We start from the raw sequence: 47,903 nt of genomic DNA on the forward strand, positions 1-47,903 counted from the left end.
CCACATCAGGTCGGCCGGATCGGCATGCGACCCTGGGACGTCATGATCTGCCGGACGGACGGCGGACGTCCGGCGATACGAGGATTCACCGATGAAACTCTGCTTCCTGGTGGAGGAGCAGTACCGGCACGACGGCATGCCGCTGGATGTGATCCGCCAACTCACCGCCTGGGGCCACCAGGTGGACGTGCTGTGGCCCGGACGGTCGCTGATCCGGATATCCGAGGCGATACAGGCCGGCAGTCATGACGCCTGGGTCCTCAAGACCGTCTCCGGCGGGCCCGGCCTCACCTTGCTGGAGGCCGCCGCGTCGGTCGGTCTGACCACGGTGAACGACGCCCGAGCCATCCGCGGCGTCCGCGACAAGGCGCTGGCGGCGGTGATCGCCCGCAGCCACGGGCTGCCGGTCCCGGTCACGTATGCGGCATCCGGGGCGGCGGAATTCGCGGCGATACCCGAGTCGGAATTCCCCCTCGTGGTGAAGCCCGCCGACGGCAGTTCCGGGCGCGCCGTCCGTATCGTCGCGACACCGGACGGGCTGACCGCTCCGGGCGGGCATCCCGGTGCCGAGCCGGCCGGCGGCGGGATGCTGATCGCCCAGCCGTACGTCCGCAACTCCGGCACGGACCTCAAGGTGTACTGCGTCGGCGGCGAACTGTACGCGACCGAACGGCGCTCACCGCTGCACCCGGGGCGGGCGGTCCTCGAACGCCGGGTCCCGCTACCCGCGGAGGTCGCCCGGATCACCTCCGAGGTCGGCACGGCCTTCGGCCTCGACCTCTACGGCGTCGACATCGTCCTCGGACCGGACGGCCCGGTGGTCGTCGACATCAATGACTTCCCGAGTTTCCGCCAGGTCCCGGACGCGGTGGCACGAGTGGCGGGCGCGGTCCTGCACCTCGCGCGCACCGGGGCGGGCGTGCCGGACACCCTCGCCCGCGCTCCGCTCACGTCCACTCCGGTCCTCGTCCCGGCCGGGACCGGGGCTCCGGTCGGCAGCACCCGGTGAGAATCTGCCTGATCACCGAGGCGCCCGACCATCCGCTGCTGGCCGCCACGGCCGATGTGCTGACGCCCCGTCACCGGGTCGAGGTGCTCGACCCGGGTGCCGGAGCGAGCGCCGGACGGCCTGTGTCGGACCTGGTCGGACGGGGTGCGCTCGCCGACGTCTATCTGCTCAAATCGCATACGCCCAGAGCGCTCGCCCTCGCCGCATCCCTTGAGGAACGCGGCGCCCCGGTGCTCAACTCCGCGGCGTCGACCGCACTGTGCCAGGACCGGACCGAGATGGCCGCACTGGCCCTCCGCGCCGGCCTGCCGTTCGCCGCCACCAGGACCGTGGCCACGCTCGGGCAGCTGGCGGCGGAGGAACCGGCCACCCCGCTCGTGATCAAAAGCCGGCACAGCCGACGTCATGATCTCGTCGCCCGCGCCGACGACATGGCATGCGTGAGGGATTTGGCGAAGGGCTGGCCCAACGAGCCGGTCGTGGTCCAGGAGTTCACCGCCAACAGCGGGTGGGACCACAAACTGTGGGTGATCGAGGGCCGTCTCTTTGCCGCACTGCGCCGCTCCGAACTGTCCCCGGACGGACGCGGACCGACCCGGCCGCTGCCGATCCGGGACCTTCCCGAGGGCTGGGCCGACCTGGTGGTCCGCGTCGGTGAGGTTTTCGCCCTCGACGTCTACGGAGTGGACATTCTCGACGCCGGCGACGGCGTACCCCTCATCGTGGACATCAATGCCTTTCCCGGAATCCGCGGCCAGGCCGGCGCGCCGGAAGCACTGGCGGGGTTGGCGGTTCGTGTGGGGTCGGGTGGGTGAGCGGGCCGGCAAGGGGTTGATGGTGTCCAACTCACCTTGCTGCTCGGGGGGTTGGCGATAATGAAGATGCCGCGCCCCGTACGGTGACGTAATGTGCGCTCCTGGATGGTGACTCTTACCTCGGGAGGGCTCGATGATTCCGGAACTGGTCAGGACCTGGGCGGCCGGCTGGGCCGTGTCACGTCACACCCCCCGGCCGGTCGAGAAGCCCTGGGGCTTCTATATCGAGGTGGGCAGGCCCGACCAGGTGGGGCGCCATGTACTGCCGGACGCCGATGAGTCCTCGATACGCGAGGCCGCCGCCTCGGTGACCGTGCCGCACACCTGGCTCAAGGTGCCCGTCGAGCCTGCGGAGGCCGGGCGCCGGCTCCCTCGGGGCTGGGTGGTGGACGAGGACGAGACGGGCCATCTGATGGCCGTGGACCTTCGGGCCACGGACCCGGTGGCGCCCGAGGGCTACACCGCGTCGGTGGAGACCGGCGACGGCGTCGTTTACGTCCAGGTGCGCGGCGCTGCGGGTGAACTGGCCGCCAATGGCCAGATGGCCGTCCTCGGCAGGGCCACGGTCGTCGACCGCGTCACGACGGAAGACGCCCACCGCCGCCGAGGCCTGGGGAGCTTCGTGATGCGCACCCTCGCCGACCGCGCCGTCGCCGAGGGCGCGTCCCTCGGAGTTCTGGGCGCGACCGATGACGGGCGCGCGCTGTACGAGACGCTGGGTTGGAAGGCGCATGCTCCACTGGCGGCGTGCGTTTACCGGCCCTAGCTTCCCCCCCCCTCGTGGCGCCGCGACGTTTTCCCGTTCCCGCATTCCCAACGCGACTTCGCACTGGGAAAGCCAGCCCAATACCCAGCGGCGGGCGCCGTCCGCGCAGCAAGCGCGCGATGCACCGGTATCTCCGAACTCGCCTGCGCGCGCCCGTGGTTCACCTCCGTGCGCCGGGGCGCCGGACTACTGCACTAACGCAAAAGGCGACGCCATAAGCCGCCGCATAAGTGCCCCTTTTAGAAATGCAAAGCAGCCTTATGAGGGCAGATTTGGTCGCATGTGAGGTGTGGAGCGATGTGTCCCGCCCCGTTGGAGGAAGTGCTTCCGGTAAATCCCACGCATGGTAGAGCGGCTACAACACACGGTAGTCGCACGCATATGCGGAATTGGGAGTTCGGTGAAGCAGGTATTTCCGGCCGCACCCCCGCCAACGGTCGGTTGCCAGCTGCGTATCCCGACAAACACGATCGGAATCAGTTCCCGCATGCCGTTCGGCCGTGAGCCGGTAGTTCGGCATGCCTGTCTCCGAGGAGGTCCTGTGAACGACCGGATGACTCTCAGCCCGGATGCGGCACGGCAGCTCGCGACCACGACCAAGACCACCCCGCAGATGCGCGGCATCACCCCGCGCTATCTCCTGCGTGCCCTGCCCTGGGTGGACGTCGAATCCGGTGTCTTCCGCGTCAACCGCCGCCGCACCTACGTCCTCGGCGACGACCGCATCACCACGCACACCGACGGCGGTTCGCCGCGCATCATCCCCGGGGACCTGCGGGAGCTGCCGTACCTGCGGGAGGCCGATGACGCGCTGCTCTCCGAACTGGCCGACGCGTTCACGGAGGTCACCTTCGAGTCCGGAGAGATGCTCGCCCAGGACGGTGACGCGCACGACCGCCTGTGGGTGCTCGTCCAGGGTCGCGCCGAGAAGCGCTCCAGCGGCCGCTACGGCGAGGACGCGCTGCTCGAAGTGATCGGCGACGGCCAGTTCTTCGACCTCGCCGCCTGGACCCGCTCCGAGCCCATTCCGTACCGCGTCAAGGCGCTCACGCCGGGTGTGGCCCTGTGCGTCGAACGCAGCGTGCTCACCGGACTGTGCGAACGCGACGGGGCCGTACAGGGAGCGCTGGACGCGTACGTCGCCTCGGGTGATGTCATGGCGGGCGCCGAGGTGCCGGTCGACCTCAGCGCCGGGCACGACGGCGAACCCGACCTCCCCGGGACATTCGTCGACTACGAGGACACGCCCCGCGAGTACCACATGACCCTCGCGCAGACCGTGCTGCGCGTACACACCCGCGTCTCCGACCTCTACAACGGCCCCATCGACCAGACCCGGGCCCAGTCCAACCTCACCGTCCACGCGCTACGCGAGCGGCAGGAGGCGTCGCTGCTCAACCACCCGCAGTTCGGCCTCTTCAACAATGTCGCCCCGGGCCAGCGGGTACAGGCGCGCACCGGTGCCCCGACGCCCGACGACCTGGACGAGCTGCTGGCCCGTGTCTGGAAGCAGCCCGGCTACTTCCTCGCGCACCCCAGGGCCATCGCCGCGTTCGGCCGGGAATGTACCCGTCGGGGTGTGCCCCCGATCATCGACAACCGGTTCGGCAGCCCGCTGCTGACCTGGCGCGGAGTCCCGCTGCTGCCCTCCGACAAGGTGCGGTTCTCCGGTGATTCGGGCATCGGCACCACAGAGATCCTGCTGATGCGCATGGGCGAGGCCGAGCAGGGCGTGGTGGGACTGCGTCCCGCGAAGGTCAACGACGAGGTCGAACCCGGGCTGTCGATGCGCAACATGGGCGTCGACCAGAAGGGCATCACGTCGTACCTGATGACGGCGTACTTCAACGCCGCGGTGCTGGTGGAGGACGCGACCGCGGTGCTCCAGAACGTCGAGGTGTCCAACTACCATGACTACTCCTGACGTTATGCAGGGCCTGCCGTCGACGGCGGTGCTGAACCCGGTGGGTGGTGGTCTGCCCGCCGTGCCCACGACAGGGGCGGCGCCCACCACAGGGGCGGTGCCTCCAGCGGAGGCGGCGTCGCCCCCCGGGGCCGTGCCCACCACAGGGGCCGTACCGGCCGCCGGAGCCGTACCGACCTCAGGTCTCCCCACCGGCCAACCCGCCGCCTTCTCACCGGAGGTGGCCCGCAGGGACTTTCCGATCCTGCACCGGACCGTGAACGGGCACCCGCTGGTCTGGCTGGACAACGGGGCCACGACCCAGAAGCCGCGCCAGGTGATCGAGGCGGTGGCCGCCTTCTACAGTGCGGGCAACTCCAACATCCACCGGGGCGCGCACACCATGGCCCGGGAGGCCACCGAGGCGTACGAAGCGGGCCGGGCGGCGGTGGCCCAGTTCCTGGGTGCCGCGTCCCCCGAGGACATCGTCTTCGTACGAGGTACCACCGAGGCGATCAACCTCGTCGCCCAGAGCTGGGGGCGGGCCAACCTCGGCCCCGGGGACGACATCCTGGTGCCGGTGCTGGAGCACCATTCGAACATCGTCCCTTGGCAGTTGATCGCCAAGGAGACCCGGGCCCGGGTGGTACCCGTACCGCTCCAGCCGGACGGGCAGATCGACCTCGGCAAGTACGCCGACCTGCTGTCCATGCGGACCCAACTCGTCGCGATCAGCCATGCGTCGAACGTGCTCGGCACCGTCCCGCCGGTCAAGGAGATGACCGCGCTCGCGCACCGCTACGGGGCGAAGGTACTGGTCGACGGGGCGCAGGCGGTGGCGCACTTCCCCGTCGATGTGCAGGACCTGGACGCCGACTTCTATGTGTTCTCCGGCCACAAGCTGTTCGCCCCCACGGGCATCGGCGCCCTGTACGCGAAGCCGGAGGTACTGCAGAAGATGGCGCCGTGGCAGGGCGGCGGCAACATGATCGAGTCGGTCGGCTTCGGCCGTACCACCTATGCGCCCGTGCCGCACCTCCTGGAGGCCGGCACCGGGCACATCTCCGGGGTGGTCGGCATGCTGTCCGCGCTGAACTGGCTGACCTCCTTCGACCGGGACGCCGTCGCCGCGTACGAGACATCGCTGATGGCTTACGCGCAGCAAGCCCTGTCCACGGTCCCGGGGCTTGAGGTGCTGGGCTCCTCGCCCGACCGGATCGCCGTACTCACCTTCACCCTCGCGGGCCACGACCCGGCGGAGATCGCCGACTGGCTGGACCGCGACGGCATCGCCATCCGAGCCGGCCACCACTGCGCCCAACCGGCGTTGGCCCACTACGGGTTGGAGAGCGCGGCACGTGCGTCCCTCGCGCTCTACAACACATCCGAGGAGGTGGACCAACTGGTGGCCGCACTACAGCGATTGCAGCAAGCTGACTGACGCCGGGGCGTTCCTCGGATCTCAGGGTGGTTGCGTCTCCGGAACACCGGTGACGCAACCACCCATGAGCCTGACCACGAGGCGGACGGCCCGCTAGGCACCCGCGTACACGGCGTTCGCGAACTCCGCGATCTGTGTGTCGGTGAGGTTCTTGGCGAGGTTGGCCTCCGTGATCATCCCGATCAGACGGTGGCCACCCTTGACGTCGATCACCGGCAGGCGCTTGATCTGGTGGTCCTCCATGGTCTTCAGGACGTCCTTGGCGTCCGCCTCGGCGTCGATCCAGTGCACCTTCCTGTCCAGGGAGCCGGCCTGCACCGTGGCCGGGTCGATTCCCGAGGCACAACACTCGACGACGATGTCGCGGTCGGTGATCAAGCCCGTAAGCCTGTTGTTGTCACCGCAGATGGGCAGACATCCGACGTTCAGATCGCGCATCATCTTCGCCGCGTCGAACAGTGACTCGTGCGCGCCGACGCACTGCACCCCGGCGGACATGATGTCTCGGGCCAGCAGCTTCTTAGCCATGATTCCTCCCGCCTTCGCAGCATTGCTTCCTTCGCCTTCGATGACACCACGGATGGCTCAATGCCGCTTCCGGGGGCAGAGCGCGGTGAGGGCACCAAGGACGACCTGAACAGCGGAGTCGTCCGAATGGGTGATGCGCTGCCCCGGTGGGGGACAGCGCGAGCGGCGAGTAGGCGAAGCGTGAGCCGGACGCCCCTGATCTCACCGGGGTGTACCTGCTCATCGCCGCAGACCGCAGCTGTCCATCCCGGTCCCGGGCCGCGGAAACGGAACCGCCCCGGCCGGGCAGGATGCCGGCCGGGGCGGAACAGGTGTGGTGCGGATTCCGCAGCCTTGCGTCAGCCGAGGATCGAGAGCGCCTGGTTGAGGGTCGTCGACGGGCGCATCACGGCCGAGGCCTTGGACACGTCGGGCTGGTAGTAGCCGCCGATCTCGGCGGGCGAGCCCTGCACCGCGATCAGCTCGTCGACGATCGTCTGCTCCTGCTCGGTAAGCGTCTTGGCGAGCGCCGCGAACGCCTCCGCGAGCTGCGCGTCGTCGGTCTGCTTCGCCAGCTCCTGCGCCCAGTAGAGCGCCAGGTAGAAGTGGCTGCCGCGGTTGTCGATGCCACCGAGGCGACGGCTCGGCGACTTGTCCTCGTTGAGGAAGGTGCCGGTCGCGCGGTCGAGGGTGCTGGCGAGCACCTGGGCGCGCGCGTTGCCGGTCGTCTGCGCCAGGTGCTCGAAGCTGGCCGCCAGCGCGAAGAACTCGCCGAGGCTGTCCCAGCGCAGGTAGTTCTCCTTGACCAGCTGCTGCACGTGCTTGGGCGCGGAGCCGCCGGCGCCGGTCTCGAACAGCCCACCGCCGTTCATGAGCGGGACGACCGAGAGCATCTTGGCGCTGGTGCCCAGCTCAAGGATCGGGAACAGGTCGGTCAGGTAGTCACGCAGCACGTTGCCGGTGACCGAGATGGTGTTCTCGCCGCGGCGGATGCGCTCCAGGGAGAACTTGGTCGCCTCGACCGGCGACATGATCTCGATCTGCAGGCCCTCGGTGTCGTGCTCCGGCAGGTACGCCTTGACCTTCTGGATCAGCTGCGCGTCGTGCGCGCGGTTCTCGTCGAGCCAGAACACGGCCGGGTCGCCGGTCGCGCGGGCACGGGTGACGGCGAGCTTGACCCAGTCCCGGATCGGCAGGTCCTTGGCCTGGCACATACGGAAGATGTCGCCGGCGCCCACGGTCTGCTCCAGCACGACATTGCCGGCCTCGTCGACGACCCGTACCTCACCCGTGGTGGGGATCTCGAAGGTCTTGTCGTGGCTGCCGTACTCCTCGGCCTTCTGCGCCATGAGGCCGACGTTCGGCACCGAGCCCATGGTCGACGGGTCGAAGGCGCCGTTCGCACGGCAGTCGTCGAGAACGACCTGGTAGACGCCGGCGTAGCTGCTGTCCGGGAGCACCGCGAGGGTGTCGGCCTCCTGGCCGTCCGGGCCCCACATGTGGCCGGAGGTGCGGATCATGGCCGGCATGGAGGCGTCGACGATGACATCGCTCGGCACATGCAGGTTGGTGATGCCGCGGTCGGAGTCGACCATCGCCAGCTCGGGGCCCTCAGCGAGCTCGGCGTCGAAGGACGCCTTGATCTCGGCACCCTCGGGCAGCGACTCCAGGCCCTGGTAGATGCCGCCGAGGCCGTTGTTCGGGGTGAGGCCGGCCGCGGCGAGCGCCTCGCCGTACTTGGCGAAGGTCTTCGGGAAGAAGGCGCGCACCACGTGACCGAAGACGATCGGGTCGGAGACCTTCATCATCGTGGCCTTGAGGTGCACCGAGAACAGCACACCCTCGGCCTTGGCGCGGGCGACCTGCGCCGTGAGGAACTCGCGCAGCGGCGCGACGCGCATGACGGACGCGTCCACGACCTCGCCGGCGAGCACGGGTACCGACTCGCGCAGAACGGTGGTGGTGCCGTCGTCCCCAGTCAGCTCGATACGCAGCGAGCCGGCCTCGGTGATCACAGCGGACTTCTCGGTGGAGCGGAAGTCGTCGGCGCCCATGGTCGCGACGTTCGTCTTCGACTCGGACGACCAGGCGCCCATCCGGTGCGGGTGAGCCTTGGCGTAGTTCTTGACCGACGCGGGGGCGCGGCGGTCGGAGTTGCCCTCACGCAGCACCGGGTTCACGGCGCTGCCCTTGACCTTGTCGTAGCGCGCGCGGACGTCCTTTTCCGCATCGGTCTTCGGGTCGTCCGGGTAGTCCGGCAGCGCGTAGCCCTGCTGCTGCAGCTCGGCGATCGCCGCCTTGAGCTGCGGAATCGAAGCCGAGATGTTCGGCAGCTTGATGATGTTCGCCCCGGGAGTCTTGGCCAGCTGACCAAGCTCGGCCAGCGCGTCGTCGATGCGCTGGCCCTCCTCAAGGCGCTCAGGGAAGCTGGCGATGATCCGCCCCGCCAGGGAGATGTCACGCGTCTCCACACTCACCCCGGCCGTCGAGGCGTACGCCGTGACCACAGGCAAGAACGAATGCGTTGCCAGGGCCGGGGCCTCGTCAGTGTGTGTGTAGATGATGGTCGAGTCAGTCACCGGGTGCTCCGCTCCACGTCTGCAACATTGCTCGACATCAAGATATCTCGTGATCGGGCCGGTCTCGAAAGGGCCCTGCTTGCGCGGCCTGGTCTGACGGCAGCAACCGGCTCCGCCCCGCGCAGACAGATCCGGCCGCCACCTGCTGCTGCGGGCGACGGCCGGAGGGCGAGCCGAACGTCAGGATCAGACCTTGGTGAAGCACAGCGTGTAGCTGCCGTAGCTCCGGCCGCTGGAGTAATGAATGCTGGTGTCGTACGGCGGCGACTCGCACTTCGCGTCGGCGCCGGTCAGCCGCTCGCCCGTTTTGTACTCGGCCTCGGGGGATTTGCAGTTGACGATCTCCGGCGTCGGGTTGTCGCCATGGGCGTCAAGGATCTTGACGCAGTCGCCTTCCTCCGGGTTGTACTTCTCGTTCTCCTTGGCCTGCGCGGACGCTGAGGCCTCCGCCTTGGCCTTGCCGCCATTGGGATTGGTGTTGTAGTCCCACACGTACCAGGCCGTGCCGCCGACGACGGCCAGGACGACGGCGATGTTGATCAGCGCGCGCAACGGGCTCCGCTGTGGCTGCCGCTGCGGCCCGCGCGGCGGCTGGGGCTGCCCGTAGTGCTGCTGCCCATACTGCTGCTGCCCGTACTGCTGCTGCGGATACCCGTGCTGCTGCGGCTGATTCTGGTATGGCGGCGGCGGTGCGGACATGGTTGGGATCCCCCATGGTTGACAGCAGAAAATGAAGGTCAACGCGATGTTGACCGATGCAGGCTACCTTCCGGCCCCTGTCCACCCATCAGCAGTCCCAGGCTGCGACACCCTCGCGTGTCCCCTTGAACCTTGATGGGGTGTTACGTCCGCCCTCGGAAAACCGCTCGACGCGGACCGCCCAACTGCCTACTATTTCCAGGCGGTATCGCACGCAGTCACCGTCTGGGTGAGGCGCGGAGGTACCCGTTTGAGATGCCTCTGGAGGCATTCCAAGTGTCAGTCGAGTTCAACCACACCATTGTTCTCTCCCGCGACCGGGAGAAGTCCGCCCACTTCCTGGCCCAGATCCTCGGTCTTGAGGTCGGCGAACCGGCAGGGGTGTTCCTGCCCGTCGAGACCGCCAACGGCGTCACGCTGGACTTCGCGACCGTCGAGACCGACATCCCCACGCAGCACTACGCGTTCCTCGTGTCCGAGGAGGAGTTCGACGGCGTCCTCGCGCGGCTCCTGAAGGCCGAGGTGCCCATCCAGGCCGATCCGCACGGCAAGCACCCGGGACGGATCAACCGCAACGACGGCGGACACGGCGTGTACTTCTTGGATCCGGCAGGTCACGGCCTGGAGGTCATCACCCGTCCGTACGGCTCGGACCCGGCGTCGGAGCTGAACGGCGTGACGGAAGAAGTCCCCGCGAGGGGCTGAGACCGGCCGGGAAACAACCGAGTAGCCGGAAACCGTCCGAGGAACGGGGAACCGCCCGAGGAACGGGGAACCGCCCGAGGAACGGGAAACCGGTAGATGAAGCGGCGCAGGCGGCGGTGTCCTTGAGGCGCCGCCGCCTCTGCTGCTCCGCCCGCCGGGTTCAGCCCCTTGCATCCAGGCGGCGACGCACCGTCGCGGTGAGTCATCGGCGGCCATCGTCTGGGCACACAGCGTCTCACGGCGCACATCGGCCACCCTGCGGTAGAGTCCAGGCGCTCGCGCAGCCGCTCCGCGCAGGCCCGACCGGGCTCCGGCGGCACCCGCAGACTTCCGGGCGATGATGCCCGACCGGCAGCTCCAGCAGCGGCCACTCCCACCGGCAGGGCCCCCATCGAGGCCGGGCCGCCGGGGATTCCGCCCCCTTGTGGAATCGAGCTTGTGGAATCGAGTACGAAGCGTGTGCGTCCAGCGGATGGATGCGTGCGCCCGAGCAGAAACGGTTGCATGTCGTCACCGCTGTCCGCGGCCTCCGGGCTGCGCATGTCCAAGCCCGACTGGCTTGCCTCTCCCAAGGTCTTCCGTACCGAGGTACTGGCCGGCCTGGTGGTCGCCCTGGCGCTGATCCCCGAGGCCATCTCGTTCTCGATCATCGCCGGGGTCGATCCCAAGATCGGCTTGTTCGCGTCCTGCACGATGGCCGTGGTCATCTCGATCGTGGGTGGCCGCAAGGCCATGATCTCGGCTGCAACCGGCGCGATCGCCCTGGTCATCGCGCCGCTCAACCACAAGTACGGGCTCAGTTATCTGATCGCCGCGGTGATTCTCGGCGGCGTCTTCCAGATCATCCTCGGCTCGCTCGGCGTGGCGAAGCTGATGCGGTTCGTACCACGCAGCGTGATGGTCGGCTTCGTCAACGCCCTGGCCATCTTGGTCTTCATGGCCCAGGTCCCGGAGATGGCGAACGTGCCCTGGCCGGTCTACCCGCTGATCATCGGCGGCCTGGCCCTGCTGGTCTTCCTCCCGAAGATCACCAAGGTGATCCCGGCCCCGCTGGTCTCCATCGTGGTTCTGACCGTCATCACCGTGGCGGCCGGGATCGCCGTCCCGACGGTCGGCGACAAGGGCAAGCTGCCCTCCTCCCTGCCGGTCCCGGGCCTGCCCGATGTGCCCTTCACCCTGGACACGCTGACCACCATCGCCCCGTATGCGCTCGCCCTCGCGCTGGTGGGCCTGATGGAGTCGCTGATGACCGCCAAGCTGGTCGACGACATCACCGACACCCACTCCGACAAGACCCGGGAGTCGATCGGGCAGGGTGTCGCCAACATCGTCACCGGATTCTTCGGCGGCATGGGCGGCTGCGCCATGATCGGCCAGACGATGATCAACGTACGGGTCTCCGGCGCCCGCACCCGCCTGTCCACGTTCCTGGCCGGGGCCTTCCTGATGGTGCTGTGCATCGTCTTCGGCCCGGTCGTCTCCGACATCCCGATGGCCGCACTGGTCGCCGTCATGGTCATGGTGTCGGTGGCCACCTTCGACTGGCACTCCATCCAGCCGAAGACGCTGAAGCGGATGCCGCTGGGCGAGACCGCCGTCATGGTCATCACCGTGACCGTCGTGGTCGCCACCCACAACCTCGCCATCGGCGTCGTCGTCGGCTCCCTGACCGCGATGGTCATCTTCGCGAAGCGCGTCGCGCACCTGGTCCAGGTCTCCGGTGTCGTCGACCCGGACGGCAGCCAGGTCGTCTACGCGGTCACCGGCGAGCTGTTCTTCGCGTCCTCCAACGACCTCGTCGCCCGGTTCAACTACAAGGACGACCCGGACGACGTGGTCGTCGACCTGTCCGACGCCCACATCTGGGACGCCTCCTCCGTGGCCGCACTGGACGCCATACAGACCAAGTACAAGCAGCGCGGCAAGAAGGTCACCGTCATCGGCCTGAACCAGCCCAGCGCCGCGATGCACGACAAGCTCGCCGGGCAGCTCACCGCGGGTCACTGAGGTCCTCGCGGCTACGCCGAGGACCGTGCCGCCGAGACCACGGCGCTCGACGAGCGCGAGGCCATCAAGCATCCGCGCCCGCTCATCCACGCGCCACGCGCCACCGGCCCGGCGCCGGGCGGCCCTCTGGAACCACAGCAGCCCCAGCCACGTCTCTGCCGTCATGTCCGCGATCGTGGCCCCCGTACAGCAGCTCCTGCTCTTCACCCGCCTCCAGGCACGCAGCTGCGCCTTCGCCATCGCGCTGCTGTCGGGAGTCGCGCTGTCGACGTTGGCGCCGGAGTTGCCGGTGGCCAGGTACGACCTGCTGCTCGTCTACGGACTGCTGCTCACGCTGGCGTTCCGACTGCGCGGGTGGGAGTCCGGGCGGGACGTCGCGGTCATCGCCGTGTGCCACGCGACCGGGCTGGCCTTCGAGCTGGTGAAGGTCTCGCTCGGCTCCTGGACCTATCCGGAGCCCGCGGTGCTCAAATTCGCCGGCGTGCCGCTGTACGGGGGATTCCTCTACGCCGCGGTGGGCAGCTATGTCTGCCGCGCCTGGAAGCTGCTGGACCTGGAGCTCATCCGCTACCGTCCCCGGTCCACCGCGGCAGTGGCCGCCGCCATCTACGTGAACTTCTTCAGCCACCACTGGCTGCCCGACGTGCGCTGGCCCCTCGCAGCGCTGCTCATCGTGGTCACCGCCGGTACGTCGGTGAGGTTCAGCGTGGGGAAGGCGCGCTACCGCATGCCGCTGGCGCTCTCCTTCGCGCTGATCGGATTCTTCCTGTGGCTGGCCGAGAACATCGCCACCTACCTGGGCGCCTGGCGCTACCCGTACCAACTCGACGGGTGGCAACCGGTCGCCCCGGACAAGTTCGGCGCCTGGGCGCTCCTGATCAGCGTCACCTTCGTGATCGTGGCGGCGACCCGACGGCGGCCCGACGGCGACGCACGGGGGAGTGTGTCGCCGTCCGGCAGTTCAGCGCCCGGCCGTGACCGCTGATTCGCGGCCGTCGCGCGTCGGGTCAGCCGCGCAGTGGACGATCGCGGCGGCACCGTGGGGGCGGGAAGGAGAGCTGGTGTCCGGCCGGCACGACGAGGCGCAGCCGCTGCCGGTGGACCCGACGGGTGGTCACATCGGGCTCGTCCGGCGGCGGTGAGGCGAGGGGCCGGAACCGCCCCGTCTGATGCCTGATCAGCCCGCCCATCCCAGGACCGGGCTGCCCCCCTGAAGATGCTGAGCCTGTCACCGGACCGTCGGGCCTCCACGGGAGCCGCTGCTCTCCCGGTGCCGAGCGGAAGGACCGACGGCCGCTCAACACCCCGGTGAGATCCAGGAAATGCCCCGTTCACGTGGCGAGAGCGGCCGCGAAATACGCCATGCCTAGCGTTTCAGCTCTCTCAAGCCGCCCGCTCCCGGACCCTCCCGAGCGGGCAGCCGTTCCCTCCCCTCCTGTCGACGGCGCCAAGCGGGGGTACGTACGACACGTGGCAGCCCGGCCCGGTCGTACGGCACAGCACCAAGCCCGATCGGAACCCAGGAGGCGTGCCGTGAGCGTTCAACCACCGTCGGCAGTGGAATCGGCAGTGGACGATGTCCGGGACGCGCCGGTGCTCGAAGAGCAGTCCGGTGCCGACCAGGCGGCCAAGGAGACCCTGGAGGACTACACCCTCCGTTTCGCGCCCCGCAGTTACCGGCGCTGGACGCCCATGGTGGTGGCGACCACCGCTCTCGGCGGCATCGCGTACATGGCCGACTTCTCGATCGGGGCCGGGATCGGACTCACCCACGGCACCGGCAACGCGCTCGCGGCGATCGCGGTTGCGGCAGCCGTCATCTTCATCACCGGCTTCCCGCTCGCCTACTACGGCGCCCGCTACAACATCGACCTGGACCTGATCACCCGCGGCTCCGGGTTCGGCTACTACGGTTCGGTCCTGACCAGCGTCATCTTCGCCAGCTTCACCTTCATCTTCTTCGCCCTGGAAGGCTCGATCATGGCGCAGGGCCTGAAGCTGGGGCTCGGGCTGCCGCTGTGGCTGGGGTATCTGGTCTCCACCCTGATGGTGATCCCGCTGGTGATCTACGGGATGAAAGCACTCAGCAAGCTCCAGGTGTGGACCACCCCGATCTGGCTGCTTCTGATGGTGGGCCCCCTGCTGTATCTGGTCATCACCGACCCGGGCACGGTGCACCGCTTCCTGTCGTACGCCGGGAGTGACGGCGACGGCGGGATCAACACCGCCTCGGTGCTGCTGGGCGCGGGCGTGTGCCTGTCGCTGATCGCCCAGATCGGCGAGCAGATCGACTATCTGCGGTTCATGCCGCCCAAGACCCGTGAGAACCGGCGCAGTTGGTGGACGGCCGTGGTCATGGCCGGCCCCGGCTGGGTCGTGCTCGGCGCGCTGAAGCAGGCCATCGGGGTGTTCCTGGCGGTATACATCCTCGCCGAGGTGGGGCCTGCGGCGGCCACCGAACCCATCCAGCAGTTCCGGGGGGCCTTCGACGCGATGCTTCCCTCCTGGCTGGTGATCCCGCTGGCCGTGGTCCTGGTCGTGATCAGCCAGATCAAGATCAACGTGACCAACGCCTACTCGGGCTCGCTCGCGTGGACCAACTCCGTCACCCGGATCACCAAGCACTATCCGGGCCGCATGGTCTTCGTCCTGGTCAACCTGGTGATCGCGCTGACGCTGATGGAGGCCGACATGTTCAGCGTCCTCAACAGCATCCTCGGGTTCTACTCCAACTGCGCCATCGCCTGGGTCGTCACCGTCGCCACCGACATCATCGTCAACAAGTACCTGCTCAAACTCTCCCCGCAGGCACCCGAGTTCCGCCGGGGCATGCTCTATGCCGTCAACCCGGTGGGCGTGGTGGCTTTCACCGCCGCCTCCGGTCTGTCGATCGCCATGTACTTCAACGCCCTCGGCGACTCCCTCCAGCCGTACTCACCGGTCGCCGCGGCCCTGATCGCCTCTGTCCTTACGCCGCTCATGGCGGTGCTGACCAAGGGCCGTTACTACCTGCGCCGCGCCGACGACGGCATCGCGGAACCGCTGCTCGACCCGGACGGCAACCCCAGCCCCACCACGTACGCGTGCCATGTCTGCCGCCAGAGCTTCGAGCGTCCGGACCTGGCCGCCTGCCGAACCCACGACGCGATGGTCTGCTCCCTGTGCCTGAGCACCGACAAGACCGGCGACCATCTCCTCCCGCCGGCGCCCGCCATCCCGTAGGGCTCCGGTTGCCCTGCTGCACTGCAGCAGGGCAACCGGCCTTCCGGCAGTCGTCGTTCAGTCGTCGTTCGTCAGTCGATCGTGAGCTCGCCCATCGCGCTCCAGCCGTTTGCACCCTCGATCGTGGTGCTGACGATGTCGGGCGTACGGCGCAGCAGCGGGCGCATCTGCTTCATGGCCGCGCGGAAGTGGTCGGAGTTCACATGCGCCTCGGCCGCGTCATCCTGGAACGCCTCGACCAGCACATAGGTGTCCGGGTCCTCAAGGCTGCGTGACCACTCGTACCACAGGTTGCCCGGCTCGGCCCGGGTGGCGCTGGTGAACTCGCTGACCAGTGCCGGCCACTCGTCGACGTATTCAGGCTTCACCGGAAACTTCACAACAATAAAGATCATTCGCCGACTCTAAGGCAATTGCCTTATCTCCCGCATCTTGCAGCCGAGACGGCGCCCGGCTTGGGAAGGCGACTCGGGCAAGCCCGGCTACTGTCGCCTCGTGCGACTGCTGCTCATCTCCGACACCCACCTGCCCAAGCGCGCCAAGACGCTACCGACGCAGCTGCTGGACGAAGTGGCGCGCGCCGACATCGTCGTGCACGCAGGGGACTGGGTCGACGCTGCCACCCTGGACCTGTTGCAGGCGCGTGCCCGGCGCCTGATCGGGGTGTACGGCAACAACGACGGCCTCGAGCTGCGGGCGCGGCTGCCGGAGGTGGCGTACGCGGAACTGGAGGGGCTGCGGCTCGGCGTGGTGCACGAGACCGGCGCTGCGCAGGGACGCGAGCGCCGATGCGCCGACCGGTTCCCGGAGCTGGATGTGCTGGTGTTCGGGCACAGTCACATCCCCTGGGACTCGACGGCGGACGACCGGCTGCGCCTCCTGAACCCTGGCTCACCGACCGACCGCCGACGACAGCCGTACTGCACGTACATGACGGCGGAGGTGTCGGCGGGCCGACTGACCGAGGTGGAACTTCATCGGCTGCTGCGCCGGGGGTGAAGGTGGTGGGGGTTCTACAGCCTCCGAGAGTCGCTGTCGGCCTGCCAGAATCTTGGCACTCGGATGTGTGTGTCGACGGTTCGCCAATCGAGTCTTCCGCCGCCTTTCGGATCGCTGTGTGCCAAACCGAGTGCTCGTGGAGGCTGTTCCGGACGAGCTGAGTACTCTGGCCGCACAAAAATCGGCACTCGGTCTGACCCAAGCACTGATCGAAGACTGCGGCGCGGCTGGCGGCCCCGGCCGACTAGCGGGAGCGTCAGATTTATTCCTGTCGAACGAATACTCGGCCAACTTCGACGTGATGCACGCTGCTGTCTGCACGCCAACTGGAGGGCCCGCGAGGAGATGGACCGTTTGGGGTTCGGTAAGGCTTGGGGGGCGTTACCGCATACGCTCACCAGGGATTCGACCTCGATCGAATCGTTTACTTCGGCCTCGACCTGGCGTTTCCCGGCAGGCGGACGAGCGGCTGCGCGCGGTCGGACTGTTTCCCGAGGTCGTCGTGGGCGACGGCTGCGAGGGCTATCCGGACAACGCTGCACCGAGCGGTACGGCGCTGTTGCCGTCGCTCTCGAACTCCGCGTAGGGGCCTGTGTCCAGGCAGTCGCCGACAAGCGCGACGGTGCGCGGCCGGTGTGGTTCTGCGGCCTGACCGACCGGTCATGGGCCTGCGTGAAATCAGGTCCCCACTGAGCTGTGCGGGACCGCTCCTGCCCCACTGGGCAACGCCATGCACATGAAGCAGGCATGGGCGCGTGTCGCTGACGGGCAATGATTCACGAGGAGCTCTGTACGCCCGTGCCACGTTGCGTAATTCTTGCTCTGATGGACGAAGTGGCTGGAACATGCAGCTTATGTACGCAGGCAAGTCCGCCAGATGCTCTACCGGGTCCCTGAGGAGCACTGCCGTGTCACCAATTGCGACTTTACTGCAGAAACTAGGCATACTATCTCGTGAGCGGCCCCATCTGCCCTCGTCCGTAGGTGACCCTTCGCGTTTCAAACTGGGGGTGGTGGGTCATGATCTCGCACGCGCTCCAGGGGCTGGGATTCGAGATCACCTTTTCCCGGTCGTCCTTGTATCGCCTTACGAGGACGCTGTCAAAGGAGCCCTTGACTTCCTTGGCTTTCGCGATGGCAACAGAGGTATCCCCTCCGCATGGCTTGCTTTGGACCCCTTCTTCGACGACATCATCGTTTGCGGGAAGGCGCGTGGACTGCTACACCAGCGCTTCGACACGGATATCGGATTCGACTTGGGAGACGAAGCTTTCTCGGCGATGATTTCCCTGACGCTCCTTCCGCCCGCCACAGGCACACAAGTCAGCAGTATGGTTGGGTCTCTTGCCCGCCAAGTGGAATCCGCGCGATGGTGGCATAGGTTCCGGTTCTTCCCCGGTGTCCGCGAGTTCGCCGCAGACACTGATTGCACTGCCATCGCGACCGGTGCCTTATATGAACACGGCTTGATCTCGAAGCGCCAGTTGCTCCTCGGCGCCCAAGAAATCCTGCAGTCGGCCGCACCGTCGGGAAAGCACGCTGAGGCCGGCCCCGCTGACAACGACAGAGCGGTTCCGGACGTTTTCACGGTTTACTGGGACGATGGATCCGAACCTGACGCACCGCCACGCGGCCGCAAACACGACGCCGTCGCCTGTGCCAACGCCCTTTACACCGTTCACCTGGCCAAGGGACATGTCGGCAGCAGCGTGGATGCCACCCTGCAGTACATCAGCGATCACTTAACCTCCCGGCTCTACCTGGCCGGCACTCGCTACTACCCCTCGCCAGAGGCATTCCTCCACGCCGCATCAAGGCTCTGCACACGATGCGCGATATGTGCGCGCAAGCTCGTCGATCCCCTACGCCGAGCACTCGCTGACCTTGAGACCATGCCCCACGCCGAGCGAGAAGGTCAGGATTCAGGACCGCTGGGTCTGGCGCTTCGCATCATCACGGCTGACCACCTCGGGGTCCGAGCGGACCAACGGGAAGGGCATGAGCGTCTGGTCTCTTGGCAGCAGCCGGACGGATCATGGCCCGCCCAGGCCTACTACCGTATGGGGCGCTTCCCTCTCTACTTCGGATCTCCCCATCTCACCACCTTCTTCGCTCTCCGGGCCCTGCGAAAATCACGAGGACGGGAACGATAACGACCATGGTCTCCACACATCTTGAGCCGTACAGCGGACACTTCATCGACCAACGGCACCGTGAACTCACTGAGGAACTGCTTGCCTGGTCCCTTCGCCTCTGTTCATGTCGGCGCGGCGCTTCCTGGCACGCCCGGACGGCCTTCCTTGCGGCCACCTTTGAGGTCCACTGCGCGCCGGCCGACGCGGCCTTCTGGGAGAGTCTGCTGTGCGGAAAGTACTGCACTTACTTCTTCATCGTTGATGACGCTCCGAGAGAAGAAGTCACGGACCTCGCTGACCGGCTTCGAACCGGTCGGCCAGCAGCTTCCAGCGAGCTGGGAGCCGTGCACCGTAAGCTGCTGGACGACTTCCGTGCAGGGGGCTTGAGCGCTGCTCGTCTCGAAACCGAGATTGCGGAGTTCTGCTCTGCTGTCTCCACCGAGGGACTCCACGACGTCCACACGATGACCTGGGAGCAATTTCATGCCCTACGGAGGGCCACGGTGGGCACTCACCCCTATATCACCTGCTGGAGAATTCTCCGCGGGCTATTGGACGCCGAGCATATTGCAGAATCAGAGGTACTCGTAGACCTTGCGGTTGAGGCGGCCTACCTCACCAACGACCTTGCTTCCCTCACGAAAGAGCTGCATGCCGACGAAGACGGCGCGTACGCGACATCCAACTGGGTGCGCTTTCATGCACGATCCTCAAACGACCTGAACGAAGCGGTCCATGCTGCCGTCACGCGGTACAACCACATCGTCGAAACATTCAGGCAGGCAGGGCATAAACAACTCGTACGTCTCCTGTCCTCCTTCGCGGATGGAAACCTCAGTAGCTACTTCTGCTTGACTGCCACCCGCTACCCCGATGCGGAAGAGACCCTGCATGGGCTCCTTCGCATCACACAAGAATAACAACTGCCCACGGAATGTAGGACGTTCGACGGTGAAACCCCTCCGCCTATGAGGTTTGGGTGCCCCCGAGGGACGGTGTTTCCGTCAGCCCGGTCGCGGGTCTCACAGTTCAGGCTTCGCACGGAACCGGCGTCATCGGGAGATGGTTGGGATATGGCATGGCTGCTGTGACCTCCCGGACCGTGTGAGGGGAACCGATGCCGTTGGCCGACAAGTTTGCTGCGCAGCTCTTCGGATCAGGGATTAAGGAGACCGTTCACCCACCAACGACGGAAGGTGGCGCAGCTGAGGGGAGGGAGAGGCGATCGGTGAAACCATCAGGCCGTGCTCCACTGGCGATCCCCCGGTTCTATGAGCGTCCATGGCACACTTGGCTTAGCTGCCGAGGGGAACCGGCGATGCCCAGATCTTTAACGCGCACCATTCATCGTCCGGAATTTGTCAAAAGCGTCAAGAGGCGCATGCCGGGGCGCTGATGCGTGCATCAGTGCCCCGGCATGCGCCTCTTACGGTTCCGAGAGGCATTCAATATGCGCCCCCGATAACAGAGCTATTTTCCTGGCAGCCACCTCTTCAACGCGTCCCACCAGGACGAACGCGACCTGGGTGCGCCGACAGGAAGAGCTGACGCGGGAGTCCCCTCTGCGGCGTTCGGGCCGCCGGCGGTGGAACCATGGAGGGCATGCTTGCTGTGCACACCGTTCCCCGGTGTACCGGCTGATGCGGGGAGCCTCCCATGGGGACTCGTGGTGAACTTCACTGGGAGCGCGGTCAGATGGCGGGCGATCCAATGGGACACCCACTTCAGGTCGCTCTCGGGAACGGCCAGGTCGATATCAGGCAACCGCATCAGCAGGACGTCGATTCCTGTGTCGACAATGGCCCGACTGATGTCCTGGCCGGGGCACTCGTGCGGACCGCCGGTGAAGGCAAGGTGGGAGCGGTTGCCGTGCATGGGTACCGAGAGATCGGGGCGGATGACAGGATCGGCGTTCCCGGCGGCCAGACCGAGCAGCAGCATGTCCCCGGCCTTGATGGACTGACCGGCGAGTTCCGTGTCGCCGGTGGCCCACCTGGCGGGCGCCACTGCGGTCGGCGGCTCGTCCCACAGCATTTGTTCCAGTGCGTCGGGCAGGGTCATGCTGCCGCCCGTGAGCGACGCCCGGAAGCGGGGATCGGTGAGCATCATGCGCAAGGTGTTCGCGGTCAAATTGGTGGTGTTCTCGTTCGCAGCGATAGCGACGAGCCGCAGATGCTGCAGGACTTCCTCGTCTGTGAGCTTGGCTGGGTGAGCCATCAGCCACGATGTGAAATCGTGACCAGGGGTTGCTCGTTTGTGGGCAACGAGCTGCTCCAGAGTCTCCACGAGGTATTCGTTGCTCTTGAAAGCTGTCTCCGAGCCCTTGAGTAGGTCTCGGGTGGCCTCGACCAACCCCGGACCGGACTCTTCGGGCATTCCGAAGAGCTGCGTCATGATGCGCAAGGGCAGTTGTTCCGCGAACTGGCTAACGAGGTCGGCCTGTCCATCACCGGCGAAGTCATCGATTAGCTGATTGGCGGATCGGGTGACGCAGCGGCGGATCCCACGGCGGTCGAATCGCGCCATGCTCTCGGTGAGCGCGGTGCGAAGCCTCTCATGCTCTTTGCCATCCATGAAGATGCAGACGGGCTGCCAGGCGAGGGCTGGCATTAGCGGTGAGTCCTCTGCGACCTTGTTTTCCTTGAAGCAATGCCAGATGCGCGAGTCGTGGCAGAACCGGGAGGGCGTACGCAGTACTTCGAGATTCTCTCGATAGCCGAGGACCAGCCAGGCGGGCAGGTCACCGTCCACCAGGACAGGCGCCACGGCTCCGTGCTCGGCGCGCAGTCGTTCGTAAAAGCCTGGCGCATCGTTAACTGCCTCGGGCCCGAAGAGTCGTGCTACTCCGTCACCGTTCACAGAACGGGCGTGAGCCGGACACTCCGGAGGCGGCACAGGTGCAGACTCGGTGCGGGCCTGGTCGGGGGAAGAGGCGGTCACTGGTGCTCCGTGGTCGTGGTGGTGAGGGAATGCAGGTAACGCACGAGCGTGAGTAGGGCATCGCGGCTGGATGCGCGGCTGCGGGCGTCGCAGTCGATGATGCGTACGGAATCGGGGAGGTCCATGGCCTTCCGGAGTTCCTCCACCGGGTAGTGGGGGGCGTCCGGGAAGGCGTTGATGGCGACGATGAAGGGGACGCCGCGTTCCTCAAGCCGGCCCATCACATCGAAGCCCTCTTCCAGCCGCCGGGTGTCGATCAGGACGACCGCGCCCAGCGCGCCTTCGAAGAGGCCGTTCCACAGGAACCAGAAACGCTGCTGGCCCGGGGTGCCGAACAGATACAGCACCAATTCGTCACTGAGGCTGATCCGGCCGAAGTCCATCGCCACGGTGGTCTCGGTCTTGCGCTCGACTCCGGCGATGTCGTCCACCCCGACACCGGCCTGCGTCATGGTCTCCTCGGTGGTCAGCGGCCGGATCTCACTGACCGATCCGACCAGGGTGGTTTTCCCGACCCCGAAACCACCGACGATCACTACCTTGACGGCTGTGGAAACCGACGCCGGCAGGGTGTCCTCGCTCCGGGGACCGACGACGGGCTCAGAGATTTTGCAGTCCATGCATCACCGCCTCCAAAAGTTCGACATCGGGCAACGACGCGGTAGGGATCGGTGCCCGGGCTTCGATATGGCCGCTCTCCAGCAGTTCCGCGAGCAGTACCGTGATCACGCTTACCGGCAGGTGGACGTATGCGGAGATCTCGGCGACGGACAACGGGTAGTCGCATATGCGGAGAATGGCGGCTTGTTCGGGCTGCATGCTCGAACTGGCCTCGTTCCGGGTCACGATCAGAGTGACCATGTCCAGGGGGGCCTTTTGTTCGGCGGGCAGGTTCCGGCCGGACGTAAGGACGTAGAGCCGTTCGGGACCGCCTTCTTCCCAGCCCCGGTGCTGTTCCTGTTTCGGGTCGCTCATGGCACCTGCCGGTCGGCCCGCGGCGGGCTGGTGAGGTGCTGACCGATCCGGGCGACCAGGTCCCGCATGCGCTGTCCCATGAGCCCGGCATCCACGTCGTCGTCGGCCAGCACCGCCAGATACGCTCCGGCGCCGGCCGCCATCAAATAGAAGAAGCCGCCGTTGACTTCGATGACAACGAGCTTCATCCGCCCGTCGCCGTGCGGGAATTCCGCGGCGATGGCCGCCGACAGGCTTTGCAGTCCGGCACAGGCGGCGGCGAGGCGATCCGCGGTGTCCTCGTCCGTACCGAACTGGGCCATACACAAACCGTCTGAGGACAGCACCACGACATCACGGGTCTGCGGAACGCTGGACGCCAGGCCCTCAAGCATCCAGTTGATATTGAGCCGCTGCTGTGTCACCACTTACTTACTCATCCTTACTTAATGACTCAGTTACTGCTCGGACTCTTTGTCGCCCAGGTCATGGGGACGATGCGCCGGAGACTCAACTTGGGGCTCGCCGGAGACACCCTCCTGGAAGGCGGCCAGCCACATCCCGGCCTGCGGGGGCGGCGGAGCGGCCGACACCGAGGATTTGGAGTCAGTGGCGGTGGAGACGGCAGGCCTCGGCCGCATGGGGGGACCCACGGCGCGCGTACGGCGCCTGCGCTGGGGGAGCCCGTTGGCGCTGCGCGGAGCGGCGGCGGCCACCGGCTCCTCGGCGGTCACTTCGGGGTGGCGCATCGGGCCGCGCCTGTGCCTGGGCGGCGGTAGGACGGCGGCCTTGGCCAGCGCTCCGCCGGGCACCGGAGTCGCGGTGATGAGGTCCGGCGGGACGATCAGGACGACGCGTACGCCACCGTACGCGGACGGACGGAGGGAGACTTTGAAGTTGTGCGTGTGGGAAAGCCGGCCGACCACCGCCAGGCCGAGCCGCGGTGACTCACCCAGGTCGTCGAGGTCCAGTCCGCTGGAGGAGTTCTGCGCCAGAGCCCGCTCGGCGCGGCTGAGGGCTTCATCGGTCAGGCCGATCCCGGCGTCCTCCATCTCGATGGCCACGCCAGACTGGATCTCGGTCGCGGTCAGATGGACACGCGTCTGCGGCGGTGAATAGCGAGTGGCGTTGTCCAACAGCTCGGACAGGGCGTGGATCAGCGGTTCGACCCCGCGTCCGAGAATGCCGACCTCGGCCACTGAGTGCAGATCGACGCGCTGGTAGTCGAGGATCCGGGACATGGCACCGCGCAGCACATTGAACAGCGGTACGGTCTTCTGCCACTGGCGGCCCGGCCGGGCCCCACCGAGTACGGCGATGCTGTCCGCGAGCCGGCCGACAAGTGCGGTCCGGTGATCGACACGCAGCAAGTCGCCGAAGACTTCCGGGTCCTGACCGTGCCGATCCTCCATCTCCCGCAGTTCCTGAGCTTGTTGATGGACGATGGCCTGGACGCGTCGGGCGATGTTGACGAAGGCTCGCTGGGCGGAGTCACGCAGATCTTCCTCGGCCTCCACGGCCTGGAGAACGTAGCGCAGCACTGCCATGTGCGCGGCTTCGAACTCGGGGCTGACGCGGGACACATGGACGATGTTCTGCAGCACATCCTCGGTCGGGGTGCCTTGCTGCAGTTGGGCCATGGCCGCGGGCAGCGTCTCCTTGGCCATCCGCACCGTTTCGGCTTCCTGCTCGGCCAGGTGCTGATGCAGGACCGCCTCTCGCTCGGCGCACTGCCTCCGCAGTTCGTCGATCGCACGTCTCCGCTGTGCTGCCTTCCCGGCTGCGACGGCCACTGCCGCCGTCGCGATGACGCCGATCCAGGCGACCTGGGCGCGGCCCATTGAGGGCGTCAACGACACGGCTACGGCCGTACACACGGCCAGAAGTACGGGTGGCAACAGCCACATTGGGGCGGAGGCGGGCCCCGACCCTCCGGGTGACGAACCAGCACGAACCATCGGCATCCTCAGAGCACTAATGGAAGGGAAAGCGCGACATACATGGCGTATATGGGCACCAGGGGAAGGGCCGCGTGAACAAGCTCGACGACCGTCGGGTCGCGCTCACCAATTGCTTGGCCGCAGCGCATTCCGGGGCGGCGTTCCGCACGCATGGAGCCGGGTCCCAGGACGCCCGAGCCCTCGTGCGATCGGCGGCACCACGACAGCCAGTGGCGACGTGCGGTAATCGCCGCAACTCGCTGCGCGACAGCGAGCATAGCGGGGTCAGAGTGATCCTGTGACCTAAGTGCGTATAACACATGAATGCACTCATGTGCGAAATGAGGAGAATCGTTTAGCCCTCGGTATTCAGCAGAATTGCGAATTGGGTGATCCGCTGCACCGATAGCAGAAAGGTGCCGTTGACCTGGAAGGATGCGAGTGCCGACGTCCTATCCGTTGGAGAAGTCAGGGCAGATTTGCGGTGGTTGAGTGTGCAGGTCGGATCGTCGGCTGTCGTCCGTGATCGCTGACGGGAAGAGGCTGATCGGGCATGCTGTCTCGCCGAGGGCGGCCGGCGTGCGGCGTGCGGAAACCGGCCGGGGCGCTGCGCCCCTCCGCCTCAGTTGCTGTCACAACGAACGTCTACCGCGGCTTCGTTGGTGCGCTTCGGCGGGGAGGCAAGGCGGCTGCCGGCCGAGGCCTGGTGGTCGGCGGCGGACGTCGAGTTGGCGACGGCCGGTTTCCGGAGCAGAAGCAGCGCCGCATCGTCGTGGAGCCGACCGCCCACGTGCGCCAGCAGTTCGTCGTGCAGCGCGGCAAGGGTATGGGACGGCTCGTCCGACACATGCCGTGCCACCCGATCGACGAGGGGGTAGAACTCGCGACTGTGGTTGCGGGCCTCGGTGACCCCGTCGGTGTAGAGAAGCAGCTGGTCTCCGTCGGTGAAAGGCAGCACCTGGAGGCTCGGGAGCTCACCGGTGAGGGCGCCCAGCCCGAGAGGCGGAGCCGGACGGGTCGGCTCGACGGCCATGACGTCGGATGCGCGAACCAGCAGCGGAGGAGCGTGTCCGCAGTTGACCACCTCCATACGCCCGTCCTGGGGGTACCCGGCGACCACGGCGGTCACGAAGTCGTCGGGACCGAGGTTGCGTGCCAGGCTCCGCTCGATCCTGGCGACGACCTCCAGGAGGTCCGGCTCGTCATAGGCGGCCTCACGGAAGACACCGAGCACGAGAGCAGCGGTCCCCACCGCCGGCAGCCCCTTGCCGCGCACATCACCAACGATCAACCTGACCCCGTACGGGGTGGGCACCAGCGCGTAGAGGTCCCCGCCGATCCGGGCCTCTGCCGCGGCGGCGCTGTAGCGGACAGCCACCTGGAACTGGCCGACGGTGGCGGGCACGGGCTTGAGCAGGGCGTGCTGGGCGGCCTCGGCGACCGAGCGGACGGCGGCCAGCACCCGTTCGCGGCGTCCGCGCAGCACGCTGGCCAGGCTGCTCGCCAGTGTGACGGCGACGAGTGCGGACAGCACGATGGCCAGTTCACGGCCCGGTGCACCGCCGCGGATGCCGAGCACGGCGCCCAGCGCCACGGCGAGGACGCCGATACGAAGTACTCCCCACGGCCTGCTGGTGGCTGCGGCCAGCGCAGGCCCGACGGCGAGCAGCGGCAGCCAGTGCATCCCGGCTCCGGTGACGAGGGCGAGGAGCGCCACGGCCGCGACGATCAGTGCGGGCACCCCGGCGGCCAGGTGGGCTGCGGTGTGTGGCCGGTCCTGCGGCGCCGTCCTTGAAGCCGGGGCCGGATCCGGACGGTCGGCCGCTCGGGCCTGCGCCCCCGGGCAGGCCGCCCGCATCATGGGCCTCCAGGCCCGTCGATGGTCACGCTGAGTTCCCGGGGTATGACTCATTGTCCTCGTCCGCAACTCCGCGCTCCGTTCCCGTATGCCTCAATGTCCGCTTTGTCTAGGAAACAGGTGTGCGTGAGCGACCCACAAGGTCCGGGATTTCAGATAGTGAGCGAAAGGCCCCTGGTCACGCGACTCGCCGCCGGGAGAAGCCGAGCTCGGATCTGGTCGATGCGCGAGAGCTGGTCCGCCCGCAGCGAGACACCGAGCGAGCCGAGCGCGTTCCCGCTGTACACGGGCACCGCGACGCATACCGTTCCGAGCGCGTACTCCTCCAGATCCAGGACGGCGGGGGCGGCGGGCGACGATTCGAGTCGTCGGAGCAGCTCGGAACGGTGGGTGATGGTGCGGGGGGTGAGATCGGCGAGATGGTGCCGGGAGAGATAGTCGTTCCGCGAGTCGTCGTCCAGCTCGCGTAGGACGCACTTGCCCAGCGCCGTGGCATGCCCGGCATCCTCGAATCCGACCCAGAGATCGACCCGAGGTGCCCGGGGACCGTCAACGATATCGGCGACCCGGATCTCGCCCTCCTCGTAGAAGGTCAGGTAAGCGGCGGCCGACAGATCGTCCCGCAGGGCGGCGAGCGCGGGACGGATACGGGTGAGCAGTGCCTGCCCGCGGCTTCCGACGTGCAGTGTGTGCAGCTTGTCCCCGATGACGAACCCGCCATCGTCCAGTTTCCGTAGGTAGCCGTCGTGGACCAGCGTCCGCAGCAGGTGATAGGTGGTGGCCAGGGGCAGCCCTGCCTCGCGTGCCAGCTGCTTCGCCGGGGCACCGCCCTCGTGTGCCCCCACGGCCTCCATCAAACGGAAGGCTCGCTGCACAGACGTGATCAGCGTAGGGCCGTCCTGAGCACCCACACCACAAGCTTGCGCCTGGTGCACCGAGCTAGCAAGGTCCCTCAGCGGGAAGCCCTTCGCCTGGCCCGCTCCGACCCGGGTCGCCACGCTTCCGGAGCCGTCGTCGTCGTGGCCCTGCGCAGTGCCCGTCAGAGGGTCGCCGTCACCGCCAGGGTGTCAGCGCCAGGGTGTCAGCGCGTCGAAAACCGGCGTGAGCCACGAGACCGGCAGCTGCGGGCGTTGCCGCTCACCGGCAACCGTGCCCGTGCCCGCTGCGTCGTGAGGCCCGCGACTTTCTGCATGATCTGATCACGGACCTCACCGACGTACATGACGCGCTGGACCGATTTCGGTCAGAGGCGGCGCACTCGCGCAGCTATCCCATGGCCGAGCAGAAGGTAAATCACCGCGGGTAGGCCGTAATTGAGGAAAACTCGCAGACTTTCGACGTCCATGGTGAAGATGTCCTGGGACCAGCCGGCGAGCCAGTCGGCCATGCCGTGCACAAAGCCGACGAAGACATTTCCCTGGTTGGCCTCCAGCAGGTACAGCAGGATCCACAGGCCCAGGAAGGCTGCGGCGATGTCCGCGATCGTGTGGATGACCAAGGCTGTCCGGTTTGCTCCGGAGCCGTCCCGGCTGCGCGCGCGGTTGTCCCGATTGGGGTCATAGGGACTGTAGGTGTCGTTTACGGGCATGGGTTCATGGGGGCTGTTCATGCCCCCTTGCTTGCCCCGCCCGAGTGTGTGAAACCTCTTTCAAACATGCGATTTCATATCGGTTTCCGGATCCAATCCCGCACTCGATCTTGCAGCGGATTCCGGTGTCCGAATTCCATGTGGATTCCGTACTTGGGTCGGAACTGAACGCCGAACTCCCACAAGCCGGTTCAGTATCTGGTCCTTCACTCGCGCGTCACAAACCCTGGGGACTGCTCGGCTCAACGGCGAGTGGGCAGGCGGTCGGAGAGTTGACTCAGCAGCTGTTCCGTCCGTGCATCGCCGGCCCATCGACCCTGTGAACGGGCTTCGGCGAGCCGTCTGTTCAGCTCACGCACTTTGTCGGCGGCGACTTTCACCTTGCCTTCGCTGAGTTTGCAGGTGAGTTGGGCGATGCGGTGTTGGACGTCGCGGGCCAGCCTGGGGTCCATGGTGGACACCTGGGTGGTGATCCTCCGGGCCAGGGCGGCCATCAGCGCGGAGGGGCTGACCCGACGGGATACGGGAGGGGCGGGACCGGAAGCCGGAGTTGTGCTTGCGGTCACCGCCGTCGCTGCTGGCGTCGCCGCCACGGACGTCGCCGACGGGGACGGAGCCTGCGACGGAGACGAGGGAGCGGCGGGCTTTCGCGAGGGGGAAGGGGCCGGTGCCGGTGATAGCGCTCGACGCGCTTCGCCGGCGGGCTCGATGGCGGAACCGCCCCAGGCGAGAGCGAAGCTGCCGGCGAAGACAGCGGTGGCCAGGACTCCGAAGGCGGTCTGTAGTTGCCGACGCTGTCGCGCTGGACGCGGAGGACGACTCATCCGGGCTGCCGGAGGCTTCGACCAGGTGCTGGTGATGTCGTCACTGAGTGGTGCGGACAGCAGTGCGGCGGTGCGGGTGGCGTCAGCGGGACGTTCTGCCGGATCTTTGGCCAGCAGGGCGTGGACGACTCTCTCCAGGGAGCGAGGGACGTCCGGGCGTATTCGGTGCAGCGGCTCCGGTTGCTGGTAGACGTGCTGGAACAGCAGCTCCACGGGGTTGTCGGCCCGGAACGGCGGCCGCCCGGCGAGGGCTTCGTACAACGCGCAGCCGAGTGCGTAGAGGTCGCAGGACGCTGTCCCCCTCCGGCCCATCGCTCGCTCCGGCGCGGTGTAGGAGGCGGTGCCGACGAAGTCCCCGGTGGTGGTCAGCGCGGTGGAGTTGCCGCCGGCCAGGACGGCGATGCCGAAGTCGGCGACCTTGACGGTTCCGTCATGGCTGATGAGCAGGTTGGCGGGTTTGATATCGCGGTGGATCACGCCGCAGCCATGGGCGGCGGCCAGCGCGTGAGCCGCTTGGGCACCGATCATGGCGACCCGCTCGGGTGGCAGCCGCCCGGCCTCGCGCAGTATCTGTGCGAGGCTGCGGCCTTCGACCAGCTCCATGACCAAGAACAAGCGTCCGTCGGTGGCCTCGTCGACGTCGAAGACCGCGACGATGCCCGGATGGGAGAGCCGCGCTGCGGCACGGGCTTCGCAGACGAGCCGCTCGCGTGTTGTGGTGTCCGCGGGCCGGTGCACCACTTTGACGGCCACGGCACGCCCAAGGGCCTCATCGCGCGCCTGCCAGACCTGCCCCATGCCTCCGCTGCCCAGCGGCGTTGTGAGCCGGTATCGATCAGCCAGCAGTTCGCCGCGCACCTTTATCCACGCCTTTCGCAGTCCACAGTTGGGCGAACGCCAGTGCCGTAGCGGGGCGTCGTAGAACGCGACAGGACGCCGAGAGATCGAGCGGATCGGCCGCCTGCTCGGAAATCAATCCTGCTGAGTCAAGGGGGAGTTGTCGAAGGAGACTAGCACTCGGAGATCCTCGCCGGCACAAGAGCTTCTGGCAGGCGGACGCTGCATCTCCCGACAGGCACCGAACAAATGGGGATAGGTGCAGTTCCTGGGAACCTTTCGGAGGTCGCCGACACCGTCCGGTGAGTGGCTCTCGCGGGTGGTCGTGGCGGGCCGGGCCGGATCGGTCGTGATTCTGCACGCCTCGTCTCTTTACTTCTGTTTACTTCTGCGTTTACTTCTGCGGCTTCCGGGGTCAGATCCCAGGTGCGTAACCGATCTGACCGGGATTGTGAGAGCGTCGCCTCGGATGAAATCTCTTCGCATGGAAGGGAATTGTGTCCATGGAGTAATTCAAGTGTGAACGCCCGTGAAACCCATGAACACCTATGAACACCCGTGAACTCCTGCGACCTCCCGCGAATGCTGCGGCCCGGCTCGGCCCGGGCGTCGTGGCCTCCTAGCAGAGGCACTGGCGGCATGACATGCGTGCCGGGACCGGTCGCACGCTTCTGCATGTGCGGGATCAGGGAAGGCACGGCAGCGGGAGGCGGGATGGGGACTTCGGGGGAATCGGTGTGATCGACCGGCCGTTGTGCAGAAACGTTCAACTCTTTACAGTTGGCCACTCATCCGCCCGCCGTGTCATACATCCGGCGGGCATCTTCACCTTGTGGGGAGATTCATGCGCAAGCGCGCAATCTTCGCTGTACTCGCCGCTGTCACGGCGGTGGGCGGATTCGCCGTCCCCGCCGCGTACGCGGACGAGACCGTCGGCGACATCCAGATCACCAATGTCACCGTCAACGGCGGCAAAGACATCGCGATCGGCCTCGTCGACAAGACGATCACGGTGTCGGTGACCGCCACCGATCCGTCCGGCATCTGGGACGCCGATTTCCACCTGTGGCGCGGCACCGACCCCGACAACCCCGTCGGCTACATCAAGCCGAACGAGGACACCACCCCCGCGGACTGCGTCGCCGCCGGCGCGACCACGTCCACCTGCTCGAAGACCTTCACCTTCGAACCGGACTGGTGGCTCACCAACGCCGACGCCGGGACCTGGAAGGTCGGAGTCCAGGCGTGGGCCAACGACGACAGCCGGGCCCAGCGGGACGCCTACACGACCACGCGGCTTCAGCGGTTCTCCAAGCTGACCGTCAACGCGGGTCCGGAGCCGATAGCCAAGGGCAAGACCCTCACGGTCACCGGCAAGCTCACCCGGGCGAACTGGGACACCGACACCTACGCGGGCTACACCGCCCAGCCGGTCAAGCTCCAGTTCCGCAAGGCGGGCACCAGCACCTACACCACCATCAAGACGGTGAACACCTCCAGCACCGGTGACCTGAAGACCACGGCCACCGCGTCCGTGGACGGCTACTGGCGCTGGAACTTCGCCGGCACCTCGACCACCCCGGCCGTCACGGCGACCGGCGACTACGTCGACGTGCAGTAGTACCCCCTGGTTGTGGGGCCGGGTGTCCCGCGTGACGCCCGGCCCCACGCCGCCCGCCCGGTCCCGGATGCGCCACGGCTGCCGTCGTCAGGCCGTGCTCAAGCGGCCGTTCCACGGCCCCCGCGGACAGCTTCGACGTCGACCATCACATCGACCCAGGGCTCGTGGAGTCGATGCCCGGGGGGTAACCCCACCCCTGACGTCATGCCTGCCGGATGGGCAAGAGAGCTCCGCTCAACAACCCTTGCCTCATGACGACTTACTCCCGCAGGGCTCTTCTCCTCGCTCTCTCCGCCACCACCGTCGCGACGACCCTGGCCGCTGTAGGTACCCCGGAGGCGCAAGCCAAAGCCGCTGCCACCGCACCCGCCCTGACGTGGCGGCCCTGCGCCCAACCCGCCGGGCCCGCCGAGCAGGAGTGCGCCGAGCTGCCGGTACCGCTCGACTACCGCGATCCGGACGGCCCGCAGCTCACTCTCGCCGTGTCCCGTCTGCGCAGCGAGCGGCCCGAGGCGCGGCGCGGGACGCTGTTGATGATCCCTGGAGGGCCGGGTGGCTCCGGGGTGCAGCAGCTGCGGGAGAAAGGGGATGCGCTGCGGAAGGAGATGGCGGGCGCGTACGACATCGTCAGCTTTGATCCGCGTGGGGTGGGAGGCAGCACGACGGCGAGCTGTGAGCTCAGGGCGGATGACCGGCATCTGGTGCACCTGCGGTCCTGGCCGGGGCCGGACGGCGAGATCGCCGAGAACGTCGCGCGGTCCCGGCGTATCGCCGACGCCTGCGGTCGTCACGGGGGTGCCGTGCTGCGAAGCCTCTCCACCGCGAACGAGGTGCGCGACATCGAACGCTTCCGCCAGGTACTGGGTGAGGAGAAACTGTCGGCCTGGGCGAGCTCGTACGGGACATACGTAGGGGCCGTGTACGCGCAGAAGTACCCGCAGCACACCGACCGTTGGGTACTGGACAGCAGCGGTGACCCCGACCCGGCCCGCGTCGGACGGGGCTGGCTGGCGAACATGTCGGCGGGCGCAGACGACCGGTTCCCCGACTTCGCGGCCTGGGCATCGGCCCCGGCCCGGGAGGGCGAAGGGCTGCGGCTTGCCGAACGGGCCGACGACATACGGCCGTTGTTCCTCGCGCTGGCGGCGAAACTGGACCGCGAGCCGAAGGAGTCGACGAGCGAGGGCGTCCCGCTGACCGGTAACCGGCTGCGGCAGGCACTCCAGAGCGCCCTGGACAGCGATGCCTCCTTCGCCCCGCTGGCGCGGCTCATCCAGGCGGCCCGGAACCCGGCCGAAAAGCCGGCTCTGCCCGCCGAACTCGCCCAACCCCTGCGCGACCAGGACGCGGCGGTCACCGTCGGGGTCGTCTGCAACGATGTGCGCTGGCGGGGCCCGGTCTCCTCGTACCGGCGCGCGGTGGCCGCCGACCGCGTCCGGCACCCGCTCACGGCCGGGATGCCGGCGAACCTCACGCCCTGCACCTTCTGGAAGGACGCACCGGTGGAGAAGCCCACCCGGATCACCCCCGAGGGCCCGTCCAACATCCTGATGATCCAGAACCTCCGAGACCCCTACACCCCGTACTTCGGAGCCCTGAAGATGCGCAAGGCCCTCGGCGACCGGGCCCGCCTCGTCACGGTCGGCCGCGGCGGCCACGGCGTCTACCTGGGCAACGGCAATGCCTGTGGCGACCGCAAGGTCACCGAATTCCTCTCGGCGGGCAAGCGTCCGGAGCGGGACGCGTACTGCGCGGAATGACCTGACCCGGCGACGCTGGAGAGGCCGGGCAACAAACCAGGCTGATCAGCCAGGCTGATCAGCGTGAGCAGACGCAGGAGCGCGATGGCAGCGGAGCCATCAGCCGATGCACACAACTCCCAGCAGGCACACGTGCGTCGGCGTCGTCGGCTCGGCCGCCGGCGTCGGCTCATTGCTCGCGGGCGAGGCGTCTGTGTCGGAGCGTTCGGTGGAGGCGGGTGCGGTCGACTCTGGAGCTGCGGCGTCGGCGCTGTCGACGTGCGCCTTCTTGGCCGGCGTGTGGGTGGCGTGCGGGGACCCGGGGGGCTGAGTCGTGGGGCCGGACTTCGGCTGTGGGCTCGTCGTGGCAGTGGTAGGTGTGGCGGCCGTGGTGCGTTGGTGCCCGCTGGTTGTCACGGGTGGGCGAGTGCCGGTATGCCGCGAAGCCCGGCTTTCCGGCTGCTCCGATGGGGCGTCGGTGACCGGGGTCCGGGGGGCGGCCGCGTTCTCGGGGTCCGGCGCCGCGGCCGCGTACGTGTGGCCGCCGGAAGGCTTGTTCGGCAGCAGGGCAACGGTCAGGGCGCCACCGGCAATGGCAAAGGCCGTTGCGGCCACGGCCCGCCGCCGGTGCTTCTTCCAACGTGCCAGCTGCCGACGCCGAGCCGCCCGGCCCTGCCCGGTGGGGGCGGTGCCTGCCGGCCCGCTGGACGAACCAGCGCCGGACGCATCGTTCACCGCTTCATCGGATGCGCCGCTGCCGATCGGCGCGGCACCCGAGTGATGAGTGCGGTGCAGGGGCTCTGGCACGGGGGCTTCCTCCGTGTGCCATGCCTCCCACGTCGTCGCGGTAGCGGCCACCGGGCTGTGGTGGTGGGCGGGCGGGGCTATGTCAGGAGCGTAATCGCCGCATCCTGGACACACGAGTGCCCCGTTGAGGTTCCGGCGGCACGACGAGCAGTAGTCCATCTGCGATCTTTCTGCTGACTGCGCCGCAGGGGACGCCGGCGACTTGATTCACGTTCGCACGCGGGATCGAGCGGGCAGTAACGCTAACGGCACCCGCAGAGGCCAACATGTATGCCTTGTGGCGCTTCCGTGAAGATTCCTTGACGGCGGCTCTCGCACTCCGGACATGTCGCGATGAATGACGTGACCGGCTACTGGACTTGGAGCCGCCCTCCGTCGCGTTGCCGGTCAGGACGCGTTCGAAGTGGGTGATGCCCATGGGGCAGGCCCAGGATCGGGCCGATGCGGGCGGGGCCACGTGGGTTCCACGGTTCCATGCCGCAGCGCCATGCCGTGGTTCCATGCCGTGGTTCCTTATGTCACCGCCGAGTCCGGCTTTTCGTTGTGGGCGATGTATGTGTGGGGTGCGGGGATCGTCGGCGACCTGTCATACCCGATCGGACCGGGCACAGAATGTCGGGTCTGGCAGGGTGCGACCTTCCTAACGTGATGGACGTAAAGGAAGGAGACCGAGGTGCTGGAGCGGTTGAACGAGGCCCTGGACCACATCGAGTCGCATCTCGATCAGCGGATCGAGGTGACCGAGCTGGCGCGGATCGCGGTGACCTCGGAGTACCACTTCCGCCGGCTGTTCTCCGCGCTGGCGGGGGTCTCGCTGTCGGACTACATCCGGCGCAGGCGGCTCACCATCGCGGGTGCCGAGGTGCTCGCCGGAGAGCGGACGCTGCTGGAGATCGCGGTGCGCTACGGCTACGGCTCGGGGGAGGCGTTCGCGCGTGCGTTCCGGGGTGTGCACGGTGTGGGTCCGGGCGAGGCCCGGCGGACCGGTGCCGCTCTGCGCTCCCAGCCGCGGATGTCGTTCCGTCTCATTGTCGAAGGTGGCAGCAGTATGCGATACCGGGTTGTGGAGAAGGAGCAGCTCCGTGTGGTCGGGAAGAAGGTCCGAGTGCCTCTCGTCCATGAGGGGGTGAACCCGGCGATTGCCGATTTCATCCGAGGCATCGACCACGACACGATGCGGCGTATCACCGCTCTGTCCGACCAGGAGCCGGAGGGGATCGTAGGGGTGAGCGACAACATCGACCCGAGTCGGGCGGAGGGAACCGAACTCGACTACTACCACGGTGTGGTGACCCGGTCTGCCGTGCCCGAGGACCTGGACGTGCTCACCGTCCCGGCGGGGACATGGGCCGTCTTCGAGAACTCCGGGGCGTTCCCGCAGGCGCTCCAGTACCTGTGGCGGGACGTGTTCACGCAGTGGTTCCCGTCCAATCCGTACCAGAGCAGGCCGGGACCCGAGATCCTGCGCACCCGGCTGTCGCAGGACGCGGCACATGCGGACGCGGAGCTCTGGATCCCCATGGAGCGCACCGCGGTCTGAGCGGGTGGCGCGACGGTGTCCCGCCCCGGACACCGCCGCGCCGCCGCGCCACCGCGCCGGAGATGATGCAGGGAACATCCAGAACCCGGACGTGAAAGGACTGCAGGTGGCATTCGAGTACTGATACCGAGGCACCTGTTGGTCTCAGTTCTGGTCTCAGTTGCCTCTGACGGGCCACAGTCGGCTACCGGCCGTTGAGAACTGCGCGGCACACGTTGCAGAACATGGCCGTGTCACGGCCGTACTGGCGCATCAGCTGTCGGCACTCGGCGCACGGACCCAGCTCCCACGGCGGGCAGCCCAGCGCGGCGGAGGCAGCGGCCCGCCCCGGCATCGGGTGGCTTTGTTTGTGGCTTCAGCGGAGGAGGTCCTGTACGGAGACGATGTCGGTGGTGTCCGCTACCGTCGAGTGGACGGCGAGTCAGGCGCCTTCGGGGGTAGGGCGTCGGCAGGCTCGTCGAAGAAGGAGGCATGATGCTGCAGGAACTGGTTCTGGCGGGCGGCACGACGGTCGTAGGGGCTATGGCAACCGATTCCTGGGCGGCGGTCCGTGCCGGAGTGGCCAGGCTCTTCCGGCACCGTGGTGAGGAACGTCAGTCGGCCATTGAGGCGCAGTTGGACGGCAACGCGGAGTTGGTCGGGCAAGCCGAGGACAGAGAACGTGTACGCCAGAGTCTGATTGCGCTGTGGTCGCTGGAGCTGGAATCGCTGTTGGACCGCCACCCGGAGGCCGTCGACGAGCTTCGGGCCCTGATCAGCGAGATCGAGGCAGGGCGGCCGACGGGGCAGGAGACGTGGGTGCAGACCAACGTCGCCCGGGACAACGGCCGGGTGTTCGCCTCCCAGGGCGGCAACGTCATCATTCACGAAACACCACTCGGCGGACGGTCGGTGACCGCGCACGGGGCAGGCGACGAGGAGGGCACCGGAGACGCCCGTTGAGTCCCTCGGTTGCCGAAGCCTGGTCGGAGGACGGCAACGGCGCCCGCCAACGGATCCGGGTGGACAACGGATTCGGCTACGGGGTCATAGGCGCCGACCTGCACGTCTTCGCTGACCGAGGTCCGGTCTACCTGCTCGCCGAGCACCGTCCACCGCCGGCGGACCTGGACCGTGCATGGTTGACCACGCAGCCCAGTCGATTGCTCAACGCCCGTTACCAGACTGTGGACTTCACCGGCCGGGATCGGGAGCGGGCCGAGCTGGCCGCCTGGCGTGACGGCGGCGGCCCGCGCGTCTCGGCGATGTGGCTGCACGGTACCGGCGGGCAGGGCAAGTCACGGTTGGCGGCCGAGTTCGCCGCCGACAGCACCGCAGCGGGCTGGAAGGTGGTCACGGCCACCCACGGCCCCGGTGCCGTCCTGCCGCAGCCGGGAAGTCAGGATCTTCGGCTGAACGGTGCCACCGGGCTGCTCCTGATCGTCGACTACGCGGACCGCTGGCCTGTCTCCCATCTGACCTGGCTGTTCAGCAACAAGCTGTTCGACGGAACGGTGCCCGCACGGCTGCTGTTGCTGGCACGGTCGACCACTCAGTGGCCGGCCGTCCGGGCTGCGCTGGAAGACCTCACCGCGGAGACCGGCGACCTGGAGCTGGCGCCGCTCGACGCCGAGCCTGATCGTGGTGCGCGGACGGCCATGTTCACCAGGGCCCGTGACTGCTTCGCGGCCTGCTACGGACTCGCCGACCCGACCGTCGTAGGTCCGCCCGATGACCTGCACCGGCCGGACTTCGGACTCGTCCTTGCGGTGCACATGGCCGCGTTGGTCGCCATCGACGCCCACACCCGCGGGCAACGGCCTCCGAAGGGCATGGCCGGGCTCTCCGCCTACCTGCTGAACCGTGAACGCAAGCACTGGGCACAGCTCTGGGAGAACAGACTCGAAGGCCTTGAGTTCGGGACTCCGCCCAGCGAGATGAACCGTGTGGTGTTCACCGCGGCACTGACCGGAGCCACCGCCCACGCGAACGGCAAGGCCACCCTGACCCGTCTCGGCATGGAGCGCCCGGAGCGACTGCTGACCGACCATGCCGCTTGCTACCCGTCGTCGGAGCCAGGCGCCGTATTGGAGCCGCTCTATCCCGACCGGCTGGCCGAGGACTTCCTCGCGCTGAGCCTCCCCGGGCACCACATCACCGCCTACCCCGCGGCTCCTTGGGCGGAGGCGACGGCAGACGAACTGAGCGCACGCCCCGAGGACGACACGTCGCGCGGCCATGTCGCCCGGGCCGTGACCTTCCTGGCCTCGGCCGCGGCTCCCCATCGCTGGCCGCACGTGGCGCACCACCTCGAGCGGATCCTGCGCGCGGATCCGGCACTGGCCGTTGCCGCGGGCAGCACTGCCCTGAGTACAGTGGCCGAACTCGACATCGAGCCAGCTGTCATGGAGGCGGTCGAAGCCCACTTCCCCAGATTCGGTCAGGCAGACCTGGACGTGGGAATTGCCGCTTTCACGGAACGGCTCACGGCGTATCGGCTCTCCACCACCGATGTTCCCTCCGAGCGCGCTCGCCTGTATCAGGACCTCGGATTCCGGCTGTCGAGGGCCGGGCGCCGGGAAGACGCCGTGGCCGTTACACAGGAGGCGGTGCGTACCTTCCGACGAGCGGCCGCCGACGCCGCGGCGTACGAGCCGGGCCTCGCCATGGCCCTGGTCAACCTCAGCGAGTGCGCCTTTCGTGCCGGCCGTTCGAAGGAGAGTCAGCGGGCGGCCGAGGAGGCGGCCACGCTCTTCCGGAGACTGGCCGCATCGGATCCGGCTGCGTACGAGCCCGGTCTGGCGATGTCGCTCAGCCACCTGGGACAGGGGCTGTCGGACTCACGGCGTACAGAAGAAGCCCTCGCCTCCACCGAGCGCGCAGTCGGCATGTTCTGGCGGTTGGCCGCGTCCCATCCGGCTGCGTACGAGCCCGGTCTGGCGATGGCGCTGGCCAACCTCGGCGTCCTGTCCTGGCGACTGCGCCGCTGGAGCGACGGGCTGGTCGCCACCGAGCGGGCGGTCGAGATCATCCGACGGCAGGTGACGACGGCCCCCTCTACGGACGAGTCGGACCTCGCACGGTCCCTCGCACTGGATGAGTCCGTCCTGGCGCTCTCACTGGGCAACCTGGCGGTGCTGCTCTGGGGAGCACGCCGTCGGACCGACGCGATCAGCGCCCTTCAGGAAGCGGTGGGGATCAGCCGACGACTGGCCGCGGTGAACCCCGAGGCGCACGAACCGTCGCTCGCGCAGCTGACGACGAATCTCGGCGTCTACCTGTCGCGGGTGCGGCGGTGGAAGGCAGCCCTGGCTGCAGCTGGGGAGGCAGCGGAGATCTGCGGCCGTCTCGCGGCCGTCGACCCGGCGCGGTACGAGGCCGCGCTCGCGAGGTCACTGCAGGTTTCGGCGTTGGCGCGGCTCGGTGACTCACAGGATCTGGGGCCGGCGCAGCGGGCGGTGGACCAGGCCGTTGGGATCTACCGGAGGCTCGCGGCAGAGCGGCCATCGGAGTTCCACAACGCGTGGGAAGAGGCCGTGGAGACCCGGGAGGCCGTGCATGATGCGCTCGCCGGCCTCCCCGTCAAGATCAGTATCCGCTGGACGGTGGAGGAGCACTGGTCGACTCTGCTGAACCAGGACGAGGTCTGGCAGGACGCCCGGGACCGGCGCATTCGCCTGGACGAGATGGACCCCGCCTACTGCACCAATGTCCTGAACTTCATACTCCCGCAGGCTGACGGCATCGTGCAGATGCTGCTCAACGGGCTCATCGTCGTTCCCGAAGCATTGGGCTGGAAGGAGGGAGACGACGCGGTCTCGTGGCTGGAGCGGCAGCCTCTCGTGACCGCCCTACGACGCCGGGCGGCGGGAGAGCGGGCCCGAGCTGAACTGTGTCACTGCGGGTACCGGATTCAACCTGATTGGAGCCATGAGTACTGCTACCCCGGAATCATCGTGGACTGATCCCTGCACTTTGGGTGCCGGCCTCTCGGGATGTGATCGACCTGGAGAACGGGCGTAGCTCTCGTGGGAGAGCGCGACGTCTCAGGAGCTCTGCTGTCCGGGTGCCGGTTCACCGACCGTGAGAGGGATGTCCAAGGCGGCTCCTTCTGGGGTGGTGAGGCGGAGTGTGTAGGTCCCGGGGCGCTGGCCGGTGAAGAGCTGCGGGAGGGTGAGGTGGCCGTCGGAGTCGGTGCCGGGGAGGACGAGGGTGCGGACGGGGTCGCCGTGCTCGTCCTCGAAGTACGGACCGAACGCACTCTCCTGGGGCTCCCCTTGGCTGTCGAGTACGGCCGCGGTGATGCGTACGGCGGAGGCGGGTCGGTGGTCTTCCGTCGCCCGGACTTGCAGGAGTTCAGGGAGATGGCTGTTGATGGCGGCCCGGAGGGGCTGCTGGTTGAGGAGTTCGAGCAGGTCGGCCGTCGGCGTGGGCGCTCGCTGGACGGTGGCGGTGAATGTGGTGGACGGGCTGCGCCTCTCGGGGGTGGTGGCGGTAACGATGACGCGTCCTGGGCGATCGCCGGCCAGGACGACCGGCGCGGTGGCGATGCCGTGACGGTCGGTGGCGACGGTTGCGGTCGTGGCCGGGCTGGGGAAGTGTGCCCCGGCGGTACCGGTGATGCGGTACGTCACCTTGGCGTTGGCCACCGTGTGTCCGTGGGCGTCAGTGGCGCGTGCCTGGGGCCGCCGCTCGAACACCTCGCCCGGCGTCCGGTCTCCCAGACTCTCGGCTCCGATGCGAGCCAAGCGGGTGACCGTGCGGTGGTCGGTGACCGCGTGTTCTTCCGGTACGGGGACGGGCCTCTTGGCGGGCTTGTCGGCAGGGCGGGGCGGCGTAACAGGCGTGCTGGGGTGGTGGGTTGCTGATCCTTGCGGTATGCGGTCCTGCTTGGTCCGGGGCTGTGCGGGGGGCTCTGTGTCAGCGGGGCTGGCCAGTGCGCCGGCGACAGGGTTGCGGGCGTCTGCGTCTGCGTCTGCGGGGTCGGGGTTGTGCGGGATGGTGGGAGTGTCGTCCGCCGTCGCGGTGACCTTGCCGCCTTGGTAGGTGCGCATCCAGTCCCGTACGGCGTTCACGTACGCGCGGGAGTTGTTGTAGCTGAGGATGGCCTTGTCGAGGTCGGCCGGTTGGTTCAGGTCGCGGCCGCCGGCGCAGAGGTAGTGGGCGGTGCCGAGGGCGGCGTCGTAGATGTTGTCGGGGTCGTTGACGCCGTCGCTGTTTCCGTCGGCTCCCCATGTCGCCCAGGTGGAAGGGATGAACTGCAGGGGGCCGACGGCGCGGTCGTACTCGGAGTCCCCGTCCCAGCGGCCTCCGTCTGTGTCACGGATCAGAGCGAACTGTGTGCCGTCCAGGCGCGGGCCGCGGATCGGCTTGGCAGTGGACCCGTCGGTGCGCAGGCCGTAGCCGGAAGCGTGCACGGACTCGACACGGCCGATGCCCGCGACCAGTTGCCAGGGCAGATGGCAGGACGGCCGGCCGCTGCTCAGCGTCCGCTCGGCCTTCTTGTAGGCGTCCAGGGCGGTGGCGGGTATGCCCGCTGCGCCCGCGCTTCCCTCGGACTTCGCTTCTTCGTCCGCGGCCAGGTCCTGGCCGCCACCCCCTGGCACGTCGGACAGATCGGACGGGTCGAGGTCCGGTACGCCGCGGGGCTGGGCCTGTGGGCCGTCGGCATCAGGGACGGTGCTGCTGGCGTCGGCGCTCGGGGGGCCGGCGACCGGCAGTGGGCTGATCGTGGACGCGGCGGTCAGGCCGGCGGCCAGCGCGCAGACGCACAGGCCCTGACGTACACGGCGGGCGACGAGCGAGGAGAGGGCGGACGACAGAGCGGATGACAGAGCAGGAAGGGTGTTCATGGGTGAGGGGGTCCTCGACGTCAAGGCATACGAGATGGAGTTCGAGGAGAACGGGGCGGAGGGCCGGCGTCACAGGACACCGGCGCCGGGAGATCCGGCCGACCGTCGGCAGTGGCGAACGGCCGGCCGGGTCCCGCACTACCGAATCAGCCGACGATCTTGGTTTCGCCGTGGGTGCCGGCGGCGTTCACGCCCGGGTAGAGGCCCAGCGTGCCGTTCTCCCAGCGCACCAGCACATCATTGGGGCGGTCGTTGGCGACGAAGGCGCCGGTGGTGACGACGGTGGCCTTGGTCCATGGGGACTTGGCCGGCCGGATCTTGATCTCGCCGTGGAATCCGGCGGCGTCGACACCCGGGTAGATGGTGGCCTCGCCGTCGGACCAGCGCACCAGCAGGTCCGCGGTCTTCTTCCCGGTGAACTCACCCGCGCTGATCTGCTCGGCGTGCGGCCACGTCGTGTTCTTGGCCTTGGCGAGGTTCTTCTCGCCGCTCAGACCCTTGGTGTTTAGGTCTGTGTACAGGGACACCTCACCGTCCGTCCAGGTGACGATCAGGTCGTCGCGCTGGGCGTTGGCGGTGTACTTGCCCGCGGTGATCTGCTTGGCGTGCGGCCATGTCGTGTTCTTGGCGGGGGCGAGCTTCTTCTCCCCGTGGAAGCCCTTCTGGTCCACGTGGGTGTACTGCGTCAGCTCCCCGTCGACCCAGCGCACCACCAGGCCGTCCGAGCCGCCGCCGAAGCCGGCGGCCGTGATCTGCTTGGCGTACTGCCAGGTGCTCTTCGCCTTCGCCAGCTGGAACTCGGCGGTGAAGGGGTGCCGGGCGTCCTTGTCGTCCGCGCCCTGGTAGAGGGTGACCTCACCGTCGATCCAGCGCACGATCATGTCCATGTGCCGCGTGCCGCCGGCCGAGCCGCCCGTGAAGTAACCCGAGGTGATGTGGGTCGCCTTGTTCCAGGGCGCGTTGGGGAAGGCCGTACGGTAGCGGACCTTCTGCACCCAGGTGTTGAGGTCGTCCACCCGGGTATCGACGGCGCCCGTACGGGTCTCCGACGGATCGGTGGCCAGGCATCCGCCCTGCCAGGAGGTGCTGTTGACCGCGACGAGCTCCACGCGTCCGGCGGCCTCCCGCACCGCAGGACCGCCGGTGTCACCCTTGCAGACGGCGCCATCGGCGGGCGTCTTGCCGCTGATGCCGATCGAACCGTCCTGCACCGAGTCCACGGTGAACGCGGCACTGTGCAGCCGGTCGGGAACCCACGAGGTCTTGCCGCGGCCGTAGCCCGCGACCTTCAGTTCCTCGCCCTGCGTGGGCGCGGTGGTGCCGATGGCCACCGGGGTGACCCCGGTGACCGGCTTGGCGAGCTTCGCCATCACCAGGTCGCGCCCCTGATAGGGGACGAGCTCGACGACGTCGGTCACGCTGCCGGTCGTCTGCGTGAGGTTGGTGCGGCCGACGGTGGCGGTCGTCTTCCACTTCGGCGCGCCCTCGGAGACCTTGAAGCCCTTGTTGGGGTTTTCAGCGAAGCAGCTGCTGGCGGTAATCACCCACTGCTTGTCGACCAGGGCACCCGAGCAACTGCGCTTGCCGTCACCGATATCGAGTTTCGCGGTGAACGCGTACGTACCGTCCTTGACGGGTTCACCGACCACGGCATTCGCCGGGGTGGCGGTCAACGCACCGGCGGCTATCGCAGTGGTAAGGAGTCCGGTCATCCACGCTGCGCGCGGACGTGTGCTGAGCATGTTTCTATTTCCTAAATCACAGAAGGAGAGAGCAAGTTGAGGTGACCCGTACGTACGGATTCACCGGCGTCGCGAAGCAGGTTCAGCCGGAACTGATTGATGCGTTGGTTTCCCTTGCCTCTCCCGGGTTCTCGTACAGGATCCCGAGCGGTTCGGGCAGATGAGCTTGCGGCCGGGTCAGTTCTTCACGCGGAGTTCGACCAGGGTCGCTTCCTTGGCGCCGGTGCCAAGGTTGCCCTCGCCGAGTTCTGTCAAGTCGTTCTTCTTCAGGCCGACGGTCTTCGACTTGCCTTCGGAGGTGACCGTGGCGCTGGCGGTGCGGCCGTCGTTCTCCCAGATACCGACGAGTTCGGGGATCTCCAGGGTCAGATATCCGGTCTTCCCGGTGACCTTGAAGCAGTGGCTGACGGGCTTCTGGTTCTTGACCGCCATGACCTCAAGGTCCGGGGCGCCCTTGCAGTCGGCCAGGAGGATGTGGCCGTCCCCCTTGATGAGCTTGACGCCCTGTTCCTTGAGAATTTTGTCCGCGCTCGGGTAATCGAAGTCCTCCACCGCGGAGGGCGGAAGGTCGGCAGCGGCCTTTTGGACAGTGCCGTTCGCGGGCTGCGGAGTGGCCTGAGCTGCGGTGAGGGTGGAGACCCCGGCAATGGCCATGGTGGCACTAACCACGCCGGCAATAAGCGCCTTGCGCGCGCGAATTATCACGAGAGGTTCCTTCCGGAAGGGATGCCGCGACAAGGCGCGGCCGCAGCGGAGATTCAGACAAAAGGGCAGACGCGAACGTATCACCCATGGAACTTCCAGAGTTAACGAGTGCACTTGATAACGACTCAGAAACGATAGGTCTTACGCGTACAACCCCTGGCTTCCCGGATTGTCTGTAGCGCGGCACGAGTGTGAATTCGACATTCCCACGTGGTTATGTTCACCTCTTCGAAGATCGGCAACGCCTGTCAGGATAAGAAGGGTTGATGAGGTGAGATCGAGAGGGAAGTGGCCGAGCTGCATAAGTGCCATGTGCACAACAGTGCTGCCACTGGCGCTCGTCGCAGGAATACTGGGAACGAGTCCGGCATACGCAACGGAGAAGCAGGGCGAGGGAATTGCCCCCGTCCCGGCGACCGACCGCGGTCAGGTCGTGAAACTCTGGGAATCCGGCGGGCCCGGCCTGAAGGCTTCAGCGGAAGTCGCGCTGACGGGATCCGATGACGAGGTTCGGCGCTTCTTGGAAAGCGGGAAGGACCTCGGTCAGTACCGGGACGAGTACATCTCGGCGGTACAGATCCACTCCGTGGGCGGCCGCAATCTGCGCGCGGCCGCCAAGAAGGCCCTGAAGGGATCCCGGGAGGATCTGCGGAACTTCCTGAAGGACGGCTGGAAGAACCCCCTGGAGGCGGACCAGAAGACCCGGGCCGTCCAGATCGTCAGCATCGGCGACAGGAATGTCCAAGAGGCCGGCAAGCAGGCCCTGAGAGGGTCGGCCGAAGATATTCGGGCGTTCCTCGAAACGGGCCAGTACACGGCCCGCGAGGCGGACGAGCGAACCCGCGTCATCCAGATCATCAGCGCCGGAGGCCAGGCGACGAAGCAGGCCGGCAAGGTCGCGCTGCGCGGGGGCGCGGAAGACATCCACGAGTTCCTGGAAGTGGGCCGGCATGTGGCCCACGCCCGGGACCAGGAGCGCGCCACCATCGAGGAGTTGGCGCAGAACGCCAAGGAGGCCGGCGAGCAGGCCAAGCGTGAGACCGACGCCGCCAAGGAGGCATCCGACCGCGCGGTCGAGACCTCGGCTCTGGCCAAGGAAGCCGCTGCGAACGCCGCCCGGGAGAGCGAGAAGGCCCGCAAGGGCTCCCAGGAGGCGGCGAGCGCGGCCGCTGTGGCCGCGGAGGCGGCTCGGGGCGCGGCACGGGCCGCACAGCAGGCGATCGGCGCGGCGCGGGCCGCCAACACCTCCGCCCGGGTCGCGGCCCGAGCCGCCTCCCAGGCCGCGGCGGCCGCGGCCGGTGCGGCCAACGCCGCCTCCCGTGCCCGCAACGCGGCTGCGGGCGCGGCCACGGACGCGGGCAAGGCGGCCGACGCCCGTAAGGCGGCCGTGGTGGCGCGGGACGCAGCCAAGGGCGCCGAGAAGGCGGCCCAGGCAGCCGACCAGGCCGGCAAGGCATCGGATGCCGCAGGCAAGGCCGCACAGTCGGCTGCCAGCGCCAGCGCCAATGCGGATGTGGCTGCCAACGAGGCAGGCAGGGCGAGCAGTTACGCCGATGCGGCCGGGGTGCACTCGGCCGAGGCGAAGGCCGCGGCAGACCAGGCCAAGCGGCACGCCCGCGAGGCGTCCAGCGCGGCCCGGTCCGCCACCAGCCTGGCCCAGCGGTCCGCGGCGGCGGCGTACAAGTCGCGGGACTCGGCCAACGAGGCCGCCAGGCATGCGAGGAACGCCGCGGACGAGGCCGAGAAGGCCGCCGCACACGCCGGAGAGTCGGAAAAGGCCGCAAGCGAGTCGGGGCGGCACGCCACCGAAGCCCAGAAGGCCGCCGATGAGGCGTCCAACGCGGCGAAGAAGGCCGGTGAGATCCACGCCCTGGCACGCCAGATCGAGGAGGAGGAGCTCAAGAACCGTACGTCGGCGGCGATGGAGCAGGCCCGCGACCTGAAGGCCGAGGACGACGAGCGCAAGGCTCAGCAGAAACGCGCCGTCAAGGAGGTCAAGGACCTGGACGCCGAGGCCGCCCGTCTGACGGCCGAGGCGGCCGAATCGGGAACCGACGCCAACGAGGTGACGGCCAAGGGCCGCAAGGTAGCGCTCCTGGCCCTGAAGGTCCGCGGGCCGTGGAGCAAGGCTGCCGCCGAGGTCGCCCTGGCAGGCTCCGACGACGCCGTGCGGGAATACGTGCTCACGGGCTGGAAGAAAGCCGCGGAACAGGACGACCGGGCCCGCGTCGAGTTCCTCGCCGAGGAGGGCTTTTCGACGGCGCTCAGGGAGGCCGCCGAAAAGGCGCTCAAGGGCGACGCGAAGCAGATCGACGCGTTCCTGCGCACCGGCCAGCACGAGGCGTCCGCAGCCGACTACCGCACCCGAGCGGTGCAGCTGTCCAGTGCGGGCAGCACGCACGTACGGGAGGCCGCCAAGACCGCGATCAAGGCCGGCTCGACCGACAAGCTGCTGGAGTTCCTCACCTCCGGCCAGTTCGACACCCGGCTGGCCGACGACCGGACCCGTGCCACGCAGCTGGCCGGCACCGGCGGCCCTGAGCTCCGGGCCGCGGCCAAGATCGCCCTGGTGGGGCCGGCCCAGCAACTGCACAACTTCATCCAGGTCGGCCAGTACAAGGCGACCCGTAAAGACCGGCTCGCGGCCACCCACGACGCTGACATGAAGCGGCTCATCGCCGAGGCGACGGGTATCGCGGCGACCGCGCAGGAGAACGCCCACCGGGCCAAGGAACACGCGCTCCGCGCCAAGAACGCCGCCGCCGAGGCGCGCAACGCGGCCAACGCCGCCCAGAAGTCGGCCTCCGAAGCCGACGGCTACGCCAAGCAGGCCAAGAAGTCCGCTGAGAACGCGGCGGCGTCCGCGGCCCAGGCCGCCGAGTCGGCAAAGCAGGCCCGAGCAGCCGAGAGCGACGCCAACAACGCGGCATCCCGCGCCGTCAAGTCCGCTACCAGTGCGCAGAGTTCGGCCAACTGGGCGCGCGGCTCCGCCGATGAGGCATGGACCGCCGCCAACCAGGCGCGCGCCTCGGCGACTGCCGCCGGGAAGGATTCGGTGGTCGCGGGCCGTGCGGCGACCGAGGCATTCGCAGCCGTCGTCAAGAAGCAGCGTGCGGAGGAAGCAGCCTGGCGTCAGGCTGAGGAGGCCCGGAGAAAGGCCGCCGCTGACGAGCCGGACGACGAGGAACCGGACGACGGCTGGCCGGGCTGGACTCCCGGTTGGCTGAAGGACGGTGTGCAAAGTGTCGGAGACGGCCTGGAGACCGTGGCCACCTACGGCACGGCGGTCCTGACCAACGGCGAGGTCTGGGCGGGACTCGGCGAGACTTTCGTCAGTGTTCTGGCGATAGGGGTCGGCTCGTCAGGCGATATCGCCGGCGGTGCCCTGTGCATCACCGGAGTCGGCTGTTTGGCAGGCGCTCCGGCGATTGCCGCGAGCACAACACTGGTTGTGGGCGGTGCGTTTGGCGTCGCCGACGGTATCGGCAGATTCAGCGACGGACTCGGCACGGCGCTGCGCGACGCCCAGAGCAAGGCGGGCGTTACCCGGAAGATCGACCCTGGCCCCAAGCCGGCTCCGAAGACTCTCCCCGCATTCCCAAAGGCGATGAAGGCCAAGAAGAAGACGCCGGTCCAGGGCGGTGGCGGCCTTCGCGCGCGATGGAAGGACCCGAAGGGGACCATCTACGAATGGGACTCTCAGCACGGGACGGTCGAGAAGTACAATAAAAACGGAAAACACCAGGGTGAGTTCGACCCGGACACCGGGAAGCAGACGAAACCGAAAGACCCTACGCGTGAGGTGGAGAAGTGAGAATCCTCGTAACCACGTACAGGAAGGACTCCGACTTTCCGGAGGATGAGACAGACGTCTCGGGGATCGGTGTGGAGGTTGCCGCCAGCATAGTGGGTATCCCGGCCGATAGGTTCCTCGATGGGTATCTCTTGGACGAAAGTCAGGCGGCCACTCTCGGCAAGCTCACGGGGATCACTTTCGACCTGGACTCCTACGAATATTTCCTGGAAGCCGAAGCCGATTAGGGCTGCGTCACCCGGGGGTTTGTGACACGACATCAAAGGGCCGGTGCGGGCCCGGACACACCCGGCCGGCCCCCACCCCCCCAGGTGTATCAACAGGCCGGCCATGAAGGGCGAAGGTGAGTAAGAGAAAGAGTAGAACCACCCCAGCT

36 protein-coding genes and 1 pseudogene are annotated in these 47,903 nt (G+C 67.7%); 19 read left to right on the forward strand and 18 right to left on the reverse strand.

The window, feature by feature from the left end; all coding sequences use genetic code 11:
• Positions 1-91 precede the first annotated feature (91 nt).
• From AB0I10_RS17910 to AB0I10_RS17930, 5 genes are all read left to right on the forward strand, one after another.
• A complete protein-coding gene (locus AB0I10_RS17910) occupies positions 92-1,009 on the forward strand; it encodes a hypothetical protein (protein WP_363153416.1) in 918 nt (305 codons plus the stop codon).
• Positions 1,006-1,824 carry an alpha-L-glutamate ligase gene (locus AB0I10_RS17915; protein WP_363153417.1) on the forward strand — a complete coding sequence of 273 codons (819 nt, stop codon included), beginning with the start codon at positions 1,006-1,008 and terminating at the stop codon, positions 1,822-1,824. The genes AB0I10_RS17910 and AB0I10_RS17915 overlap by 4 nt, the downstream gene beginning before the upstream one ends.
• Positions 1,825-1,957: 133 nt before the next feature.
• On the forward strand, positions 1,958-2,590 hold the full coding sequence (locus tag AB0I10_RS17920; protein WP_363153418.1) for a GNAT family N-acetyltransferase: 633 nt from the start codon (positions 1,958-1,960) through the stop codon (positions 2,588-2,590).
• Between the two features lie 541 nt (positions 2,591-3,131).
• A complete protein-coding gene (locus AB0I10_RS17925) occupies positions 3,132-4,514 on the forward strand; it encodes a family 2B encapsulin nanocompartment shell protein (RefSeq protein WP_363153419.1) in 1,383 nt (460 codons plus the stop codon).
• On the forward strand, positions 4,501-5,934 hold the full coding sequence (locus AB0I10_RS17930; protein WP_363153420.1) for a SufS family cysteine desulfurase: 1,434 nt from the start codon (positions 4,501-4,503) through the stop codon (positions 5,932-5,934). Before AB0I10_RS17925 ends, AB0I10_RS17930 begins: the two co-directional genes overlap by 14 nt.
• 93 nt (positions 5,935-6,027) lie before the next feature.
• Here AB0I10_RS17930 and AB0I10_RS17935 read toward each other — a convergent pair whose 3' ends face one another.
• The 3 genes from AB0I10_RS17935 to AB0I10_RS17945 all read right to left on the reverse strand — a co-directional run bounded on the left by AB0I10_RS17935 (position 6,028) and on the right by AB0I10_RS17945 (position 9,719).
• A complete protein-coding gene (locus AB0I10_RS17935) occupies positions 6,028-6,462 on the reverse strand; it encodes a CBS domain-containing protein (RefSeq protein ID WP_363153421.1) in 435 nt (144 codons plus the stop codon).
• Between the two features lie 338 nt (positions 6,463-6,800).
• The gene (locus AB0I10_RS17940) at positions 6,801-9,020 is read right to left on the reverse strand and encodes an NADP-dependent isocitrate dehydrogenase (protein ID WP_363153422.1); all 2,220 of its coding nucleotides are present in this window, start codon (positions 9,018-9,020) and stop codon (positions 6,801-6,803) included.
• A gap of 186 nt (positions 9,021-9,206) precedes the next feature.
• Positions 9,207-9,719, reverse strand: a complete 513-nt coding sequence (locus AB0I10_RS17945) for a hypothetical protein (RefSeq protein ID WP_363153423.1) — start codon at positions 9,717-9,719, stop codon at positions 9,207-9,209.
• A 276-nt stretch (positions 9,720-9,995) separates the two neighbouring features.
• Between AB0I10_RS17945 and AB0I10_RS17950 the strand changes: the two genes are divergently transcribed.
• The 3 genes from AB0I10_RS17950 to AB0I10_RS17960 all read left to right on the forward strand — a co-directional run bounded on the left by AB0I10_RS17950 (position 9,996) and on the right by AB0I10_RS17960 (position 13,416).
• Positions 9,996-10,424, forward strand: coding sequence for a VOC family protein (locus AB0I10_RS17950; RefSeq protein ID WP_363153424.1), 429 nt, complete (start codon positions 9,996-9,998; stop codon positions 10,422-10,424).
• Positions 10,425-10,928: 504 nt separating this feature from the next.
• Complete coding sequence (locus AB0I10_RS17955; RefSeq protein WP_363153425.1) at positions 10,929-12,431, forward strand: SulP family inorganic anion transporter; 1,503 nt, start codon at positions 10,929-10,931, stop codon at positions 12,429-12,431.
• A 163-nt stretch (positions 12,432-12,594) separates the two neighbouring features.
• Positions 12,595-13,416 carry a DUF817 domain-containing protein gene (locus tag AB0I10_RS17960; protein ID WP_363153426.1) on the forward strand — a complete coding sequence of 274 codons (822 nt, stop codon included), beginning with the start codon at positions 12,595-12,597 and terminating at the stop codon, positions 13,414-13,416.
• A 67-nt stretch (positions 13,417-13,483) separates the two neighbouring features.
• On the opposite strand, the pseudogene AB0I10_RS17965 reads toward AB0I10_RS17960, so the two are convergent.
• Positions 13,484-13,579 (reverse strand): annotated as a pseudogene (locus AB0I10_RS17965) (LysR family transcriptional regulator); the annotation flags it as partial.
• A gap of 445 nt (positions 13,580-14,024) precedes the next feature.
• On the opposite strand from AB0I10_RS17965, the gene AB0I10_RS17970 reads away from it, so the two are divergent.
• A complete protein-coding gene (locus AB0I10_RS17970; protein WP_363153457.1) occupies positions 14,025-15,653 on the forward strand; it encodes an allantoin permease in 1,629 nt (542 codons plus the stop codon).
• A gap of 71 nt (positions 15,654-15,724) precedes the next feature.
• Here AB0I10_RS17970 and AB0I10_RS17975 read toward each other — a convergent pair whose 3' ends face one another.
• Positions 15,725-16,048, reverse strand: coding sequence for a putative quinol monooxygenase (locus AB0I10_RS17975; protein ID WP_363153427.1), 324 nt, complete (start codon positions 16,046-16,048; stop codon positions 15,725-15,727).
• 100 nt (positions 16,049-16,148) lie between these two features.
• Between AB0I10_RS17975 and AB0I10_RS17980 the strand changes: the two genes are divergently transcribed.
• The 3 genes from AB0I10_RS17980 to AB0I10_RS17990 all read left to right on the forward strand — a co-directional run bounded on the left by AB0I10_RS17980 (position 16,149) and on the right by AB0I10_RS17990 (position 19,707).
• On the forward strand, positions 16,149-16,652 hold the full coding sequence (locus AB0I10_RS17980; protein ID WP_363153428.1) for a metallophosphoesterase: 504 nt from the start codon (positions 16,149-16,151) through the stop codon (positions 16,650-16,652).
• 1,013 nt (positions 16,653-17,665) lie between these two features.
• Positions 17,666-18,805: a hypothetical protein gene (locus AB0I10_RS17985; RefSeq protein ID WP_363153429.1), complete on the forward strand. Its 1,140-nt coding sequence runs from the start codon at positions 17,666-17,668 to the stop codon at positions 18,803-18,805.
• 5 nt (positions 18,806-18,810) lie between these two features.
• Entirely contained in the window at positions 18,811-19,707 is an 897-nt protein-coding gene (locus AB0I10_RS17990) for a terpene synthase family protein (protein ID WP_363153430.1), read from the forward strand.
• A gap of 550 nt (positions 19,708-20,257) precedes the next feature.
• Here AB0I10_RS17990 and AB0I10_RS17995 read toward each other — a convergent pair.
• From AB0I10_RS17995 to AB0I10_RS18035, 9 genes are all read right to left on the reverse strand, one after another.
• Entirely contained in the window at positions 20,258-21,646 is a 1,389-nt protein-coding gene (locus AB0I10_RS17995) for a cytochrome P450 (protein WP_363153431.1), read from the reverse strand.
• A 77-nt stretch (positions 21,647-21,723) separates the two neighbouring features.
• Positions 21,724-22,347, reverse strand: a complete 624-nt coding sequence (locus tag AB0I10_RS18000) for an ATP/GTP-binding protein (RefSeq protein ID WP_363153432.1) — start codon at positions 22,345-22,347, stop codon at positions 21,724-21,726.
• Positions 22,328-22,702: a DUF742 domain-containing protein gene (locus tag AB0I10_RS18005; RefSeq protein WP_363153433.1), complete on the reverse strand. Its 375-nt coding sequence runs from the start codon at positions 22,700-22,702 to the stop codon at positions 22,328-22,330. The genes AB0I10_RS18000 and AB0I10_RS18005 overlap by 20 nt, the downstream gene beginning before the upstream one ends.
• A complete protein-coding gene (locus AB0I10_RS18010; RefSeq protein ID WP_363153458.1) occupies positions 22,699-23,106 on the reverse strand; it encodes a roadblock/LC7 domain-containing protein in 408 nt (135 codons plus the stop codon). Before AB0I10_RS18010 ends, AB0I10_RS18005 begins: the two co-directional genes overlap by 4 nt.
• 33 nt (positions 23,107-23,139) lie before the next feature.
• Positions 23,140-24,522 carry an ATP-binding protein gene (locus tag AB0I10_RS18015; protein WP_363153459.1) on the reverse strand — a complete coding sequence of 461 codons (1,383 nt, stop codon included), beginning with the start codon at positions 24,520-24,522 and terminating at the stop codon, positions 23,140-23,142.
• A 721-nt stretch (positions 24,523-25,243) separates the two neighbouring features.
• The gene (locus AB0I10_RS18020; protein WP_363153460.1) at positions 25,244-26,305 is read right to left on the reverse strand and encodes a PP2C family protein-serine/threonine phosphatase; all 1,062 of its coding nucleotides are present in this window, start codon (positions 26,303-26,305) and stop codon (positions 25,244-25,246) included.
• A gap of 326 nt (positions 26,306-26,631) precedes the next feature.
• Complete coding sequence (locus AB0I10_RS18025) at positions 26,632-27,390, reverse strand: IclR family transcriptional regulator C-terminal domain-containing protein (protein WP_363153434.1); 759 nt, start codon at positions 27,388-27,390, stop codon at positions 26,632-26,634.
• Between the two features lie 332 nt (positions 27,391-27,722).
• Complete coding sequence (locus AB0I10_RS18030; protein WP_363153435.1) at positions 27,723-28,067, reverse strand: hypothetical protein; 345 nt, start codon at positions 28,065-28,067, stop codon at positions 27,723-27,725.
• A gap of 242 nt (positions 28,068-28,309) precedes the next feature.
• Positions 28,310-29,749 (reverse strand): serine/threonine-protein kinase, encoded by a 1,440-nt coding sequence (locus AB0I10_RS18035; protein WP_363153436.1) that lies wholly within the window; start codon positions 29,747-29,749, stop codon positions 28,310-28,312.
• Positions 29,750-30,572: 823 nt separating this feature from the next.
• Between AB0I10_RS18035 and AB0I10_RS18040 the strand changes: the two genes are divergently transcribed.
• The gene (locus AB0I10_RS18040; RefSeq protein WP_363153437.1) at positions 30,573-31,349 is read left to right on the forward strand and encodes a calcium-binding protein; all 777 of its coding nucleotides are present in this window, start codon (positions 30,573-30,575) and stop codon (positions 31,347-31,349) included.
• 251 nt (positions 31,350-31,600) lie between these two features.
• Complete coding sequence (locus AB0I10_RS18045) at positions 31,601-33,109, forward strand: alpha/beta hydrolase (RefSeq protein WP_363153438.1); 1,509 nt, start codon at positions 31,601-31,603, stop codon at positions 33,107-33,109.
• 99 nt (positions 33,110-33,208) lie between these two features.
• Here the strand turns inward: AB0I10_RS18045 and AB0I10_RS18050 are convergent, their stop codons facing one another.
• Entirely contained in the window at positions 33,209-33,895 is a 687-nt protein-coding gene (locus tag AB0I10_RS18050) for a hypothetical protein (RefSeq protein WP_363153439.1), read from the reverse strand.
• A 673-nt stretch (positions 33,896-34,568) separates the two neighbouring features.
• Here AB0I10_RS18050 and AB0I10_RS18055 point away from each other — a divergent pair.
• The 3 genes from AB0I10_RS18055 (at position 34,569) to AB0I10_RS18065 (ending at position 39,379) form a co-directional block, all read left to right on the forward strand.
• Positions 34,569-35,435, forward strand: a complete 867-nt coding sequence (locus AB0I10_RS18055) for an AraC family transcriptional regulator (protein ID WP_363153440.1) — start codon at positions 34,569-34,571, stop codon at positions 35,433-35,435.
• Positions 35,436-35,906: 471 nt separating this feature from the next.
• Positions 35,907-36,377, forward strand: a complete 471-nt coding sequence (locus tag AB0I10_RS18060; RefSeq protein WP_363153441.1) for a hypothetical protein — start codon at positions 35,907-35,909, stop codon at positions 36,375-36,377.
• Positions 36,374-39,379 (forward strand): tetratricopeptide repeat protein, encoded by a 3,006-nt coding sequence (locus AB0I10_RS18065; RefSeq protein WP_363153442.1) that lies wholly within the window; start codon positions 36,374-36,376, stop codon positions 39,377-39,379. The genes AB0I10_RS18060 and AB0I10_RS18065 overlap by 4 nt, the downstream gene beginning before the upstream one ends.
• Before the next feature lie 81 nt (positions 39,380-39,460).
• Here AB0I10_RS18065 and AB0I10_RS18070 read toward each other — a convergent pair whose 3' ends face one another.
• From AB0I10_RS18070 to AB0I10_RS18080, 3 genes are all read right to left on the reverse strand, one after another.
• Complete coding sequence (locus AB0I10_RS18070; protein ID WP_363153443.1) at positions 39,461-41,266, reverse strand: lytic transglycosylase; 1,806 nt, start codon at positions 41,264-41,266, stop codon at positions 39,461-39,463.
• Between the two features lie 146 nt (positions 41,267-41,412).
• The gene (locus tag AB0I10_RS18075; RefSeq protein WP_363153444.1) at positions 41,413-43,008 is read right to left on the reverse strand and encodes a S1 family peptidase; all 1,596 of its coding nucleotides are present in this window, start codon (positions 43,006-43,008) and stop codon (positions 41,413-41,415) included.
• Between the two features lie 177 nt (positions 43,009-43,185).
• Positions 43,186-43,662 carry a hypothetical protein gene (locus AB0I10_RS18080; protein WP_363153445.1) on the reverse strand — a complete coding sequence of 159 codons (477 nt, stop codon included), beginning with the start codon at positions 43,660-43,662 and terminating at the stop codon, positions 43,186-43,188.
• A 361-nt stretch (positions 43,663-44,023) separates the two neighbouring features.
• Between AB0I10_RS18080 and AB0I10_RS18085 the strand changes: the two genes are divergently transcribed.
• Both AB0I10_RS18085 and AB0I10_RS18090 read left to right on the forward strand, forming a co-directional pair.
• The gene (locus tag AB0I10_RS18085; protein WP_363153446.1) at positions 44,024-47,527 is read left to right on the forward strand and encodes a colicin E3/pyocin S6 family cytotoxin; all 3,504 of its coding nucleotides are present in this window, start codon (positions 44,024-44,026) and stop codon (positions 47,525-47,527) included.
• A complete protein-coding gene (locus AB0I10_RS18090) occupies positions 47,524-47,754 on the forward strand; it encodes a hypothetical protein (protein WP_363153447.1) in 231 nt (76 codons plus the stop codon). Before AB0I10_RS18085 ends, AB0I10_RS18090 begins: the two co-directional genes overlap by 4 nt.
• Positions 47,755-47,903 lie beyond the last annotated feature (149 nt).

Source organism: Streptomyces sp. NPDC050636 (assembly GCF_040654775.1).
GTDB lineage: Bacteria > Actinomycetota > Actinomycetes > Streptomycetales > Streptomycetaceae > Streptomyces.

What these genes read in the sequence shown, in the direction of transcription:
- AB0I10_RS18005 (WP_363153433.1), bottom strand. Translation starts at nt 22,702, where the DNA reads ATGAGCGACCCGAAACAGGAACAGCACCGGGGCTGGGAAGAAGGCGGT.
- AB0I10_RS18030 (WP_363153435.1), bottom strand. Translation starts at nt 28,067, where the DNA reads ATGCCCGTAAACGACACCTACAGTCCCTATGACCCCAATCGGGACAAC.
- AB0I10_RS18075 (WP_363153444.1), bottom strand. Translation starts at nt 43,008, where the DNA reads ATGCTCAGCACACGTCCGCGCGCAGCGTGGATGACCGGACTCCTTACC.
- AB0I10_RS17955 (WP_363153425.1), top strand. Translation starts at nt 10,929, where the DNA reads ATGTCGTCACCGCTGTCCGCGGCCTCCGGGCTGCGCATGTCCAAGCCC.
- AB0I10_RS18045 (WP_363153438.1), top strand. Translation starts at nt 31,601, where the DNA reads ATGACGACTTACTCCCGCAGGGCTCTTCTCCTCGCTCTCTCCGCCACC.
- AB0I10_RS18070 (WP_363153443.1), bottom strand. Translation starts at nt 41,266, where the DNA reads ATGAACACCCTTCCTGCTCTGTCATCCGCTCTGTCGTCCGCCCTCTCC.
- AB0I10_RS17920 (WP_363153418.1), top strand. Translation starts at nt 1,958, where the DNA reads ATGATTCCGGAACTGGTCAGGACCTGGGCGGCCGGCTGGGCCGTGTCA.
- AB0I10_RS18040 (WP_363153437.1), top strand. Translation starts at nt 30,573, where the DNA reads ATGCGCAAGCGCGCAATCTTCGCTGTACTCGCCGCTGTCACGGCGGTG.
- AB0I10_RS18080 (WP_363153445.1), bottom strand. Translation starts at nt 43,662, where the DNA reads ATGGCCATTGCCGGGGTCTCCACCCTCACCGCAGCTCAGGCCACTCCG.
- AB0I10_RS17930 (WP_363153420.1), top strand. Translation starts at nt 4,501, where the DNA reads ATGACTACTCCTGACGTTATGCAGGGCCTGCCGTCGACGGCGGTGCTG.
- AB0I10_RS18015 (WP_363153459.1), bottom strand. Translation starts at nt 24,522, where the DNA reads ATGGGCCGCGCCCAGGTCGCCTGGATCGGCGTCATCGCGACGGCGGCA.
- AB0I10_RS18060 (WP_363153441.1), top strand. Translation starts at nt 35,907, where the DNA reads ATGATGCTGCAGGAACTGGTTCTGGCGGGCGGCACGACGGTCGTAGGG.
- AB0I10_RS17945 (WP_363153423.1), bottom strand. Translation starts at nt 9,719, where the DNA reads ATGTCCGCACCGCCGCCGCCATACCAGAATCAGCCGCAGCAGCACGGG.
- AB0I10_RS17935 (WP_363153421.1), bottom strand. Translation starts at nt 6,462, where the DNA reads ATGGCTAAGAAGCTGCTGGCCCGAGACATCATGTCCGCCGGGGTGCAG.
- AB0I10_RS17960 (WP_363153426.1), top strand. Translation starts at nt 12,595, where the DNA reads ATGTCCGCGATCGTGGCCCCCGTACAGCAGCTCCTGCTCTTCACCCGC.
- AB0I10_RS18020 (WP_363153460.1), bottom strand. Translation starts at nt 26,305, where the DNA reads ATGCACTGGCTGCCGCTGCTCGCCGTCGGGCCTGCGCTGGCCGCAGCC.
- AB0I10_RS18085 (WP_363153446.1), top strand. Translation starts at nt 44,024, where the DNA reads ATGTGCACAACAGTGCTGCCACTGGCGCTCGTCGCAGGAATACTGGGA.
- AB0I10_RS17990 (WP_363153430.1), top strand. Translation starts at nt 18,811, where the DNA reads ATGGTCTCCACACATCTTGAGCCGTACAGCGGACACTTCATCGACCAA.
- AB0I10_RS17910 (WP_363153416.1), top strand. Translation starts at nt 92, where the DNA reads ATGAAACTCTGCTTCCTGGTGGAGGAGCAGTACCGGCACGACGGCATG.
- AB0I10_RS17975 (WP_363153427.1), bottom strand. Translation starts at nt 16,048, where the DNA reads ATGATCTTTATTGTTGTGAAGTTTCCGGTGAAGCCTGAATACGTCGAC.
- AB0I10_RS18000 (WP_363153432.1), bottom strand. Translation starts at nt 22,347, where the DNA reads ATGGACTGCAAAATCTCTGAGCCCGTCGTCGGTCCCCGGAGCGAGGAC.